This window comes from Pirellulales bacterium (assembly GCA_035499655.1).
GTDB lineage: Bacteria > Planctomycetota > Planctomycetia > Pirellulales > JADZDJ01 > DATJYL01.
The window spans coordinates 1-44,964 of sequence record DATJYL010000115.1 but is presented as its reverse complement, the minus strand read 5'-3'; the positions used below and the strand labels follow the sequence as shown (position 1 = coordinate 44,964).

The following is a 44,964-nucleotide window of genomic DNA, read 5'->3' as shown; positions in this document are numbered from 1 at the left end:
AGATACGTTGTTTGCCGCCGGCGACGTGCGCGCCAACGAAAACGTCGAATTGTCGAACCTTACCACGCTATTTGTGCGCGAACACAACACCCAAGCGGCCCTGCTGGCCAAACAGCACCCCACCTGGACCGACGAGCAGCTTTATCAGGCTGCCCGGCAAATTGTGATCGGAGAGATTCAGTCGATCACTTATAACGAGTGGCTGCCGGCGCTGATGGGCAACAATGCCCTGACGCCGTACCAGGGTTACAATGCCAACGTCAATCCATCGATCAGCGTCGAGTTTTCCAGTGCGGCGTTTCGGTTGCACACGCTGCTCGACGACGATGTCGAATTTCTCGATAACAATGGAAATGAAATCGCCGGCATCGCAGGCGGCGATATTCCGCTGGCCGCCGATTTCTTTCAACCCGCGATTGTTGCCATTCCCGGCGAGGTCGCCGCCAATTTGAAGTATCTGGCCAGCGATTTAGCGCAGGAGGTCGACGAGCAAACGGTCGATGGGTTGCGCAACGCGCTGTTCCCCGACGCCCCCATTTTGGACAACGTCGAAGTCGGCGCCAGCGATTTAATTGCCGACGACATCCAACGTGGCCGCGACGAGGGCGATCCAACGTATAACCAAATGCGGATCGCGCTGGGCGAGCGGCCTGTGACGTCGTTTGCACAAATCACCTCGAACACGCAGTTGCAGAGTGAATTGAAACAAATTTACGGCAACGTGAATAATGTCGAGTTGTTCGTGGGACTGATGGCCGAAAACCACTTGCCCGGTTCGTCGCTTGGTCCAACCGAACAAGCAATCTTGGCCCAGCATTTCCAGGCGCTCCGTGATGGCGATCAGTATTTCTACGCCAATGCCGATTCGCCCGCGATGGTGCAGCAGTTGAACAACACGACCTTGGCGCAGATCATCGAGCGGAATACGCCGCTCACGAACCTACAGTCCGATGTGTTTTTGTTCCACGCCTCGATTTCCGGAACGGTTACCAGCGGCATGTTGCAACCCGGCCCCGGTCCCTCGCCGTTTGGAATCGGCCCGAGCGGATTCGGCGGTCCGGGCGGTGGTTTCGGAGGCGGCGGATTTGGCGGCGGCGGTCCGGGCGGCGGCCAAAACAGCCAAGGTCTGGCTGGCCTCACCGTGAATCTGATCGACTCCGACGGCGATGTCGTGGCCACCACGACGACTAACGGCCGCGGTCAGTATAGCTTCAACGTAACGGAAACCGGCTTCCTCCAAGTGCAATTGGTTACGCCCAGTAGCGCCAGGCAATCGGTCCTGAGCCGTACCGTGGACGTCACGCGCGGCGATATTTTCATCAACGGATTGGATTTCCAATTGCAGTTGCCGGGCTTGGGCGGACACGGTCCCGGCTCTGGTTGGAACTCGTGGGCGGCTTTCGATGACTCAGGCGACAACTGGTGGTAACAAGCTGCGCGAATACGGCACATTCTCTCGTAGCCGCGGGTGTATGCCCGCGGTTGCGAGGCGAATCCACAGCTTGCCTGCGGCGTTCAAACTTGATAGCTGCGGATGCAGATCCGCAGAAAAGATATGAATCGCCCCACCACCGCCCATCGTGCCAAACGACCATTTGCCCACGAATTTCTAACGCAAATGCATCCGTGCAGATCGCTAGGCGCTTGGGCCGGTCTCCGCTTACAATGGAAGGAACACGCCCCCCACTTCCACCCTCTGGACGATCACGATGCACTGCCCAACAGTCGCTTCGGCCTTCCGATTTCGCCCCTGGGGCACAAGCCTCATCTGCGGCGTCTGTAGCACGGCGTTTTTTTTGGGATTTGCGGTCGGGACAAATTCCCGGGCAGGCGAACCCAGTGCTGCGGTTTCGGCGACGAATGTTTCCGCCACGGTTTCCGGCACGGCCCAGCACGACGATATTCCCGCGCTGATCGCCAAACTGGGGGACGACGTCTTTGCCGTCCGCGAAGCCGCTTCCAACCAGTTGGCACGCCAGGGCATTGCCGCCAAGCCGCAATTGTTGGCGGCGCTTGAAAGTTCCGACGCCGAGGTGCGTTTCAGGGCACGGCATATTTTAGAGGTCGTCGTCGAAGCCGATTTCCAAAAACGCCTGAGCGCCTTCAGTGCCGATGTGGACGGCAAACAAAATTTGAGCATGCCCGGCTGGTCGTCGTTCAAGCGGACGATGGGCAGCAGCCAGGCGGCGCGACAGGTGTTCGTCGAAATGCAACAGGCCGAAGCGGCGCTGCTGGAATCGTACGAAGCGGGTCCTAAACAGGCGGCCGAAAAGCTGCGGGCGCAGGCTGCGCTGGATCCCCCCACCACCAATGCTCGCGGTCGCAACATCATCCGGCCCACGGTCACCAATCTCGGTTCCATCCTGGCGTGGTTGTTCGTGGCCGGCGATCCGGATGTACCCCTCAGCGACGACATTACCGCCCGCACCGTCATGTTGCCGCAGAATCCGGTATTTCAAGAAGCGGTGCTCCGTACGACGCGGGAGTCAAATCCACAGCGCGAAGTGTGCCGCAAAATTATGGGCCGCTGGATTTCTCGCGACGATCTGAATTCCACGCTGATGATGCGAAATTTATTCTATGCCCAGGCGTTCAACTTGCAGGAAGGGGTCATTCCGGCCGTCAGCATCTTGAAACAGGCGCAATCGCCCGCCATTGTGAAGTGCAATGCCCTCATGGTGCTGGAGCGGTTCGGCGGCAAAGAACACCTCCCGCTGGTGGAGCCGCTATTAACAGATCATCAACTCTGCTTCGACACTGGCGGCAACACCCAGCCCATGCAGGTGCAATTGGGAGATGTCGCGCTGGTCACCACGATTGTTCTGTCCGGGCAGGACCCTAAGAACTTTGGTTTCGAGCGTTATCAACAATCGGAGCGTGCCCTGACGAACGTCAACCTTAACACTATTGCTTTTGCCAGCGATAAAGATCGCGAAGCCGCTTTTCAAAAGTGGCAGGAGTGGCAAGCTGGGCAGAGACAAGCGATGGGCGAAAATCCGGCCGCAAAATCTGGCGCTGAAAAGACCGAATAATCGCTTTCCCCCGCCCAATTTGACATCTGGCGCCCGCCCCTTGCCGATATATACAGCAGGGCAAGAGCACATGGCCCTGATAGCACACGCTCGGACCTGCTTCCCTTGACGCCTTGCGGCGAACTTGGGAAAAACCCACCCCCGAGTGTGCTATCCGCCGCAATCGCAATTTGCTCAGCCGGCGTGAGTTGTTCACGTTCTCCTAAAAAGATCCCAACAAAAAAGTTCGCTGTGGAAAAGGAAGTTCCCATGTTCCGCGTTATCTCGTCATCGCTAGTGACTCTGTTGGCCGTGTGTTTGGCCGGATGTCATTCTCCCTACTATGCCGATCAAGGCGCACTCGCAGGCGGCTTGGGCGGGGCAGGTTTGGGAGCCCTCATCGGTAGCGCCAGCGGACACACCGGCGCAGGCGCCGCCATTGGCGCTGCTGCCGGCGCGCTGACGGGCGGCGCGGTTGGCGGCGCCCTGGACAACATTGACGCCAAAAATCGCGCTCAAATTGCCGCCGCCACCGGACATCCGCCCACCGCGGTCAGCGTGAACGACATCGTCGCGATGACTCGCTCGGGCATCGACGAGCAAATCATTGTCAACCAACTGGCCACCTCGGGCCTGCAGCGCCCATTGCAAGCCAACGACGTAATCTACTTGCAGCAAAACGGCGTCAGCCCGCACGTGATTTCCATCATGCAACAAACACGCGTGGCGGTGGCTTCTCCGCCGCCGGGCGCCGTCGTCGTTCCTGGTGGTCCGCCGCCGGTCGTCGTGGCCGATCCCTACTGGGGTCCCGGATATTACCGACCGTACTATGGCCCGCGCGTCGGCGTGACATACATCGCGCGGTAAAGCGTACGCCCGGTTACGAAAGGGCGAGGCTCCCGCCGGGCTAGCTTCGTAATGCAGCCCGTCGCCGTCATCGTGATTGAAGTCTATAATGACTTCGCCCTATGACGCCCGATTCTTCCTCGCAAATTGCTGCCCCACAAGTAATTTCCACTGCGCGCCGCTGGCCGCTGTGGCCGGCCTGGGCGATTTTCGGCGTCGGCGCGGGGGCCATCGCATATTTTCAGATCGTGGGGCTGGCTGATAACGGCACGTCGAACGCCTTCACGATGCTGGCTATTCTGCTGGTGTTCGTTCTGCTTGGATTGTGGACGGCTTTTTTTTCGCCGTTTTCGCGCGCCACGCGCTGGCGATGCATTGCGGGGGCCACGGCGGCGATTGCGCTGTTGTTGGCCGCGGTTCGATTGGACGGTTTTAGCGGCAATCTTGTGCCGCGGTTTACGTGGCGCTGGAATCCAAAGGCCGACGTGGTTCTGGCCGAGCACCCATTGGACGAAGCGGCGGGGACGGCCGACATTCACCCCACGGCGCACGATTATCCGGGCTTTCTCGGTTCCAACCGCGACGCATTTGTGCCCGACGTGCATTTGGCGACCGATTGGAATGCGCAGCCTCCCAAGCTGTTGTGGCGGCGACCGATTGGCGCCGGTTACTCGGGCTTTGCCGTTGTCGGCCAGGCGGCCTTCACGCTGGAGCAGCGTGGCGAGCAGGAGCTGGTCACTTGTTACGATTTGAAAACCGGCCAGTTGCTGTGGCATCATGCCATTGCAGCCCGGCAGCATAACGATATTGGGGGCGATGGCCCCGGCTCCACGCCGACGGTTCACGATGGCCGCGTGTATGCCCTGGGAGGCACCGGGGTGCTGCGCTGCTTAGACGCCGCCACGGGGCGACCGATTTGGATTCGCGATGTGTTGGCCGACGTGGGGACGACGTACGAGGCTGATCGCGCCGGCGTGTGGTGGGGCCGATCGGCATCGCCGCTGATTGTCGACCACCTGGTTGTCGTGCCCGGGGGCGGCCCACCGGCCGGGCCGAAAGTATCTCTTGTGGCGTACGACCTGCTCACGGGGGAAATTGTGTGGCGGGGCGGGCAGCGGCAGGTAAGTTACAGCTCGCCCAGTCTGGCCACCTACGGCGGCGTGCGGCAGATTGTGATTGTGAACGAGGACAACATCACCGGGCACGATCCAGCCACCGGCGAAGTGTTGTGGACCGCGCCTTGGGATGGCAGCAGCAACAGCACGGCCAGCGCTTCACAAACGGTGCAAATAGCGGACGACAAGTTTTTCGTTTCCAAGGGTTATTCGATGGGGGGCGGCGCGGTGTTCGAAGTAAAGCCCAGCGGCGGCAATGCGGAAACCGGCAATGACACGGCAGCAAACGGCGGCGACCAGCCTTCCGCCTCGGCCTGGGCCGTCAAACGCTTGTGGCACAACCATCGCGTGTTGCAAACGAAGCTGGACAACGTGATTGTGAAAGATGGCTTTGTGTACGGCCTTTCCGACGGCGTTTTACAATGCGTCGATCTGGCGACCGGCCAGCGTGCGTGGGCCGGCGCCGATTACGGCCACGGCCAACTATTACGTGCGGGCGACCTGCTTTTGGTCAGCGGCGAAACGGGCGAAGTGGCGCTGGTGGAATTGAAACCCGACGCTTTCCACGAGCTGACCAAGTTCCAAGCCGTGGAGGGGAAAACCTGGAATAATCCGGCGCTGGCGGGCAATCTGCTCTTGGTCCGCAATGCCCAAGAAGCAGCCTGCTATGAGTTACCGTTATCCGACGCCGCAGTAGCCACAGATGAACGCAGCAACCATCAATAGATGCAGAATCGCCACGGATGAACACGGATGAACACAGATAAAAGTGTTCGGATCACCAGTTAACCATTGACTGTGTAATCGAAATTATATCCGACCACTGCTTCGTCTGCTCTCATCTGATTCATCTGTGTCCATCTGTGGCCCTTCGCTGCTCGGCCGTCACTGCGCTTCTTGCTCCAGCAGCCAGTCTTCCAAATTCACTTGCCGCACGAAGGGGGCTCGCAACAGTGAGCTGCGGGTGGGCAAAATTTTGGCCAGCCAGGGGCGGCGCACGGCGCGCGAGACGGCCCGCAAGCCGACGCTTTCCCACGATTTGGCCCCTAATTGCGTTTCCACGTTGTCGGCCAGCCGCTTGAAGGTGGCGGGGACCAAATTCGGCTCCGGTCCGACGTGCACGATGGTGTCGATGCCCATCGACAGCGTTTCGGTGATGGCATCCCACAGCCGTTGGGGATGATCGACCCAGCGGGCCAACATTTCGCGGGCGTTGTAATCGTTGTAGCTGAGCTTTCCGGTTACCAGCGACAGTACGGCCGGCGTGGGGCCGCGGAAGCCGCCGGGCAACGTTTGCATCATCACGGCCGAACGGTTGGGGATATTCCGCTGCCAGGTAATGGGCGTGTGCATGGGGGGCCAGCGGCTGTCGTTTTTTCGCAAAAAAAGCCGTTGCGGCAACCATTCGCGCATTAAATCGGCGAAGCGGTCGATGGTATCTTGCTGACCCATCAACAAAAGCGAGTTGGGAGACAAATACGCCGAAATTCCAATCACGCCTTTTCCGGCCGTGTTAATCCGCAAGCAGAGTTTGTACACGGCGTTGGCATCGAGCGCCGGCCCGCGAGAAAATAACACACCCAGCGTGACATTGCGCGCCAAGTCCACGCAATCGGCGGCCATCAACAGCGGCACGTGCAAAGCCGACGCCAGGTCCATGACTCCGCCCGCCACCAGCGCGCTGATTTCGCCCAGGCTGTATCCAAACATCATTCGTGTTCGAGCGTATTCAATGTCGAAAAACTCGTCCAGCAATTTCAACTGGGCTTGCGAGACGGACATAATCAAGGCGATGGCGTCGGCGTAGGTTTCCAAATCGGTTTCTTGTTTTTCCCGCACGCGCCGCACCAAGTCGATGTTGCGCGACAGCAAGTCGCCGGCAATTTTCGAAGCTTCGCGCAAATGCTCTTCCATGACCGGTCCGTAAGCCGGGTGCGCCAGTAACTCCGCGGTGCGTCCCAGGTTGGTTACGTTGTAACCACGAAAGACAAAGGCGGAGTTGGAAAGATGTTCTTTCAGATCGAGCATGGATTTGGCAACAGGCGGGTGTGGAGGCGACCGATCAGGGCGCGTGGCAGCATCTTACTCCATCGTACACAGTTGGAGCGATTGCATTTCGCCGCCTGGCTGCGGCTTGCCTGGCTGCAAACTGCCGACTACAACGATGGAATCGACCGTAGCGATTACTGGGCTAGAGATTTGTTATCATGTCAACCGACAGAACCACCGAACTGGCCGGCCAAGTGGCCGTCGTCACCGGTTCGTCCAGCGGCATTGGGCGAGCCATGGCCCTGGAACTGGCCGCAGCCGGGGCCGACGTGCTGGTTCACGCCGGTCACAACACCGCCGGCGCGAAACAAACAGCGGCTGAAGTCGCGGGGTTGGGTCGAACATCGCAAATTTTGACGGCCGATTTTGAGAATGAGGCTGAGATTTTGAACTTTGGCGCGGCAGCCTGGAATTGGCGTGGCGGCAACGATCGTGACAGGGTCGATATTTGGATCAACAACGCCGGGGCCGACATCCTCACCGGCGCCGGCCGCACGCTTGATTTCGAACAAAAATTGCGGCGGCTGTGGCAGGTCGACGTGCTGGCCACCGTGATGTTGTCGCGGTTCATTGGAGAAAAAATGAAACAGCGCGGCCGTGGCGTCATCATCAACATCGGTTGGGATCAGGCCGAGAGCGGCATGGCCGGCGACACGGGAGAAATGTTCGCGCTTTCCAAAGGCGCGGTCATGGCGTTCACGCGCAGCCTCGCCAAAACGCTGGCCCCGCAAGTGCGTGTCAACTGCTTAGCGCCGGGCTGGATCAAAACCGCCTGGGGCCAACAGGCCAGTGAAATTTGGCAACAGCGCGCACGACAAGAATCGCTCCTGGCGCGCTGGGGTACGCCGGAAGACGTGGCGAAAGCCGCCCGATTTCTCGCTTCTCCCGCCGCCACGTTCATCACTGGCCAAATTGTGGCCGTGAATGGAGGCCGTGCTTGAACACCCAAACGCAAACCATCGAGCGCCCGCCTCCGGCCATCGACGATTGGTCCGGCGTAGTTGTGCCGCTGCAAAATGCGCCCCAGCCGAGCGAAGCGTTTCGCCAGCTCGCGCACTTGCCGCATTGCATTTTTTTCGATAGCGCCATGCCCGACGCGCACGTGGGCCGGTATTCGTTCCTGGCCGCCGATCCGTTTGAAGTGCTGGGAGCCGACGCCGAAGATGCTTCCGCCTGGAACCGAATCCGGCAGCGCTTGAACCGATTCACCACGCCGTCGCTGCCCGATTTGCCGCCGTTCCAAGGCGGCGCTGCGGGATTGTTTTCCTACGATTTATCGCGCAGCCTGGAGCGCTTGCCCGAGCCACGCTGCGACGAATTTGCACTGCCGGCACTCACGCTGGGCTTTTACGACGTCGTGCTGGCTTACGATCATCAAACCGAGCAGGCGTGGATTATTTCGCAGGGCTTTCCGGAGTGCGATCCGCGGATGCGCCATCGTCGGGCAAAAAATCGCGCCGCGCAAATGCAGCGGTTGCTGGAAGCGGGTCAATTGCCGGCGGTCAACGTACACTCGCCGCAGCATGTTTTGCCTGCTTCATCACTAGCACCGCAATTTCCCGTAGGCAGCATCCGCAATTTAACAAGTAACTTTTCGCCTGGCGGTTATTTGAAAATGGTTCGCCGCGGCATCGAGTACATTTACGCCGGCGATGTGTTTCAAGTGAACCTGGCGCAGCGGTTGCTCTGCCCGGCACGGGGTGATTCGATTTCGCTTTATCTGCGGCTGCGGGAGCGCAACCCCGCCCCCTTCGCCGCTTATTTCGATTTGGGCGAGTTTCAAATTATCAGCGCCTCGCCGGAGCGGTTTCTCAAAGTGCGCGAAGGATACGTGGAGACGCGGCCAATTAAGGGGACGAGGCCACTGTCTGGCGAAATCCACGCCGATCAAAACGCTGCCCGCGAATTGCTTGCCAGCGAGAAAGATCGGGCCGAGAATGTCATGATTGTCGATCTGTTGCGAAATGACCTGTCGCGCGTGTGCCAGTACCACAGCGTTCAAGTTGCCGATTTGTGCCGGCTAGAACGGTTTGCCTTCGTGCAACATTTGGTGTCGGTAGTGCAGGGCAAGTTGAGGCCGGAATGCGGGCCGCTCGATTTGCTGCGGGCGGCATTCCCCGGCGGCTCGGTCACGGGCGTGCCGAAGATTCGGGCGATGCAGATTATTACCGAATTGGAACCGACGGCCCGGGGAGCATACTGCGGGGCGCTGGGTTATATCGGGTTCGACGGCGCCATGGACAGCAGCATTTTAATCCGCACCATTACCGCCGGCCGCGGATGGTGGCAGCTACCGGTCGGCGGCGGCATTGTGGCCGAGAGCGACCCGCAGCGCGAATACGAGGAAACTTGGGCTAAAGCCCAAGGTCTCCTGCGTGCGCTGACACCATAATAATTTCACATCCAACAGTTAAGCGCGCGGGGAGCAAGCATGAATTTGCCGGCGGAGGATGTCGATCGATTGGGCGAGCGCTGGATGCGCCTCGTCTGGCGCAAGCCGGCGGTGGATGTTGCCGAGCGCACTCGCCGCCGCGTGACAATTCATCTGCTGCCGTTTCTGTTTTTTCTGTACATCCTGGCCTATGTGGACCGCATTAATGTGTCGGTGGCCAAATTGCAAATGGTCAAGCCGCTCGAGCTAGGCGGTTTGGGATTCGACAATAAAATCATCGGCCTGGGCATTGGCATGTTCTTTTGGACTTACTGGATTTTGGAAATTCCCAGCACCGTCAGCGTGGTGAAATGGGGCGCCCGGTGGGTGTTTGTGCGAATTTTAATTTTGTGGGGACTGTGTGCCGCGGCAGCCGGGTTGATTGGCCTGCCGATTGCCGGAAAAATTTTCGGCTGGTGGCCGTTGTTGCCCACCGATTGGCCCGTGTTGGGTAGTGCATTCGCCTGGCTGAACGCGCTGCGCGATGATCCCAAGCATCAATTTTATTGCTTGCGATTGCTGTTGGGATTTTTCGAAGGAGGTTTTTTCCCCTCGGTCGTGGTTTATTTGTCGCTGTGGTTTCGGCCGCAGGACCGCGCCAAAGCGATGAGTTGCTTTATGATCGGCATGCCGCTGGCGAATGCCTTGGGTGCGCCTCTGTCCGGGTTGCTGCTTAAGGCCAACTGGTTGGGGCTGATGGGCTGGCGGTGGGTGTTCATTGTCGAGGGTGCGCTGCCGATTCTGGCTGGCTTTGCCACGCTGTTTTTGTTGCCGGCCCGGCCGAAAGACGCCCGGTGGCTTTCGACCGAAGAACGGGCGTGGCTGGAAGGCGAGCTGCAGCGCGAACACGAACTGCTCTCGACCCAGCGGCATTGGACCATCGTCCATCACTTGGGAATGGTGTTGTTGCTCACGGCTGTCTACTTCGGTCAGAATGTCGCCAGTTACGGCCTGGGCGGCTTCATGCCGAGCATGATTCAATCGCATACAGGCGTGAGTGACGATACCGCAGCGCTATTGACCGCCCTGCCCTACCTGATGGGCTTCCTGGCGATGCTTATCAATGCGCGGCATTCCGACAAAACCAGCGAGCGAGTGTGGCACGTGTCGATTTCCATGTTGCTGTTGGGCGGCGGTATTTTGCTGGCGGCGCTGGCTGAAAATTGGGGTGCGACCGCATTGCTGGTCTACATTTTTTGCGTCGGCCCGTTCATTTACGCCCACATGCCGGCGTTCTGGTCAATCCCCACGCTGTTTTTAGGTTCGACCGCCGCCGCCTCGGCCATCGGTTTCATCAACATGACGGGCAATTTGGGAGGCTCGTTGGGCACAACCATCGTAGGCTACGCCAGAGACAACAGCGAAAATTTCCGCTTGGGCCTGCTGCTGATCGCGCCGTTTCCGATTGCGTCGGCCCTGATTGTGCTGATTGTGGCCTATGTGCGGCGACGAAAACCGGCGAAGGATTGATGCCGGCGGGCGAAACGAATTTACAGCAGTCCGTACGCCGTCAATGTTTTACGCAGCTTCGCTTCGCCGTCGTCTTCCAGCGGGGTCATCGGCAGGCGCAGCGCGCCGGTGTCGCGCCCCAAAAGCTTCATAGCCGCTTTGATGGGAATGGGGTTCGTCGCCAATCCCAGCATGTCGCGGCACAGCGGAAACAATTTTCGATGCCACTTTTGCGCCTCGGCAATGTTCCCGCTGTCGAACGCCTTGCACAGCGAAATCACATCTTGCGGCACGATGTTGCCCGCCACCGAAATCACGCCCCGCGCACCGATGGAAAGCATGGGCAGCGTCAAACTATCGTCGCCGCTGAGAATGGTCAAATCGGTCAGCGCGGCGATGGCCGAAGCCTGGTCGAGCGAGCCCGTCGCCTCCTTCACCATCGTAATGTTTTTGAACTCGGCCAGCCGGGCGAACGTTTCCGGCTCGATGTTCTTTCCCGTGCGGCCGGGGATGTTGTACACGCAGATTTGCAAATCGGTCGCTTCCGATAGCGCCTTGAAATGCAAATAAAACCCCTCTTGCGTCGGCTTATTGTAATACGGGGCCACGACCAATGCGGCGTCGGCCCCGTGCTTGGCCGCAAATTTGGTCAGCCGCAACGCTTCCCGCGTGCTGTTGCTGCCCGTGCCGGGCATCACTTTCAGACGCTTGTTGGCGTATTCGACCGATGCGGCCACGACCCGTTCGTGCTCCTCATGCGACAGCGTGGGCGATTCCCCCGTCGTGCCCACCGGACAAATGCACGTGGTTCCGGCGGCAACTTGAAATTCGATTTGTGCTTTCAGCGCCGGGTAATCGACCTCGTCGTTGCGAAACGGCGTGACGATGGCGACGGAAAGTCCGGAAAAATGTTCAGCACGGGTAGGCATGAGTTTAGCCGCGACGCGCTAGCGGAGCGCGTGGTTTCAATAGTTTTAGTTCACCAGCCGTTTCATTTCTCGCACCGCTTCTTGCAGACCGACAAAAACCGCCCGCGAAACGATGGCGTGGCCGATGTTCAGTTCGTGCATGTCGGCGATGTCGGCGACCGGCCGCACATTGTGATAATTTAGCCCGTGGCCGGCGTGCAGGGCCAGCCCTGCATCGCGAATTCGTTTGCCGGCGGCGACCAACTTGGCGAGTTCCACTGCCTGCGGTTTTCCTGCTTTGGCCAAGGCGTATTGGCCGGTGTGCAACTCGACCGCCTGGGCACCAAGGGTTTTGGCCAAATCGAGTTGTCGTGGATCAGGATCCAGAAATAAACTGACGTAGATTCCCGCGTCACGCAACTTGCCGACGGCCGTGGCAACCGCTTGGCGCTGGCCGGCCACGTCCAAACCCCCTTCGGTCGTCACCTCTTCACGCCGTTCCGGAACCAGCGTTGCCTGGTCGGGCTTCACTCGACAGGCGATGGTCACAATTTCGCTGGCCACGGCGAGTTCCAGATTCAGCTTCATGCTCACGCTTTGCCGCAGTAGTTCCAAATCGCGGTCCTGAATGTGCCGCCGGTCTTCGCGCAGGTGAATGGTTATTCCGTCGGCGCCGCCAAGTTCCGCCGCCGCCGCAGCCCAAACCGGATCGGGCTCGTAAGTCCGCCGGGCCTGCCGCAGCGTTGCCACGTGATCGATGTTCACACCAAGTTCAGGCATGGGCGGAATGTGACGAAGGCTGATTAAATGTTTACCGATTCGCTTGCGGTTGGGCAGTGTTTCGTATGTCTTCGGTTATCCGAAATCCGCAAGCGATTGTAAAGCGCGTGTATGGACATTATCACAAGTCGGCAACGCGAAGCCAGCCCTCACATTCAGGCCGTTTCCACGTTGTGCTTTGGCCACACTGACGGTGATCGGCAACACGGTTTGCTGGCAATGGCTGCAAATCATTTGAATCAGTCAGCCGAACACAGGGTTTGCCAAACGCGTATGGATTGTTGAAACAGGGTGCAATCATCGCCAGAGAAAAAAGCTATGTTTCAATGAGGCGGCAGTAGGTTGAGCTTTAGAGCAAACATTCAACCGCCTTCCTTTTCGTCGTTCGCCCCGGCCGCAATCGTGGCTTTGGTTTACCCAGGTGTGTCTCAGCAAGCCATTTTATGGCCAGGCGGCCGTGCTTGAATGAGAGCATTTGTTTGGCGAACAGGTTCGCAGCTTCTTAAAAGATTTCACAGGAAAACATCCCATCATGAATTGCCAAGAATTGGCCGCGCGGATCGAGCATTTTCAGCCGGAAACGGCGCCCCGGGATGTGGCCAGGCTCTGTTTGTTGTTGGCGAACACCGTCGATAATCTCGACAGTTTGCGGCGCGACGACTGCATCGTCGATGCCTGGCAAGACGCCAACCTGCGACTGCAGGCCGCTAGCGATCAGCACGCCGCCATGACCACGGAATTGGAACAATTAGCGGCCATGGACCCGCGGCAGTTCACCCTGGAACAAGTGTGGGTCCTGATTCGGGCAATCAAGGTGCAAAGTCACATTCTGCAAATGTACGTGGGCCACCCGATCCAAGAGGCCCACAGCAACAGCTGAAAAATCTCGTTGCGCCAAATTTCAAAGCAGCGGCGCACTGGCAGAAGCATCAGCCTCCGCTTCCGGTTAGGCTCCGCTTGCGGCAAACTTATCTCGCTTCGCCCCACGCCAGCGCCGCCGGACAGGGGCGCAAGAATCCGCCCAACAGCGTCGGCTGGGCGGCAAAGTTCAGATGAATTCGGCTGCCGATCGCTTGATGCCGCCCGACCAAATCGAATTCGCTCTCGCGCTCTTGGGCGAAACGGGTCAGGCAACCGGTCGGTTCCAGCAACCAATTACTGTTGCGATAACCGCGCAGCCTGGTGCCGACCGGTCCCAGCCAACTGTCGCTGGCCAGCGTCACTTCCACGGGTTGCGGGGGCACGCGCTGTGGATTTCGCCGGGCGACGGCCCGCAAGGCGCCCACCATCGGCGTACGGCAGCCATCGGCGGTTTCCACATGCTGACACAAATACGCCAGCCCGCCCCCTTCGGCGTAAATTCGTTTTCCCGAGCAAACGTGTTCTTTCAGCGCCATCAGCATGCAATGATTTTCCGCCAGCGCCGCGGCATGTTCGTGAGGCGAACCACAGCCTAGATATACGATGTCGGTTTCCGCCGGCAGGCATTCATCGCGCAACGGCGAGAATACTCGCACCGTGGCCCCGCGCAATTCCAGCATGTCCAGCGTGTCGGGAAAATAACAGTGGAACGCCTCATCGTACGCCACGGCCACGCGCACGTTGCCGCGCGGCAGCGATGGCCCTTCGTCCACCGCCTGCGCGGGCCAATCGGCAGGTATGCCGTGTCGAGTGGCCAGTTGCATGACGCGCTTTAAGCACGAGTATTGCCGCCAGCGCTCCCCCAGCGCAGCACACCATTCGCGAGGCGGTTTGCTGCCGGCCGGCAACGCGGCAATGCTTTGTCGTAGAGCCGAGCATTCGTCCAGTCCGCCAATGACCGGTATGCCCCACAACGATTCCAAAATCGTTTGCCAGCGATAATAATCGCCCGAATCCGTCACGCGGTCCAAAAGTAAGCGGTCCGCCACGGGTCGCTGCGGTAAACAGCAGTGATTCAACAATCGAGCGTCAACGACGGCAATGCGCGGCAAATCGAGCCAATCGCACAGCGTGTCGAGACTGCCGCCGCTTCCGTCCGGCTGACTTTCGGCTGCTTTACCCTCAAAGTTGTTGTACGAATGGAACGCCGCCTGATCGTATCGCCCTTCCACAAGCGCCAAATCGGCCGTGGCGGCGGTTCGCAAAAAAGCTTGTCGACACACTTCCGGCGTCATCAGCCAACTATCTAAATGCCGCGACGTGTTATTAGAAATCACCGCCGCTCCATCGCACGGTTTGAAGCAAGCCCGCGACAGAAAGGTTTGCGTCCGAATGCTCGCTCCTTTCAGCGAATCCAACAGCGCCCACACGATCGGTTGCAGATCGGCTTCGGGTTGAATGGCGCCCACCGCCAAGCGAGGCAAAATCGACATACGAACAAACCCTGGCGTGTGCAAAAGAAATCTTAATGGCAGCGCATGGCGAGTATTTTATAGCCGGAAGAATCCTTCGAACAACCGATGAAGTCCGCTTTTACCAGCTCATCGGTGGTTGGCAGGCTGCCTTCCCACAGCCCTCCGGGCGAGGCCACCACAGCCTGCCGCCTCCCAATCCAAATCATTCTTAGTCGTGGCAGAGTGTTAGTCAAGCAGAGGGGGTAAATGCTGCTAAAAGCCTTTAGAAGCCGCAATGATGTATCCGCGGCAGCCGCGCGCCTTTGACAACCCCTGTTCTGGCTCAAAACGGCCAAAAAAAGAGCCCCGCAATCCTTGCGGGGCTTCGGAGCCAGGCTCGTGGGGACCCGGCTCATGCAGGGTCTTCAAATTTGAGTCGCCGCCTTACTGCTGTGCATCCAGCACGACAAAATGGTTTCCCCGCTCGGTGCGGACTTGCAACAAAATGCCGTCTTTGAGCGATTCGTTCTTGAGTGCCGCTTCAAAATCCTTCACATTGTGCACGGCCGTCTTGCCCACCTTGCGGATCAGCATGCCGGGCTGCAATCCTTTATCGTGGGCCGCGCTATCGGGATCGACTTTGCGAATCACGACGCCTTCAAAACCCTTGTAAGTGTCGGCGGCCTCGTCTGACGTCAGGTCCGAAACTTCCAGGCCCAATTTATCGGCGCTGTAGTTCGAGGTTGTCGGCGATTTTTCTTCCGGCTGCGCTGTCTGGCCTTCTTCCATGCCATAATCCTTCGGCATCGACTTGACCGTCACGCTGAGCGTCATTGGCTTGCCGTCGCGAATAATTTCCACCGGTTCCGCGGTGTTCACCGGCGAACGCTCCACGGCTTCCTGCACTTCATGCGGGCTGTGGATGTCGTGGCCGGCGTACTTGGTAATCACGTCGCCTTCTTGGAACTTCGCATCGGCGGCAGGCGTATTCGGAAACACGTTGTTTACCAGCGCGCCCTCGCCCGGCTTCACGCCCAGCTTCGACGCCAACTCGCCGTTCACGTCTTCGATGCCAATGCCCAGGTAGCCGCGATGCACGCTGCCGTCCTTAATCAACTGTTCGGTCACCCATTTGGCTTGATTGATCGGAATCGCAAAGCCCAGGCCTTGATATCCGCCGCTGTTGGAAGCAATGGCCGTGTTAATGCCCACCACTTCTCCCATTAAATTCACCAATGGGCCGCCGGAATTGCCCGGGTTAATGGCGGCATCGGTCTGCAGATACTCGCTGCGAGTGGAGCCCAGCGTGCGGCCTTTTCCGCTGATAATACCGGCCGTCACCGTTTTTTCTTGTCCGAACGGATTGCCGATGGCAATCACCCAATCGCCAATGTCCAAATCATCGCTGTTGCCCAAATGAGCCGCCGGCAAATCGCCGTCCGCTTTGATGCGAACCACGGCCAAATCGCTATGCGGATCGGTCTTCACTTCCGTAGCTTTGAACTCTCGGCCGTCAGAAAAGTGAACCGTCACCGTGTCGGCCCCATCGACCACGTGGTTGTTCGTCAAAATAATCCCACTCTTGTCGATAATCACGCCCGTTCCCATGCCGTCGCGGGGTGGTGTTTGGAAATTAAAATTTCCGCCCTCGGGCCCGTTCGGGAACATATCTTTGAAGTGGCCTTCAAACGGCGTCCCTTTGAATGGATCTTCGCCGCCGCCGAACATTCCACCCATGCCCCGTTCGCCGCGCTCCGCTTTCACTTTCTTGGAACTTTCGTGCGAATACACCGTCACCACGCTGGGCATGGCAACGTGCGCCGCTTCACGGAAAGCGCGCGACAGCGCGTTCGCATGTTCCACCGTCGGATCATTGCGAAGATCCTCGGGGGTCTTTGTCGGCGTGGCAGATTCCGAAAGTTGTGCATGGTCTGTAGAAGTAGCATTCGCGTTCGTGGTCGGCGTGTGGTCCGCGCCTGAAACTTGCTTTTGTTTTAATCCATAGCCCAAACCGATCGACAACGCTACCGCGGCGATGCCCGTCAGCAACCAACTGGGACGCGAAAAGGCGACCTTCATATCATTCCTCCTGGTTCCACAAAAAATTCAAAGGGGAGTTTGTTAGGCGCCGAACCCACGAGAAACCACTCGGCGGGAAAAATCATGCGGCGCCTCTATCAAGCCATTACGGCGGCAGGTTTTCAGTGGTTCGACCAGCCCTGCCGGCCTTGCGGAATATTACGCCTAGGCTACACATCCCCTAGCCAGACGGCACCATCCGGGAGCACCAAAACCCGCGAAATACTACCCAAAAACTGTATCGCAGCCTTCATTACCAATCGCAGCTCAACCGTTCAAGAGCAGTCAGCCAATCGTACGGCCGAAATCTGATTGACAAAACTCCAAGTCCTAATTAGACTTACAGCTTATTGTGTTGTTTTTGCGCCGTCCGTTGAAAAGGGGGACAGCGCCGGGTTCGTGGCCATTTTCCAAAAACCTACCGACGAGTTTTTCTTCGTCATTGGTCATTGGTCATTGGTGCTTGGTCATTCTCCCCAGTCCCCTTTTTCCACGGGCTGCCAGTTTACCTGGTTGCCTTGTGAGATTCTTTACGCATGAATAAGCGCTCTGCTCCCGTGGGGACAGAGGAGTTGTCCCCCGAACAAATCGCGCAGTGTGAGGCGCGGCTCGGTTACACCTTTACCGACAAATCGCTTCTCACCGGTGCGCTCACGCACGCCTCCGGCGCCCTGCACCGGCTGAAATCGAACGAGCGCATGGAGTTCCTGGGCGATGCCATTTTGGGCTTCGTCGTCTGCGAACGCCTGTTTCACTTGTTCCCCGATTATCTGGAAGGCGATCTCACCAAAATCAAATCGATTGTCGTCAGCCGCAGCACCTGCGCTAAAATCAGCGACGAGCTGGGCCTGGCCGATTTTCTGATTCTCGGCAAAGGCATGACGACCAGCCCCCGCATCCCGGCCTCGCTGCTGTCTGATGTGTTCGAATCGCTCACGGCGGCCATTTATCTCGACGGCGGCGAGGCAGTGGCCCGCGAGTTCATTTACCGCTTCATCGGTCCGGAAATTACGGCGGCCGTGGCGGGTGAGCTGGGCGGCAACTACAAATCGCTGCTGCAACAACTGGCCCAGCGCGATTTCGGCACCACGCCCACGTACACGCTGCTTGATGAAAAAGGCCCCGACCACAGCAAGTGCTTCAAAATTTCCGCCCAAGTCGGCCCGCAGCGCTACCAACCCGCCTGGGGCCGCAATAAAAAAGAAGCCGAGCAGCACGCCGCCCAAAATGCGCTATGCCAAATCGCCGGCGAAGATGTGCCGTACCCGTCGGACTAATGCCCCAGCCGCCCGGCTTTCGCCCTACCATTGCGCCGTCTGTTGCCGCCGATCTTTCTTTCCCATAATCCGCGGCACAAACGCCGGCACCTGGCGTCGGTAATCTGCGTACAGGGCGCCAAAATGATTCACCAGGTCGCGCTCTTCGATTTTCGAAGCCAGCACCATGTATCCCGTCAGCACGCCTGCCATCAGCAAGTGTCCCACGGTCATGGTCGGCGTGGCCCAAAGTGCCAATGCAAAGCCGACGTACAGCGGATGCCGCATATAGCGATACAACATCGGAACGCCAAACGGGAGCGAACTATACTTCCGGCCCCGCCACTGCAGCCACACTTGCCGCACGCCGAACAAATCGAAATGGTTGATCATCAGCGACACGGTCGGCACGATTAACCAGCCGACAACCGAAATCGCGATCAGCAAAACGCGCACCGCCGTACCAGGCACATCCCAAACCACTAGCGGAATCGCCCGCCATTGCCACATCATCAGCAGTAGCGTCAGATTCGAAATCAAAACATACGTGCTGCGCTCAATTTCCTGCGGGACAATTTTCGTCCAGGCCTGTTTGAACCACGGCCGCGCCATGACTGAATGCTGCAGACCAAATAGCAGCAGCAAGACGACGTCTATGGCAACCGCGGCTCCCCATGTCGTAGAACCTGCCACGGCTGCGGCATCGCTGGCCACAGGCACGGAATCAATAGTTTTGGGAAGCGCGAAATTCTCCACAAAGCACGCCAGGCAAGTGTACACCACCTGGAACATCAAGTAGCAAACGATTCCATACCCCAAAAAAACAATGCGTTTCATCTGGCTACTCCCCATCAAAAAACAATTTGATTTGCCGCAATCCTGCCGTCCGGCCGCCCGGCTCCCTCAACCACCGGTAAGTATTGTCCTGAACCTTGAAATTGCAAAGTTGACTTCTAGTACACCTTTTGGTTGACTGCTAGTACACTTCCGGCCCCCTCGATTCTCTTTTCGCACTTCGCTTCTCATTCCAAAACAGCCCCATGCCTACAGCCACTCGCCAAAATCTCATTGATGCGGCCCGAAAACGGTTTTATCGCGACGGCTTTCGGAACGTCGGCATCGATCAAATTCTGTCCGATGTCGGCATCAGCAAAACGGCCTTCTACAAGCATTTCGATTGCAAGGAAGATCTGATGCTGGCGGCCTTGGACGACCAGGATCAATGGTTGCAACAAACTTTTCGCGACATGGTCCACCAGCGCACGGCCGACAAGGGCCCAACTCAACTCATGGCGCTGTTCGATGTGGTCGATTTTCTCACCGCCGCTGACGATTTCGCCGGCTGCATTTTCGTCAACGCCGCCATCGAATTTCCGCTGCCGCACGATCCGGCGCATCAGGCCGCGGCCCGCAGCAAGCAAAGCATCGAAGCCTTGATCGAACAAATCGCCGCCGACGCCGGCGCCTCCGACCCGCACGCTTTGGCCCAAGAATTATGCCTGATCATGGAAGGCGTCTACGTCACCAAACACGTCAGTCGCAATCCCGCCGCCGTTGATATCGCCCGCCGCATCGCCCAGAGCGTCATCGCTGCCTACCTGCCGTCAGCCGTTTGAGTCAGTCCGTATGGCAATCACCCAAGAATTAATGAAATCTTCGGCTGAGACTTCGCCAAATTCCGGGCCGTGGGTTGCCGCGCTATTGGCCATGATTGCGGGCTATGTTGACGCCTATGGCTTTATCAGTTACGGCGCTTACATGTCGTTCATGAGCGGAAATACCACGCAAAGCGGCATTGCCACAGGAGAGGGCAATTTTTCCGGAGCTATACCCACACTCACGGCCATCGCCATGTTTGTGGTCGGGGTGTTTGCGGGAACGCTGTTCACCAATCCCGACACACTCCGTTCCCGGCGGCTGAAGTTCGCCTTGGTCGCAGCCTTGTTGGCAGTAAACATCGGGACCACGCAGCTGGCGTCCTTCAGTCATTTGGCCAACATCGCCACACTCAGTTTTGCCATGGGGGTGATGAACACCACGCTTTCTCACTTGGGTGCAGAAGCGGTGAACCTCACGTTCGTCACCGGCACGCTCAACAAAATTGGCAGCCACCTCGCCCTGGCCCTGAAACGGACGCCCTTGAAAGACGCGCAACGTCCCAGCGATACGCATCTTCGCCGGGCATTTCTGCTGGCGGCGCTGTGGGCCGCCTTTCTTGTCGGAGCGGTGCTGGCCGCGGCAGCGACGGCCCGTTTCGGCGTCTGGGTGTTGTTGGTCCCGCTTCTTGTCCTCGTGGCATTGGCGGCCGGCCGCCCATTTAACGGCTGATCGAAAGCAGCCGATGGGCGCAGGTCACCGCCAGCGAGCCGTCGCCAACCGCAAATCCAACTCGTTTGGTCGATCCCGAACGGATGTCGCCGGCCGCCAGCACTCGCGGAACCGTAGTTTCCAAGGGGCAAGGGTCGCGGTCCGTGCGCGGCCATAATCCGGAACGCACAACATCGGTGCCGGTCAGAACATATCCATTGGCATCGCGGGCAATTTCAGCCGGCAGCCACTCAGCCGACGGCTCCGCCCCGATAAACACGAACACCGCCGAGCAGGGAATGCGACGCCGCTCCTTCGTGGCGTTATTTTTCAGTTCAATCTCTTCGATGTTGCGGCTTCCATAAATCGCTTCAATTTCGGTTTTTTCGTGAATCATCACATTGCGGGTTGCTCGGATCCGCTGCGACAAATACTCCGACATGCCGGGGCCCAACGGGCGGCGGACCAGTAAATGCACCGTCCGCGAAGGGCAGCACTCCGCCAGGAACATCACGGCCTGTCCGGCCGAGTTGCCGCCGCCCACCACGGCGACATCGGTGCCGTCGTAAAGGTCGGCTTCCACCGTCGTGCAGGCGTAATAAATACCCGCGCCGGCATACCGGGCCGCTCCCGTGGCTTCCAATTGCCGCCATCGAACCCCCAAGGCCAGCAGCAACACCCGGCAGCGAATTTCCGCGCCGCAATCCAGTTGCAGCACGTGCCAATCGTCGACCGATCGAGCCGGAACCAGCCGCTGGACCTCAACGGGCGTAACGATCCGCGCCCCAAACTTTAGCATTTGCAACACGCCGCGCGTGGCCAGGTCCGCGCCGCTCAACCCCGCCGGAAAGCCAATGAAGTTTTCAATGCGTGACGAACCGCCCGCCTGACCGCCCGGTCCCATCCGGTCCAGCATTAACGTGGACAGGCCTTCCGACGAGGCATACACGCCGGCCGCAATTCCCGCCGGGCCTGCCCCAACGATCGCCAGGTCGACTTCCTGCGTGGGGCAAAGTTTCCAAATGCCGGCCTCGCGGGCAAGTTCTTGCAGCGAAGGATTAATCAGAACACGTCCATTGCCGCATTCAATGACCGGTGTTTTTTTGGGTGAGCCCAGCGATGCAAATACGCGCTGCCCGTCTTCCGTTTCCGGATCGAACCAGGTAAACGGGACGAAATTTTTATACAAAAACTCACGAACGGCATTGGTGTCGCGGCATCGGCCGGCGCCAACCACACGCAGCCCCAGCGTGCCCATTTGAGAAAGCAGCTCTCGACGCCGGGTAAACGCGACAATCAACTTCTCGCCGAAGCTGGGAACCCGGTTCAAAAGCGCCCGCAGATGGCGATGAGGAATGCGCAACACACGTGTTGCGCCCCGGGCCACGGCGGTCACAATCACCGGGCGGCCGGTCAGCAGGTCGATGTCGCCGGAAAATTGCCCCGCTTCGTGAACGACGATCAGCCGATGGCTGTCCGTCGGATTTTGGATTTCGATTGCACCCGATTCAACAATGTACAAATCGATTTCTGCTTGACCGGCGCGAAAAATAATTTCGCCATCGGCGTACTCGCACGGAGTTGCCAATGGTTTGACCAGCGCAATTTCGGCACTGGTGAGTCGGGGAAATGCGACTTCTTCGATTTTGGCCATTTCGCTGTCCTCAATGCAGCCTGTTATGGGTAGCCGGCGGTGCGTACCCTGCCGGAAAAGCTCCATTTTATGGCGATTCGCGCAAGCGCCGCCTAAAATTTGTCCTACCACAATTTGAACATAGCCCGGCCGTACCTGTTGGAAAAGCCATCCTTCGGCATTTGGATTTTCCACAATCAATAATCCATTCGAGTTTTGGGCCAGCACCTGCTAAAACTGCCGACGATCTTCTTCCCTCAACCGGAAGACATCGCTCTTTGGCAATTCGAATGCACATATCCAAGCCCAGGCGTGGCAACACCTGGCTGACATGATGGAAGTCTGCCTCTCCGCCTGGACATGGCCCCGTACTTTTGTGCGCGGCCTGTACAAAAGCCAACCATCCGCAAGTGAATTTGTCGAGAAAATTCACTTGCCTAATTTCACAATGCGGTCGGCCGCAGGCGAAAACAAACGTAAACTTGCCAACGTTTGTGCGCCGTCCCGCGCCGGCTTGCCGAGATTTCTCGGCTCACTGGCCCGCCGCCCCGAACAAAAGTCGTTCCGAGCTGGCTGGCGTCCAAGCCGATATTTCGGATCGGCGCCGGCGTCGAAGCCCCCATGTTTCGAGTGGTCAACGGCGTCGGGCCACCGGCTGCTCTTAGGTAATGTTTTCAAACAGCTTTTGGCTGAGCGTGCCGAAAGTATCGCCGCCCAAATTGTTGTAGGTGTCGGTGCCGTCTCCGCCAAAGAACGCGGCCTTCCCTGTGACGGAAACGTCCTCCACGGAAACCGAGTCGGCGCCGACGCCCAGCGTGACGGATAATTTGGAGGCGCTTAGACCATCCAGCGACATGGTATCGGAACCCGCGCCGGCATTTAAGTTGGCGCCGTTGGCCACGGTCATGCCCGACAAATTCATTTGATCGTTTCCGTTTCCGCCATTCATGGTCAGCGTAGTGGCAGTGAGGCCGCTTACGGTGAGGGTATCGGCGCCGTCGCCGCCATTGAGCAACGCGTTTTTGGCGGTAACGTCGGTGAGCGACATTTGGTCGTCGCCGATGTTCATCAAGACGGTCAAATCTCTTGCCTGAACTGTATTCAGCGTGACCGTGTCATTGCCCTTGCCGGCGTCGATGGTCGTGGGGCCGTTGATCGTGACATTGTCGCCGGTGAATTGATCGTCGCCAGGTCCGAGGGAAGAAGTAAGCGACCCCAAAACGTCTTGTTGGAGATTGACGGTATCGTTTCCATAGCCGGTGTTGATATTCGCAGACACCGACACAGTGCTGTTTTGCAACGTCACGCTGTCGTTGCCGATGCCGAGCGTCAGCGCCAAGTTTTTGGTGGTCAAGTTGTTGAAATTGAGCGACGAATCGCCGATGTCGCTGAAACCGACGCCGTGAATGATCGCAGTGTTTTTTAACGTGACAGTATCGTCGCCGTCGCCGCCGGTAATCGTCATGTTTGCACCGGACGTTTGCGAACTGACATCCTGGGCGGACAGGGTATTTTCGCCCCCTTGCATGTTGATGGTGAAGCCCTTGCCGACATCGACCGCTCCCTGCAAGCTATTGACGGCACTATCCACTTCGCCGGACGAATTGTCGAAGTTTCCAATGCCGATGAAGTCGTCGCCATCGCCGGTGGTGATGGAAATCGAGCCGGTTATCGACAAATTTGTGATCACGACGACGTCGTTTCCCACATTGACACCGGTATCGCCGTCGTTGAAGTTGATGACGATGCTCGTGACGCCCAGCCCTTGCTTGACAGACTCTCCGTTAATCAAAGTGGGTTCGCCGCCTTGCATCAATCCGGTAATTTTGAGAACTCCGTCGGAAGGCGTAGTGATGGCAATCGCGTTCGAAGTGCTGTCTCCTGTAATCGTAAGGATGCCATTGGCGAAGCTGGTGGTGACATTGCCGTCCAGCATGCAGCGTTTTTCTAAAGATTCGATTGTAAACTTCCGTTTTCCGCGAGTCCGGTCCATGTGACACATTCCGATTAATGAGGAGGTTGTTCCGATCTTTGCTCGTTGGCAAAGCAGAACCACGAAGGAGAATAAACATCCCGGGACGCCGGGAATATTCCGTAAGAAGAGACAGACGATTGATAAGTTTGAATTCTCGCCTTGCCCGGATGGGCACGGTAACTATCAAATTGTCTGAAATGGAGCAAGAGCCGTTGCCGCGCTCACTGCTGGCACAATGTGTAAATGAAAGTGGCGCAGCATGTTTCTAGCGGGCACTTAAAACTTGATAAAGCTGCTGGCAGCATCCCTCAACGGGTAGGTTTCGCGGTGCTGAGACCAACTCACAGGTCATCGGTGTTGAACGTGTCCCCCTGGTTGATGTCTCCGGTGTCGAACCCCTTTTTGAACCATTTCACACGCTGGGCGCTGGTGCCGTGAGTGAAAGAATCGGGCACGACGTAACCCTGGGCTTGCTTCTGCAAGCGATCGTCGCCAATGGCGCTGGCGGCACGCAGGGCATTGTCGATATCGCCCGGATCAAGCACGTGCTTGGTTTGCTGAATGTCATGGGCCCACACGCCGGCGAGAAAATCGGCCTGCAATTCCAATCGCACGGACAAGGCGTTGGCCTCCTTTTCGCTGGCGCGTCGGCGGGCTGCATCAACCTTGTCGGTAATGCCCAAAAGTTTCTGCACGTGGTGCCCGACTTCATGGGCAATGACGTAGGCCTGGGCAAAGTTGCCCGGCGAGTGGAAGCGATTTTGCAGTTCGTCGAAGAAGCTTAGATCGAGATAAACCTTTTCATCTTCCGGACAGTAAAACGGCCCGACCGCCGCGCTGGAAAAACCGCAGGCGGATTCGATGTGCCCGGTAAATAGCACGAGCTTGGGTTTGCGATACTCGCGGCCCATTTTTTGGAACTGGGCAGTCCAGGTGTCTTCAGTATCGGCCAGCACCACTTTCACGAAATCGACAAGCTTGTCTTGGGCCGGATCGACCGCAGCGCCGCCTCCTTGTCCACCGCCCTGCTGCAAACCGAATGGATTGCCGCCCTGGCCAGCAGGCGCTCCAGGAAAACCACCCTGACCACCTTGTTGCGGCGCCTGCTGCAGCAATTGCAGCGGGTTGATGTGGAACACGGCACACAAAATCACGATGACGACGATCGACCCCAGCCCGCCATGAAACGCGACCGGTCCGCCCGGCAAACTGCCGCCGAACATGCTGGTGCCGAACAATCCGCCGCCCGAAGAGCCGCGCTCGTCCTCGACATTCTCACTTTCTCGCTGGCCTTCCCATTCCATTGCCATGATTCCTGCAAGAAGAGTGATTTGGGAGTTGGGGTGCGATTATTTTAACGCATTTGCCCAAGGAAAGCCACAATTTGGGCCCGTATAGGTTCCCACGGGCTATGAATTCGCCTGCACCGCTTTCGTTAGTGCTTCGACGAAGAAAAACTCTCCCCACATCACCGATTCGTCCACTCCCAGGTTTTTCTTAGTGTGATATACCCCATGTTTCAAAATGCCTTCCCATCTCGGAGTATCGATGGCCAGATACTGCGGCTGGCACAAAGCATCGAGCATGGCCAGAGCGGTTTCGCGGTAAGCGGTTGCCCGCTCGCGCGATTTGGTTTGCCCGGCCAAATCCAACAGTCCGCTGGCGGCAATCGCGCTGGCGGAAGTTTCTTTTTGGGCGCCCCAGGGCGGCGACTGCGACAAATCGGCGTTGAAATCCCAGAACGAAACTTTGTCGGCCGGCAAATGCCCCAGCCAGTAATCGGCGTTCCGCTGCGCCACTTCCAGAAACTCGCTGCTGCTGGTCAGCGCGAACACTTTGCTGTAGCCGTACAGCGACCACGCCAAGCCGCGGGCCCAGGCGCTGTCGGCCCGCAACCCCTGGTGCGTGGTTTGACGCAGGAACTTGCCGGTTTGCAAATCGAACACCCCTTCGTGGGCCGTGGAACCGTCGGACCGGACAATGGTATCTCGCGTCGTCCGGCAATGGGCCGTAGCGATGCGAAACAGGTTGGTGTCGCTGGTTTCCTGGGCGGCATAAAAAATAATCGGTACGTTCATCATGATGTCGATGAACAGCGAATCCGGCGCGACAAACGATTGCAAATACTGCCCCTTTTCCATGAACCGCATCGCCAACGTGCGGCCCGCCTGAATCAGCACCTCATTCAATTTTGGATCGTGCGTCAGTTGATACCACGGCAAATACGTGTTCAAGAAAATGAAGCCCAGATCATGCACTTTGCGATCGAACTGCCGCTGCTCCAGCAGCTTGGAATAATGTTCCGCCCGTTGGCGCCACTCCGGATTGCCGGTGCGACGATGAAATTGCCACATCATGCCCGCCAAAAAGCCGCCCGTCCAATCAGTCCACAATTCACCCTCGTGATGCCACTTGCCCTGCACCGTATAAATGGGAAAGAAATCGGGATGCTTTTGCACCAGCCCCGCCACTTGCCGTTCGGCAAATTGCAAGGCCTGTGTGTAGCGGGTGATTCGGGCGTCGGCCATGGGCGGTGCTTAGAAAGAGATGGGGAATTTCCATACCAGTTTCTATCTTGCCATCGGCGAATGCAAGAGCGCGGAGTTCAAGGGACACTTGACGTGGCTGCGGCGGCGCGGTATTCGCGGGATATGAAATATGAGCCCGTATTGAATATCGTTCTGCATCAACCGGAAATACCGTATAACACCGGCAGCGTGGGGCGCACCTGCGTGGCCGTGGGAGCTAAATTGTGGTTGGTGCGGCCCTTGGGATTCCGTATCGACGATTATTATCTGCGGCGCGCCGGACTGGATTACTGGGAACACCTGGAATGGGAAATCGTCGACGATTGGTCAGCCCTGCTGACGCGCTTGGCGGTCGAACTGCCCGGCAGGCAACCGTGGCTGTTCACCAAAACGGCGACGCAAATTTACACGGACGTGAAGTTCGAGCGCGGCGATATCTTGGTTTTTGGAGGCGAAGCGTACGGCCTGCCACGCTCGCTGTTGGATGCCCACCGCGATCGAACCCTCCGCATCCCCATCCGCGAGCAAGTGCGCAGCCTAAATTTATCCAATAGCGTGGCCATAGCCGCTTATGAGGCGCTGCGGCAGTGGCAATACGGCGACAAATAGAAAACCATAAATCAATGACACGAGTCACCCATGGTCAACATCCCTGTCGATAAACTTACCCAGTTCTCAGAGGCACTTCTGCTAGCCGGCGGCGTATCGGTGGACGAAGCCCAAGGCGTAGCGAAAAGCCTGGTCATGGCAAATCTGCTGGGGCACGATTCGCACGGCGTGATGCGCATTCCGTACTATCTCGACGGCGTATCCAAAGGCGAAGTGAAACCCGGCGCCCCGTTCACCGTCATCAAACAATTGTCCTCCTTACTGCAGGCCGACGGAAATTGGGGTTTCGGACAAACTCAGGCGCGTCGCCTCACAGAACGGTTGATTGGCATGGCCCGCGAAAGCGGCGTGGCGTTGGGTACGCTGTTCCACACCGGCCACATCGGTCGGCTGGGCGAATATTGCCAGCAAGCTGCAGAAGCCGGAATGGTTTCGCTGGTCATGGTCAACACGCATGGCGTTGCGCGGCGGGTGGCGCCGCCGGGCGGCAAGGCGCCACGGTTGGGCACCAACCCGATTGCCATTGGCGTGCCGCATCCGGATGGAACACTGCTGATGGATTTCGGCACCAGTGCCACCGCCGAAGGCAAGGTCCGCGTCAAGCGAATTGCCGGCCAGCCCTGTCCTGACGGTTGGTTATTGGATAGCGAAGGCCGGCCGACCAACGATCCGAATTCGTTATACGGCGATCCACCGGGCACAATCCGGCCGTTTGGCGGCGATCAACCGCATAAAGGATTTGCCTTGGGGCTGATGGTGGAAATCTTCGCCGGGGCGCTGTCAGGCGGCGTATGCATCCGTGAAAAGCCGATCAATCAACTGGGCAACTGTGTGTTCGCCATCGTAGTCGATCCGCGGCATGTCGGCGGCGCCGAGCACGTCGCCCGTGAAGTGCTGGACCTGGTGAAATTCGTGCGCGGGTGCCCCAAAGCGGATGGCGTAAACGAAATTTTGCTTCCCGGCGATCCGGAACGCAAAACGGCGGCCGTGCGACAATCGACTGGCATCCCGTTGGACGATGGCAACTGGGCGGCCCTGGCGAAACTGGCCGAAACACTAAAAGTTCCCTTGCCAGGGTGAATTCAATTCTCGGACTTGGGTTGTTCAACTTTCGGCTGCTCAGCATCCGACTTCGTGTCTGTTTTGTCTGGCGTCGGTTGCGTTTGCGGCGCGCTGGCTTCCGCAATTCCGGGCTGGTAGATGTCGCCGTAAATCGGCAGATGGCGGTAATAAACTTCCAGCATGAAAGTTCGTAGGCAAGTGACGTACAGCCGGCCTCCTTGCCCACCCCAGCGGTCGCCGGCCGGATCCCAACTGCCTGCTTCCGGTCCCTTTTTGACTTGCGTTTCGGGAATAAATTGCCGCATCACTTCGTTCCACCGTTTCCAATAATTCCCGCCGATGTGATGCATGACCTGCGTGGCGTAATACCAATAGTAAACGTTGATTTCCATATCGGTAATGGGCTGGTCCGACAGAAATTCCACGCCCCCCACCAACCGCGGATCGTCTTGCTTCCAGCCTAAATATTCGCGGCACAACAAGGCTTCCGCGGTCATGGCATGGTTGAGAGCACCGCCGATCTGATAGTGATATCGGCTGCCCGATTCGTCTTGAACGCTGTCCAAATACCGGGAGATATTCATGAAGGTGCTGCTGGGCACTTCCAGGCCGGCCATCCTGGCGCTTTGCAAGGCCATCACGAACCAGCCGGTGACTGATGTGTCGGAATCCGAATTCGGGTTATAGCGCCAGCCGCCGGCCGCATCTTGCGAGTTCACACAAAATCTGACTGCTTTCTCCGCCGGACCGCGATAAACGGAATCGTGCGTCATGCCGTACAATTCACATATGGCTATGGTTGCTTGAGCATGGCTGTACATTTGATGATATGAGGGAGAGTTCTCGATTAAGAACTCCCCATCGTTGGCTTGCATTTTCAAGAGCGCGTCCCACCCTTTTTTGACGACTTGTTTGTAATCGTACTTGTAATCACCGTTCGTTGTCGGAGTGTAGCCCGCACCTTGAAAGGCCAACAAAGCGAGCGCAGTGGAGGTGGTTTTGTTTTCCGCCTCTCCGCCGTCGGTATACGGACCATTCAGCGTCCAAAAGCCATTAGGACGCTGGTTCCGTTTCAGCCATTCCAAAGCTTGGTGCACGGCTTCCTCAGTCGTGGCGTTGCCGCCATAGCGGCCAAGTAATGCCCGCTTCATTCCACGTTCGCGACCGGTGAACGCCAAACCGATGGGCGCGTCGGCGGGTCTGGAGGTGGTTCCCAAAAACATGCCGTGGGGCGAAAACTCGCTCGCCAACGGCGGCAGAGCCAACGGATCGGAGACGGGAGGCAAATCCACGGGCGACCACATCGTTTTATCGACCGTGGGATCGGGTGTATCGGTCGAGAGACCCTCGCGATTATCTTCCAACAATTGGTCGCCGGGCTGATGAGTGTCGCCGTAAATGGCTTGAATCGGAACCACTTCCTTGCTTTTCAAGGAGACTACCATCAGCCCCATCGCGATGAGCAAGACCATGTGGATGACCAAACTTCCCAGCCACGGTGGCGCATCTTGCAGGGCTTCGGTCCACTCACCGCTGTCGTCGTGGGGTTGGAACGGTTGGAGGTGCCCCACTGGCACATTGGCCAAATTGGAGTGCGAGGAAGTCGCCGGCGCGGCGGTGCTAGTCAACCCATAATTGCCGGCGTGCGCGGGAACCGGCGCCGATGGAGCAGAAATTGCCGCCGGGGGCAAGTATTGCCTGGCACTATTTCCGTCCGGTGGTAAGGAATTGGAATCCATCATGGCCCGCTGGCCCTCGGCTGGCGGGTAAAACTGTCGACGTAAAGCAACAACGCATTATCACCACTTTGCCGCTTGCCTTTTACTTGGCTACATGCTTGGTGGGTAACGATATTTTATGGATGCCCACCGTGGCCAGCATGTCCATCACATGGACCACATTGTCGTAAGCGATGTCTTTGTCGGCGGAGATGGAAACTTCCTGGTCTTTGCCGGGATGCATCTCTGACAATCGTGAGCGAAATTGTTCTTCTGTCACTTGTTCCTCGTTCCAATAGAGCGCAATTTTTCCGCCTTCCTCGCGCTTCAAGAAAATGTTCAGCGGCAGCTGCTCAGCCGAGGGGTCGAAGGCCGCGGCGGTTTGGGGTAAATCGACGCGGACCGGCGTACTGCCGACAATGGCCGGCACCGTGATCATGAACACGATCAACAACACCAGCACCACGTCAACCAACGGGGTAACGTTGATATCGGTTATGGCGCCGCCGCCTTCATCATCGCCGAATGAAACAGAAGCTGCCATGAATACACCTTATCGCCTCGGCGCCGCCTTATTTTAAGCAAACTGATTTTTCGCTCCTGCGCAGCACTAAATTGCTTTGGCCGACTGCGGAACTTGATTGGCCGTACCCCGATGTTCCGCGGCATGCACATTGGCCAGCACTAAGTGCGCCAACGAATCGATTTGTGCCATCGCCGTGCGCACTTTACGTTGGAAAAAGTTATAAGCCACCACAGCGGGGATAGCCACAAACAACCCTACGGCGGTGGCGATGAGCGCTTGAAACACGCCGAACATAATTTTATCCGGGTCTTTGGCCGACAAATCATTCGAAGCTTTGATGACACCCAGCACGGTGCCCATCAATCCGATAAACGGCGCGTTGGCGCCAATGGTGCCCAACACGGAAAGGCGAGCATCCAGCAATCCTTTAAATCTCGCCTTGGCGCTTTGCATCGCCTCGCTGCAAGCGTCCGACCCACGCCGCATGGTTTGCAATCCCGCGGTCAGCACTTTGCCGGCCACGGAATCAGAAGCCGAGGCTAATTCCCACGCGCCTTTGATGTCGCCCGCTCGCAGAAACTCGGGCAATTGATTGTTGAGCTGTTCATCCTCTTCCAAGTTGCTGCGAAAGAACAGCAACCGATCGACGATAATGCCCACGCTGATAAAACTCAGCAATAATAACAGCCACAGCACCCATTCGGCCCCGATAAACGCAATTCGCAAAAACAATTCGGTTAGCATGCGCGCAGCTCCCTAAGCACGCGGACTAAGCGCAACAACCATACTCACGCCTAGCCCGAAAAGAAACGCCTTGAACAATGTTCCGTAATGACCGCGGTCCAGAACCAGCCGAAAGAATCCAAACCGTTTCGGACGAAAGTGCAGCGCCCCAGCGGCCGCTCTCGAAGCCGGTTGGCAACGGGTAGCTATGGACTACCGCCGCATTCCGCGAGAAATGCACTAACTTCAAACTACTTGGCCGGCTTCGTTCCGTCAAGCGCTGCGGCATGGTCGCTGTGGCAACAACTCCTGGCAGCCTTTCACTTTGTGGCGGAGCTGGAATCTTGCGCCAACTTTGTCTTCCAAACGGGATACTCCTTTTTCAGCAGTGCCGCCGGCCAATAATCCAGCCAGTTGTAACCGTTACGGCGTTCATAGCCGATTTCCGATAAATCGTGCTTGGCCACACCGTCGCGATCGCTGAAAATGGGCCGATTCGTGCCGATTTCGTAAAATCGCGCCCAAATGGGCGGTGCGTTAGGGTCTTCCACCACAACCTTGTTGGTGCCCTTGGGACTTTTCGCATCGGGCCTGCGCTCAACCCGAATCCCAGTGATTTTGGCCTGCTCGAACCATGACACTGCTCCGTCTACTGCCTGAACGACTTCCGGGCTGGGATGATCCAGGCTCATCAGCAGTCGCACAATGCCTACTGATTCGCTGCCACTGAGGCTAACCAATTCGTAACTCCGGGCAGGCCGCGGGCTGAAATCGACTTCGTCGTGCTGGGCGCACCAAACGGTCAGCTTACCGTCGACCTTGATTTGGCACTTCAAAATGCAATCGATTCCCTTATTGAACGCCGTGTGAGCCGCCTGCCGGCGGTCGGCATCGACAAAGTCGAAAAGTTCATTGCTGTAAACTTCACGCAGGAACTCCATTAACCGCACCATCGCATCGTCGTTGAAGGTAATGTAACGCTGATACGGCGTGTGGTTATGCGGCGGATAGAATTGCGGCCATCCGCCGTTGGGATACTGGGCCTTCAAAATGTAATCGATGCCTTTCAATATCGCGGCCCGATATTGCTCGTCGTGCGTGGCTTGATACATGTGCGCCAGGTAGCGCAATTCGTCGGTTGTAGCCGAGTTATCGAAGGTAGGGTCTAGCTTTTCACGATCGCCGGTGTAGGGTTTAGCCGTGGTATCGATGTTCTTCGGCCAGCCCCCCAAATCTGCCTGATATGTCAAAATGTTGGCGGCAATTTTCTTGGCATCGTCGCTGGCGAACCATTCCGCCGAGCGATTCAGATATTGGACTGGCCCACGTTGGAAGAAGGGAGCCCGTGGTTGCCGTTGTGCGGCCGACGATGGGGTTGTTGTAGAGGGGGTAGTGGGAGCCGTCTCTTTTGCAGACCCCGTGGTTGTTGCCGGAGGCGTTTGACCTGAATCAGGTGCTTGAGCGAACGAGGTCCGGGCGGCAAGCGTCAGCACCATTCCGGCCATCAGCAGTTCCAGCAGCGTTTGACGAGACCAGAATAAACATCTTCCGATTTCGCGTGCTTGAAAAGCGGTCATTGTTTCCGTTCCCCCAGACCATATCACCAAAGAACCCCAGGCATGATTTTCCTACCGCCGCGTGCGGGATGCAAGTCGCTGATGAACCAGAAACAAAGCCATTGCCGCGAATGGCCAGCCAATCCAAGGCGCTAATTCCAGCCACGCAGGCAACGGCGGTGAAATATCCAGATCGAACACCAGTGGCTTTTCGCCAAGTTCCATCCGGTCGGTGGCGTTTGATCTGGTGCTAAGCGAGACGCGTCCTTGCCACATCCCTGGTTGTGAAACCTCGAACACAGCGGCCTGAAACAATTTGTTGGTCGCCACGGTTGTGGAAGCCGGCTGTTCGAGAACCCCGGTTGATCGATCGCGCTTTGCGTTGTCGCTTGGAACCATCCGGACGGTTAACGGCACATCGTCTCGCACTTTTCCGGTGGCGGCATCTTGCACCAGCACGCTGATGTCGATTGGCCCGCAACGCAACACCGCAGGCGAAGTAAACACGCTCACTTGATAATTCCCGGATCGCTGAGACAGCCGCAACGTGCCGCCATCGGCCCACAACAAAGCAGGCTGAATCGCGATCAATAATGCTAATGGTGAAAGTATTCGGATGATCCGCAATTTCATCCTCCCGGCAGCATGCCGCGCATCTGCATCGGTTGAAGTAATATCCACACGCCCAGCGCGAACAATGCCACAAGCAGCAAAATCCAGGGTGCTGCGGTTTTCAATATTTGCCACTGGGCGGCTTTATTGCTGTTGTTTGGCAAAACGACAAGGGCCCGGCTTACGCGCCACACTGCATATACAGAAGTCAGCAAGCCTACGTCAAGCATCAATAATTCCGCCTTCAGCAGCCAGTCGGGAGCGGGTCGGCAACAGGAACAAACCCAGTTGGGCGGTCCGAAGGAAGCGATTCCAAGTCTGGCGACAAATTGCTGCGTGACCGGCACAATAGCGTCGTAGCTGGTAAAAAAGTGAAAGCTGTAATGCGCCGCCCACATGGCAAATCCCAACGGCGCCAGCGTCCAGGCGAAACGGCAACTAATGTCCCGCAAAGTTCGCGTGGGCAACCCAAGTCCACGGCTTATTATCGCTGCCAGCCCTATGCAAATCGCCGGCAGCACAACCAGCCACAGCACGTAAAGCAGCGTCGTGGCGAAAAGCGTTGACGAAGCTCCCCAAGCGTCGCTGATGTTTTGTTGCCAATCGACCACTGGCCCCACCATTCCCGCTGCGTTGGCAAACGCCCCAAACACCAATACCACGGCCAATGCCGCGTAATCAACCCGCCGGTTCAACCGTCCGATGCCAGAGCGGGGTCCATCGCGCCACAAACTTGTCGTGGGAGAAACGGCAATGATACCCACATTGTCCTGGGGACAGGCCTGCACGCAATCTAAGCAGAACGTACAGTCGAGGTTGCCTACTTTTCGCGGTTGAAACAGTTGCAACTCGCAACCACGGGCGGTGTTGCTTCCCTGAATGCAATCATGTGTGCGGCACGCAGTGCAAACCGCTGGTTGCCGCACCCGCACCTCCCACGGCGAAACGAGCGATTGCACAAAATTAAACTGTCCGATTGGACACACATATTTGCAAAACGCCGCGTCTCGAAAAATGGAATCGATCACGAGGGCCCCGGCGAAGTAAGCGATGGCAATCCAGGCAGTCAGCCACGGACTGTTCCATAGCGAAAACGCTTCGTACGCCCACAAGAACATCGCCACCAGCGCCACCGCCAGCCATTTGGTTCGTAAGGCTGCGGGCCACGACCTACGTCCAAGCCGGTGAAACAGCCACCGAGCCACGGTGCGCGGCAGCAAAAACGGACAGCCGTAGCAAAACACGTTGCCGGCGACAAGCAGCCCAATGATGAGTAATCCCCGCCAGTGAATCCACGGCAACACGCCGGCCAAATTCATCGCTCCCACTTGCGGCCCATAAAAACCATCGACAATGACCGCCAGAACCACCAGTAGTACGGCCAACTGCACCAGCCGCCGCGTCCAGCGCCAGCGAACGATTGCACCGATAAAACGGACTTGAAGCAGATCAAAGTGCGGAGTTCGAATTTTGGAGTGCGGAGTCCGAGACGTTTTGGATATTCGATTTTTCTGCGCAATCCGCTTCGCGCTCCGACTTTGCATTAGCCCTACGCCAATCCAAAGCAGCGGCGCTAAAAATACCAAGGAGCCCGGCACCCACATGATCACGCCGGCCGCAGCTTGATCGTCCAAAGCCGAAATTCCGTCCAGCCGCGGCATTTGAGTGTAATGTGGATACAAGGGGTGATCGGAAAACGTCAGCCACGCCGACAGCAGCGTGTTTTGCACGTCGGCAAGAATTAAGTATGGCGCCAACCACCACGGCGACCAACTTGGCCGCGCCGGAAATGGTCGCACGACGGGATACCAAAAAATCAACCCGGCCAGCAGAAAACACGCATGCTGCACTTTGTGCCACCCATCGCTGGCGAGCGCGGTCTCATACGGGCCGGGCAAATGCCACAGCCATGTGGCCGCGACAAAAATCAACAGCGCCGTCACCGGATGCGTAACAACCGTCGCCACCCGACGCAATTGCCGCCAGTGCAACAGCGGCGTAATCCAATACCGGCGGATTTCAGTAGGCAGACCACGCAACAGCGGCAGAAATGGTGCGCCGAGCCAAATCAGCGGGGGAACCACCATCATCAACAGCAAATGCTGGAACATGTGCACTTGCAGAAGCAATGGCGCGAACGCTTCAATCGGCGATGCCAATGCCACGTACAGAATGCCCAGCCCACCGATAAATGCGGCCAGGCGTCCAACGGGCCAGCGGAACAAATCACGCCGCCGTAGTCTCGACCAACCGCGTCCAAAAACGGCCGCGGTCAAAAGCAACATTGCAGCCAGCCACGGCTGCGCCGGCCAAGATGAAAACACGGCATCGAAGGTCGTGAACATGACGCACGATTACTTTCCCGATCCTTGGCTCTTCTCCCGAGATGGATCCGACGGTGTTCGAGCCGCCTTTGTGCCCGCCGGGCGCAGGCTAACCAAAAAATCAACAACCGCGGTCATTTCGGCTGGACTCATTTGCTTGCCGTAGGCCGGCATGTTGCCGCCGCCAGGCGTGCCGTTGCTGACTTGGTCGATTAGTTGGTCACGAGTCAGCCGCGTCCCCACAGTTGTTAAATCTGGGCCGCGCGTTCCGCCGATGCCTTCCAGCGCGTGACAATTGCGGCATTGCTTGTTTTGAAATACGACAGCTCCTTGCAATTCAAGAGGGGACAGTGGTTGATCCATCTTCTTTACAAGATTTACCGGCACGGCATCGGCGCTCCACGCTAACATACGTGGGGACCACGGCGACTGCTGGCCCAAGTAGGTGAACACCCCTAGCACTGCATAAATGACGACCACCAGCAATACCGCCATTGGTCGGCGCGAAGGAGCCCGTTCGCCACGGTTCGATATAAACGGAACGGCCAATAATCCAACAATAAGCGCGACGGGCATGATCAGGATGATGGCGGTTTCCGCAGCGGGCGGGCTAAGCGAAAGTAATCCAAACAGCCACAGAAATGGCCAATCGGGTCGAGGGTTCGCGCCGCTAAGTGTGGGATCAGGGGGCGCGCTAGGCCCTTTCGGACCCGCTAGCGCTGCAAGGGCGACGACTACAATCACGACCAGTGCCGAAAAGACGACGTCTTTGAGCATAGCCTCGCCTAAAAATGGCTCGCCCCGGCGAAGTTCTTCCTCATACGCTGCATCGTAGGTGGCGGGGTCGACCAGTTCGCCCGGTTTCGGCGGCACGCTGATTCCTTTTTTCAGCACCAGCCATAAATGCACGGCCAGGAGCGCCATGAGAATCGCCGGAATGACAAACACGTGCAGTGCGAAAAAACGGCTAAGCGTGTCGGCCCCGATGATCGGCCCACCCAGCAGCAAATCGACAATGGTTGGCCCAGCGCCGGGCACCCGACCCGCCATGGCAGCACCCACGCCCACGCCCCAATAGGCGTCGGGGTCCCACCGCAACACTTGTCCGGTAAACGCCATGCCCAGGGTGCACAGCAACAGTCCGACGCCGATCACCCAAGTCAATTCGCGGGGATATTTGTAAGCTGCGTGCAAAAATACTTGCGTCATGTGGACCAGTGCCATCACCACCATGGCCGAGCCTGACCAATAGTGCAGCGAACGCAAAAACCATCCCCACGGTTGCTGATAATTCAAATACAGCAAACTTTCATACGCCTGGCCGGCGCTGGGCACATACGTGAGAGCCAAACCAATGCCAGTGAGAATTTGAATGAGAAACAGTGTCAGCGATGCGCTTCCAAACACATACCACCAACCCAACGGTCCGGCCAGCTCGCTCGGCACCGGATGCCTTAGCATGGGCATGAACGTGTCGCTGATGCCCAGGCGAGAGTCGAACCAGTGGTACATGCGCTTGATCACGCCGCCTTCATCCTTTATCTGTCAGCGTGTGCTGAAGCGTCGGCAAAAACGGAGCTTGAATGAACAATTGCGGTTCCGCTTCGCCTTGGCTTTGCTTCACTTGCCACACACAGTGATACAGTCCGCGCGGAGGCGGACCGCTGGCTCGATCGCCGTTTTCGTAATACACACCGCCGTGGCAGGGGCACATGAACAGCCCCGATTGGGGAAACCATTCGACCGGGCAACCCAGGTGCGTGCAGTTAATGGCGAACACGTTAAATTGATCTTGAAAGTTTTCGTCACGCCCCAGATACCGCACGTACACGCCGGTTTGAGCGGTAACGCCGTCCCAGGGTTGAGCCAGTGGGTTTTCGCTGGGCGTAATGACTTTCAGCCGCGTTTCTCCTTTGGGAAAAGTGCTAACTGGTCCTAACGAAACCCAGGGTTGATCTTTTCGCCGCGCCACCGCCGCCGCCAAATATCCCACGCCTGGAATGGCGACCATCGCCGTGGCAACGGTCCCCAATAGCGCGGTCAATAGTTTCAAAAAAGTCCGCCGCGGCGGAAATTCCGTATTGCGTTGATTCGAATTCTGTTTCGTCATAGTCAATGAATTGAGGTTGTGTTTGCTTGTCGCGGGATTTATTCCGTCGTCGCTATTTCGCGCCACTGCTTCAAGAGCGCCATTAAATCGTTCACTTGATCGGCCGTGAGAGGATAGAATTTTTCGCCGCGACCAGAGGCCGATGCGAAATCGGGCATGCCCAAATCTGGCCGGCCCGTGATGATGTAGCGGCGCAATTCCTGATCGCTGCACAGCGCCAAAAATGCTGGATCGTTCAGGGGACCTGCCGTATCCTCTGTTCCTTCGCCGTGCTCGCCGTGACAATCGGCGCAGGCCGCGGCGTACACTTTTTCGCCCGCACTGAAGTTTCCCATGCCTTTCGCGGTCGGCGCTGCCAGCGGCGGCGCGCTGGGATAAACTCTTTGCACGTGGGTATTTGCCGGCGTTTGCCACGCTCTGATCCCTTTCACCAATACCATCACTTGGTCGGCGGTGAGCGGTCCGCCCGACGATTGCGCCCAGGCCGGCATTAGCGTGCCGCGGCGGCCTTCGGCAATGACGCTGCGAAGTTCGTCGTCGCTCACCAACGCCAAAAACAGCGGATCGTTTAGCGGCGGTCCCGGTCCCAGCGTTCCGTCGGCCCCGTGACAGCCGGCACAGCGCTGCGCATACAATCCCGTTGGCCCCGAAAAGTTTTTGATGTCCTGCGGCATGACGTAGGCGTCGGCGAGAGCCGGCTTGCCGGGCAAGGCATCGCTGCAGCCGGAAAACAGCACGCAAAACATCAGCAGGCAACCCAGCCAGCCGGGCGGAATAAATGGGCCGCCTGCATCACGGCCGGATCCGCGCGGTGCGATGGCAATTTTTTCGCTCCGGATAATTACAATCGAAGTTGCGATGCCGTATACCAATTGCGAAACGACATACCAGGGCCAGTTGATGTATTCGTTGAGCAGCGGATTGACCAAACCCATCAGGCTGTGATTCGCCCCGCTCCACAAAAGCGGCAAAATCAATCCCCCAAATAATAACGGAGCCCCTCGAATTGACGGCAACATCGGCAACAACACGCCGCCGATCAGGCCAAAGCCAATCGACATCATCACGTGCATGATGATGGCGCACAAAACTCCTCCGGGGTGAAATATCTCAAGATTGTGCTGCAGTTGCTCACCAGACATATCGGGCAAGCCCGGCAACACCAAACCGGCCAATAAATTCACTGGATACCAAATGCTGTGACCGCTAGCCACTGCCCACACTAGCGCGGGAATAGGCATGAGCAAACCGCCGACGATGCCGCCTTTCATGCCCGCCGAAACCGGATGCACTTTTTCCGGAACTTGAAAACGGTAACCCGTGACTCCCGGCTTGAGCTGTTCCACGGTTCCAGGACGCGGAATGACCATGGTGACGCGCTCTTCTGCCGCAGCCAGCGGTTCATGCTCATGTCCGCGGCCCGGCATCAATTGAGCAACCCAACCGACCAGCCCGATCACCAACAAAGTTGCTCCCACGATGCAAAAAAACAAACTCGTAGCTACTCCGAGCGCGGCCAAAACAATGCCCAATCCGAGGACAACAGGCCACACCGTCGGCCGCGGCATCTCGACCGTGCGCGTCGGTTCGCGACTCGCTAGTTTCGGATTTGAATTGTGCGGTTGTGCCATCGAAATATATTGCGCCGCTTCGCGGCTAAACCGTTTTACCGCCCGATCAAATACACCAATGTGAACACCACGATCCACACCCCGTCGACAAAATGCCAATACCAGGAAATCACTTCCGCTGCGGTGTGGTCTTGCTCGGAGAGCGCTCGCCGCCACGCCAACAGGAAAATGGTCGATAATAAAACGAGGCCCACGGTCACGTGCAGCGCATGAAAGCCCACCAGCGTGAAATAGGTGCTGCCGAACAAATTCCGGCTGATCGTCAGCCCGTAGGTGCAAATCAACTCGTGCCACTCTTTGCCGGTGCAAGCCAGGAATGTGGCGCCCAGCACGATGGTTAAGCCCCACCAGCCGAGAAAGCCTGCGCGCTTGCCGGTCCGCATGGCTTTCTCGGCCAAATGAATGGTGATGCTGCTGGACAGCAAGCACGCTGTGCCGGTCAACACCAGCGGTAAATGAAACACTTCCGCCGGGCTAGGATTGCCGGCTTTCGTCTGCCGCAAAAACACAACGTAGGTCGTGATCAGCGTGCTGAAAAACGCTACCTCGGAAAGTAAAAACGCCAACATGCCGACTTTGGCGTGCGAGCGCCACCAGTCCGAGGCAGGTGACGTTAATTCGGCGGGCAGCCCGTTGGCCGCGCCAATGATTGTAGAACCGGCCATGGTGGAATCGCTCATCATTCGTATTTCCAGTCCGGGTCGTCGGGGTGTTTGGCGTCCCATAGCGGACGGCGGCTGCGAATCGTCGGCACGGCCTCAAAGTTGTACGTCGGCGGCGGCGAAGGTGTGGCCCATTCCAACGTCCAGGCGTCCCACGGATCGTCGCCGGCCGGCTGGCCGTACTTCAAGGACCAAAAGATGTTGATCACAAACAGCAAATAGCTAGGCACTTGAACCAGTGCGCCAATCGTGCTCAGTTGATTCCAAATTTGCCACCGCCGGTCTGGCAAATACGTGTAAATTCGCCGCGGCATCCCCAATAAACCCGAAATGTGCATCGGGCCGAAAGTGAGAATAAAGCCGATCAACAGCAGCCAAAACTGCCACTTGGCCAAGCGTTCCGAAAGCATTCGGCCGGTGACTTTTGGAAACCAATAGTGAATGCCCGCAAACACGCCGAACAACGTGCCGCCGATCAACACCCAGTGAAAATGACCCACCACGAAATACGTGTCCGACACCTGGAAATCAAACGGCGCGCACGCCAGCATAATGCCCGTCAGGCCTCCCAGCACAAACATCGACAAAAATCCGCAGGCGAACAGCATGGGCGAGGCCAGCGAAATTCGCCCACCGTACATCGTCGCCAGCCAGTTGAAAAACTTGATGCCCGTGGGAATGGATACCAGCAAACTCGCCGCCGCAAAATACATATCCAGCGTGCGGTTCATGCCGACGCAAAACATGTGATGGGCCCACACGCCCATGCTAATGAACACAATCGCCATGGTGGCGGCGGCCATGAACTCGTAACCAAACAGCACTTTCCGCGAAAATACGGGAATCACTTCGGAAATCATGCCGAACGCCGGCAAAATCAGAATGTAAACCTCCGGGTGCCCAAAAAACCAAAACAAGTGCTGCCACATATAGGCGGAGCCATCGTTTTGAGGATTAAAGAATTTCGCTCCCAGCGCGCGATCGAATTCCACCATCACCAGCGCCGCAGTCAACGGCGGAATCGCCAGCAATATCTGCACGCTGGTCCACAACATGGTCCAGGTGAAAAACGGCATTTTTGTCAGGGTCATTCCGGGGCAGCGCAGGGTGAGAATCGTGGCCACAAAATTCACGCCGGCCGCAATGGTGCCGATGCCGCTCACCAAAAGTCCCAGCGTCCAAAAATCAACGCCTGCCCCGCGATTGAACGCCCGCTCCGTCAGCGGCGCATAAGCAAACCAGCCGATGGCCGGCGGCCCGCCGGGAATGAAAAAGCTGAAATATGCCAGCAGTCCGCCGAACAGGGTGACCCAAAACCCGAAAGCATTCAATCGCGGAAACGCCATGTCGCGGGCGCCAATCTGCAGCGGCACAATGTAATTGGCAATGCCAATCAAAATGGGCATCCCCACAAAAAACACCATCGTGGTGCCGTGCATGGTGAAAAACTGATTGAACCGATCGGGTCCCAAAAAAGTGTTTTCCGGCACGAACAACTGCCAGCGAATCGCTTCCGCCTCCAAGCCGGCGATCACTAAAAACACAACCGCCATCACCACGTACATAATGCCAATGCGCTTGTGGTCGACGGTCACGGCCCACTCGTGCAATCGAGCTGTCCAAAACGGACGTTCCAGCGCGGCGGGTTGTGTGACGGTGGCCATGTGAGGTGGCTAATACTGAGAAGTGTTCGTGAGCGAGTCGTGGAGGTGACAGTAAGGCATGGGAATTACTTCAGCGTCATCAAATAATCGGTAATCAACCCCACGTTGCGGACGCTTAGTCCAAAGGCTGGCATTAAACATTCAGGCTTCATTTTTTGCGGATCGATAATCCATTTTTCCAAATTCTCCTGGTTCAATCCCAGCATTCCGCCTGCGAATGTAGCGCGCGACGCCAGGTGGGTTAAGTCTGGGCCGAATTTGCCCTTGGCCGTGGTGCCCCGAATGGTATGGCAATTGACGCACGATTGCGCCAAAAAAACTTGTTGTCCTGCGCGAACTGCCGGATCGCTCACCGCCGGCTTTTGCTCATTCGCCAGCCAGGCGGCGAAGTTCTCCGGGGTGTCGATATAGACCCGCAGCAGCATGTTGGCGTGCTGTGCTCCGCAGTATTCGGCGCATTGGCCGACATACAATCCTGGCTGCGTGGTTTGGAACCACATCTGATTCACTCGGCCGGGTATTAAATCGGTTTTGCCGGCCAGGCGCGGAACCCAAAAGCTGTGGCAGACATCGGCCGATTTCAGGGTGAGATAAACGGGACGAGTCGGCGCTCCCTCGGTTCCCTCGCCGCTGACGGGCACGTGCAGTTCGTTGGCCGTAACAACAGGATTGACGTTCTGGCCGCCATTCTGCTCGATGATGTATTCCCACCACCATTGATGGCCAATCACCGTGGCGGTCAGCGCGTTCGAGCCTTGCAATGGGCTCGGTTGCTTAATGCGCACTTCCAATTCGGTTCGCACAATCACTAGGGACAACATCAGCACAATAATGCCTGGAGCCACCGTCCAAGCGATTTCGATGGGCATGCTCCCATAGACTTGCGGTGGCTCGGCGGTGACGACTCCAGGATAAGCGGGCTGCTGCTCGTCGCCGCCGCGCCAGCCAATGCTGCGCTTTCGCCGAAATTTAACCAGCGAGTAAAGCAGCACGCCCCACACCACGGCTAGAATGCCTGCCCCCACCGCGGTCACAAAATAAAATAAGTAACGAATCGAGTCTGCGGGGGGCGAAACGGGGTGCAGCGTGGAAACGTCTTGCAGGACGTTTTCCGCTGTGGCGGCGAGCAGCAAGTAATTGGGCATCTTGGGCCCCCTGACGACGGCGGGTTTCGTCGTTGGCATCCATGACGGCGAGCCGGCGCAGTTCATCGCCGACTCATAGACTTATCGCCGCTCAATGTATACAAAGAGAGGCGGTTTGGTAAAGCGCCCTTCGGTTCCGATTTAATCCGCTCCAGTCTTTGCACGGAGAAGCAAGGATGAGTGTTGCAGCCGGCCGAGTGGAAATCGTCATTTGCAGCGATGCCGCAGCGTTGGCGGCAGATGCCGCGGATCGAATTGTGGCCGCCGCGCATACAGCTATTGCCCAGCGGGGCCGTTTTACGCTGGTCTTGTCTGGCGGATCAACCCCGGAGCGGACTTATCGGTTGCTGGCGCAAAATCCGCGCCGCCAACAGATTGATTGGACGCACACGTGGTTGTTTTTCGGAGACGAACGCTGTGTGCCGCACGACGATCCACGCAGTAACTACCACTTAGCGGCGGAATCGCTGCTGAAACCCGCGCAGATCGAAGCAACCCACGTTCTCTCCCTTCCGACAGGCTTCGGAAGTCCGGCACAAACTGCCTCGGCCTACGAGTCGACGCTGCGAAAGTTCTTTAACGGCAGTTCCAGCCGATCAGCCGATGGAGTCCCGCAATTCGATTTGATTTTGCTAGGCTTGGGCGACGATGGCCACACTGCCTCGCTATTTCCAGGTAAGCCGACGCTTGATGAAAAGCAGGCTTGGGTGACACACAGCCCACCCGGAGTCTTGCCGCCGCCGGTAGATCGGGTAACTTTCACATTTCCTGTGATCAACGCGGCCCAGCAGGTGATGTTTCTTGTATCAGGCGCGGGAAAAGCTTCGATTGTGCAGGAGGTTTTAGAGGGTCCGCCAGACGTTCACAAACATCCTGCCTGCGGCGTGCAACCCATCCCTGGAAAACTAACTTGGCTCCTCGATGAGCCAGCGGCAAAATTACTGACACCCAAGCCAATAGAACACTGAATTGAATTCATGCTTTCACCACTCACTTAAGCCTCCTTTCATCCTCATGCCAAGCGCTCAAATTATTCGTGCTCATGGTCCGGCTGCAAAAATTGCTCCACAAATCGTGGCTTCCGCCGCGGCGCAGGAGCCTGCGGTCCTAGTGCTGTTTGGAGCCACGGGCGATCTATCCGGACGCAAAATACTGCCCGCCCTGTTTGCGTTGTGGCAGGGAAAGTTTCTGCCCGATCCAATGGCCATTGTCGGCGTAGCGATCGAAAAATATAGCGACGACCAGTTCCGCGATTTGGCCCGCAAAGCTGTGCAAGATCACGGCCGCTTAAAGCCGGCCAGCGACGATGAATGGAAGCAGTTTGCCGCGCTGCTTTCGTATCAATCGGTCGATTTTGCCAATACTGCAAGTTACGCCAGCTTGGGAAAGCGTATTACCGGCATCGAAAGCCAGCAACACATGCCCGGCAATCGGATTTTTTATTTGGCGGTGTCGCCGACATTTTTTGCCTCGGTAATCGACCAGCTTTCTGCGCAAGGACTCATTCATCGCTACAGTCCGGGCACCCCCTGGTATCGAGTGGTCATTGAAAAACCGTTTGGCCGCGATTTAGCCAGTGCCCGCGCATTGGATGCCGATATTCACCGCTTCTTGCAGGAAGATCAAATTTATCGGATCGATCATTATTTGGGCAAGGAAACGGTGCTCAACATGATGGCGTTTCGGTTTGCCAACGCCATCTTCGAGCCGCTGTTGAATTGCGAATTTGTCGACCATGTGCAAATAACTGTGGCCGAAACAGTCGGGATGGAGGGCCACCGCGGCAGCTACTACGACACGGCCGGGGCCATTCGCGATGTGATGCAAAATCATGTTTTGCAATTATTGGCTTATGCGGCCATGGATGCCCCCGGTGGTCTGAAAGGAGTGAATGTACGCACCGAAAAGCTACGCGTGTTGCGCAACTTGGTGCCCATCAC

37 protein-coding genes are annotated in these 44,964 nt (G+C 57.5%); 15 read left to right on the top strand and 22 right to left on the bottom strand.

Features of this window, described 5'->3' with window-relative positions; all coding sequences use genetic code 11:
* The 4 genes from VMJ32_08375 to VMJ32_08360 form a co-directional block, all read left to right on the top strand.
* Window positions 1–1,429, top strand: a 1,429-nt coding sequence (locus VMJ32_08375; protein ID HTQ39030.1) for a peroxidase family protein, incomplete at its 5' end; no start/stop codon positions are given.
* 280 nt (window positions 1,430–1,709) lie between these two features.
* On the top strand, window positions 1,710–3,032 hold the full coding sequence (locus tag VMJ32_08370) for a hypothetical protein (protein HTQ39029.1): 1,323 nt from the start codon (window positions 1,710–1,712) through the stop codon (window positions 3,030–3,032).
* A 249-nt stretch (window positions 3,033–3,281) separates the two neighbouring features.
* Window positions 3,282–3,878: a glycine zipper domain-containing protein gene (locus tag VMJ32_08365; GenBank protein HTQ39028.1), complete on the top strand. Its 597-nt coding sequence runs from the start codon at window positions 3,282–3,284 to the stop codon at window positions 3,876–3,878.
* Window positions 3,879–3,979: 101 nt separating this feature from the next.
* Complete coding sequence (locus tag VMJ32_08360) at window positions 3,980–5,698, top strand: PQQ-binding-like beta-propeller repeat protein (GenBank protein ID HTQ39027.1); 1,719 nt, start codon at window positions 3,980–3,982, stop codon at window positions 5,696–5,698.
* Between the two features lie 159 nt (window positions 5,699–5,857).
* On the opposite strand, the gene VMJ32_08355 is transcribed toward VMJ32_08360, so the two are convergent.
* Window positions 5,858–7,000: a hypothetical protein gene (locus VMJ32_08355; protein HTQ39026.1), complete on the bottom strand. Its 1,143-nt coding sequence runs from the start codon at window positions 6,998–7,000 to the stop codon at window positions 5,858–5,860.
* A gap of 179 nt (window positions 7,001–7,179) precedes the next feature.
* Between VMJ32_08355 and VMJ32_08350 the strand changes: the two genes are divergently transcribed.
* The 3 genes from VMJ32_08350 to VMJ32_08340 are packed head-to-tail and all read left to right on the top strand — an operon-like array spanning window position 7,180 to window position 10,922.
* Entirely contained in the window at window positions 7,180–7,962 is a 783-nt protein-coding gene (locus tag VMJ32_08350; GenBank protein ID HTQ39025.1) for an SDR family oxidoreductase, read from the top strand.
* The gene (locus VMJ32_08345) at window positions 7,959–9,413 is read left to right on the top strand and encodes an anthranilate synthase component I family protein (protein ID HTQ39024.1); all 1,455 of its coding nucleotides are present in this window, start codon (window positions 7,959–7,961) and stop codon (window positions 9,411–9,413) included. Before VMJ32_08350 ends, VMJ32_08345 begins: the two co-directional genes overlap by 4 nt.
* 39 nt (window positions 9,414–9,452) lie before the next feature.
* Entirely contained in the window at window positions 9,453–10,922 is a 1,470-nt protein-coding gene (locus VMJ32_08340) for an MFS transporter (protein ID HTQ39023.1), read from the top strand.
* A 20-nt stretch (window positions 10,923–10,942) separates the two neighbouring features.
* On the opposite strand, the gene dapA is transcribed toward VMJ32_08340, so the two are convergent.
* Window positions 10,943–11,830, bottom strand: coding sequence for a 4-hydroxy-tetrahydrodipicolinate synthase (gene dapA / locus VMJ32_08335; protein HTQ39022.1), 888 nt, complete (start codon window positions 11,828–11,830; stop codon window positions 10,943–10,945).
* Between the two features lie 45 nt (window positions 11,831–11,875).
* Window positions 11,876–12,589 (bottom strand): pyridoxine 5'-phosphate synthase, encoded by a 714-nt coding sequence (locus tag VMJ32_08330; protein HTQ39021.1) that lies wholly within the window; start codon window positions 12,587–12,589, stop codon window positions 11,876–11,878.
* A 532-nt stretch (window positions 12,590–13,121) separates the two neighbouring features.
* On the opposite strand from VMJ32_08330, the gene VMJ32_08325 reads away from it, so the two are divergent.
* Entirely contained in the window at window positions 13,122–13,469 is a 348-nt protein-coding gene (locus VMJ32_08325; protein ID HTQ39020.1) for a hypothetical protein, read from the top strand.
* 88 nt (window positions 13,470–13,557) lie between these two features.
* Here the strand turns inward: VMJ32_08325 and VMJ32_08320 are convergent, their stop codons facing one another.
* Together VMJ32_08320 and VMJ32_08315 are read right to left on the bottom strand one after the other, a co-directional pair.
* Entirely contained in the window at window positions 13,558–14,943 is a 1,386-nt protein-coding gene (locus VMJ32_08320; protein ID HTQ39019.1) for a hypothetical protein, read from the bottom strand.
* Between the two features lie 405 nt (window positions 14,944–15,348).
* Window positions 15,349–16,983 (bottom strand): Do family serine endopeptidase, encoded by a 1,635-nt coding sequence (locus VMJ32_08315; protein ID HTQ39018.1) that lies wholly within the window; start codon window positions 16,981–16,983, stop codon window positions 15,349–15,351.
* Window positions 16,984–17,519: 536 nt separating this feature from the next.
* On the opposite strand from VMJ32_08315, the gene rnc reads away from it, so the two are divergent.
* Entirely contained in the window at window positions 17,520–18,260 is a 741-nt protein-coding gene (gene rnc / locus VMJ32_08310; GenBank protein ID HTQ39017.1) for a ribonuclease III, read from the top strand.
* 24 nt (window positions 18,261–18,284) lie between these two features.
* Here rnc and VMJ32_08305 read toward each other — a convergent pair whose 3' ends face one another.
* Window positions 18,285–19,076 carry an NnrU family protein gene (locus VMJ32_08305; GenBank protein HTQ39016.1) on the bottom strand — a complete coding sequence of 264 codons (792 nt, stop codon included), beginning with the start codon at window positions 19,074–19,076 and terminating at the stop codon, window positions 18,285–18,287.
* Window positions 19,077–19,279: 203 nt separating this feature from the next.
* Here VMJ32_08305 and VMJ32_08300 point away from each other — a divergent pair, with 203 nt between their 5' ends.
* Together VMJ32_08300 and VMJ32_08295 are read left to right on the top strand one after the other, a co-directional pair.
* Window positions 19,280–19,855, top strand: coding sequence for a TetR/AcrR family transcriptional regulator (locus VMJ32_08300; GenBank protein HTQ39015.1), 576 nt, complete (start codon window positions 19,280–19,282; stop codon window positions 19,853–19,855).
* A 10-nt stretch (window positions 19,856–19,865) separates the two neighbouring features.
* On the top strand, window positions 19,866–20,567 hold the full coding sequence (locus VMJ32_08295) for a YoaK family protein (protein ID HTQ39014.1): 702 nt from the start codon (window positions 19,866–19,868) through the stop codon (window positions 20,565–20,567).
* On the opposite strand, the gene VMJ32_08290 is transcribed toward VMJ32_08295, so the two are convergent.
* The 4 genes from VMJ32_08290 to VMJ32_08275 all read right to left on the bottom strand — a co-directional run bounded on the left by VMJ32_08290 (window position 20,557) and on the right by VMJ32_08275 (window position 26,682).
* Window positions 20,557–22,200 (bottom strand): FAD-dependent oxidoreductase, encoded by a 1,644-nt coding sequence (locus VMJ32_08290; protein HTQ39013.1) that lies wholly within the window; start codon window positions 22,198–22,200, stop codon window positions 20,557–20,559. The genes VMJ32_08295 and VMJ32_08290 overlap by 11 nt on opposite strands.
* Before the next feature lie 640 nt (window positions 22,201–22,840).
* Window positions 22,841–24,172 carry a hypothetical protein gene (locus tag VMJ32_08285; protein HTQ39012.1) on the bottom strand — a complete coding sequence of 444 codons (1,332 nt, stop codon included), beginning with the start codon at window positions 24,170–24,172 and terminating at the stop codon, window positions 22,841–22,843.
* Between the two features lie 323 nt (window positions 24,173–24,495).
* The gene (locus tag VMJ32_08280) at window positions 24,496–25,464 is read right to left on the bottom strand and encodes a neutral zinc metallopeptidase (GenBank protein ID HTQ39011.1); all 969 of its coding nucleotides are present in this window, start codon (window positions 25,462–25,464) and stop codon (window positions 24,496–24,498) included.
* A 99-nt stretch (window positions 25,465–25,563) separates the two neighbouring features.
* Window positions 25,564–26,682, bottom strand: a complete 1,119-nt coding sequence (locus VMJ32_08275; GenBank protein ID HTQ39010.1) for a glycoside hydrolase family 88 protein — start codon at window positions 26,680–26,682, stop codon at window positions 25,564–25,566.
* A 123-nt stretch (window positions 26,683–26,805) separates the two neighbouring features.
* On the opposite strand from VMJ32_08275, the gene VMJ32_08270 reads away from it, so the two are divergent.
* Both VMJ32_08270 and VMJ32_08265 read left to right on the top strand, forming a co-directional pair.
* On the top strand, window positions 26,806–27,291 hold the full coding sequence (locus tag VMJ32_08270) for a tRNA (cytidine(34)-2'-O)-methyltransferase (GenBank protein HTQ39009.1): 486 nt from the start codon (window positions 26,806–26,808) through the stop codon (window positions 27,289–27,291).
* 30 nt (window positions 27,292–27,321) lie between these two features.
* Window positions 27,322–28,371 (top strand): Ldh family oxidoreductase, encoded by a 1,050-nt coding sequence (locus VMJ32_08265; protein HTQ39008.1) that lies wholly within the window; start codon window positions 27,322–27,324, stop codon window positions 28,369–28,371.
* A gap of 2 nt (window positions 28,372–28,373) precedes the next feature.
* Here the strand turns inward: VMJ32_08265 and VMJ32_08260 are convergent, their stop codons facing one another.
* The 12 genes from VMJ32_08260 to coxB form a co-directional block, all read right to left on the bottom strand.
* Entirely contained in the window at window positions 28,374–30,092 is a 1,719-nt protein-coding gene (locus VMJ32_08260; protein ID HTQ39007.1) for a prenyltransferase/squalene oxidase repeat-containing protein, read from the bottom strand.
* An 82-nt stretch (window positions 30,093–30,174) separates the two neighbouring features.
* Window positions 30,175–30,615: a biopolymer transporter ExbD gene (locus tag VMJ32_08255; GenBank protein ID HTQ39006.1), complete on the bottom strand. Its 441-nt coding sequence runs from the start codon at window positions 30,613–30,615 to the stop codon at window positions 30,175–30,177.
* A gap of 66 nt (window positions 30,616–30,681) precedes the next feature.
* The gene (locus tag VMJ32_08250) at window positions 30,682–31,341 is read right to left on the bottom strand and encodes a MotA/TolQ/ExbB proton channel family protein (GenBank protein ID HTQ39005.1); all 660 of its coding nucleotides are present in this window, start codon (window positions 31,339–31,341) and stop codon (window positions 30,682–30,684) included.
* Window positions 31,342–31,640: 299 nt separating this feature from the next.
* Window positions 31,641–32,897, bottom strand: coding sequence for a pectate lyase (pelA, locus tag VMJ32_08245; protein HTQ39004.1), 1,257 nt, complete (start codon window positions 32,895–32,897; stop codon window positions 31,641–31,643).
* A gap of 51 nt (window positions 32,898–32,948) precedes the next feature.
* A complete protein-coding gene (locus VMJ32_08240; protein ID HTQ39003.1) occupies window positions 32,949–33,467 on the bottom strand; it encodes a hypothetical protein in 519 nt (172 codons plus the stop codon).
* 38 nt (window positions 33,468–33,505) lie between these two features.
* On the bottom strand, window positions 33,506–35,833 hold the full coding sequence (locus VMJ32_08235) for a cytochrome c oxidase assembly protein (GenBank protein ID HTQ39002.1): 2,328 nt from the start codon (window positions 35,831–35,833) through the stop codon (window positions 33,506–33,508).
* Window positions 35,834–35,842: 9 nt separating this feature from the next.
* Window positions 35,843–37,336 (bottom strand): cytochrome b N-terminal domain-containing protein, encoded by a 1,494-nt coding sequence (locus VMJ32_08230; GenBank protein ID HTQ39001.1) that lies wholly within the window; start codon window positions 37,334–37,336, stop codon window positions 35,843–35,845.
* Between the two features lie 7 nt (window positions 37,337–37,343).
* Entirely contained in the window at window positions 37,344–37,922 is a 579-nt protein-coding gene (locus VMJ32_08225) for a Rieske 2Fe-2S domain-containing protein (protein ID HTQ39000.1), read from the bottom strand.
* A gap of 38 nt (window positions 37,923–37,960) precedes the next feature.
* On the bottom strand, window positions 37,961–39,553 hold the full coding sequence (locus VMJ32_08220; protein HTQ38999.1) for a c-type cytochrome: 1,593 nt from the start codon (window positions 39,551–39,553) through the stop codon (window positions 37,961–37,963).
* 35 nt (window positions 39,554–39,588) lie between these two features.
* The gene (locus tag VMJ32_08215; GenBank protein ID HTQ38998.1) at window positions 39,589–40,233 is read right to left on the bottom strand and encodes a heme-copper oxidase subunit III; all 645 of its coding nucleotides are present in this window, start codon (window positions 40,231–40,233) and stop codon (window positions 39,589–39,591) included.
* Complete coding sequence (gene ctaD / locus VMJ32_08210; GenBank protein HTQ38997.1) at window positions 40,233–41,879, bottom strand: cytochrome c oxidase subunit I; 1,647 nt, start codon at window positions 41,877–41,879, stop codon at window positions 40,233–40,235. Before ctaD ends, VMJ32_08215 begins: the two co-directional genes overlap by 1 nt.
* Before the next feature lie 65 nt (window positions 41,880–41,944).
* Window positions 41,945–43,024, bottom strand: a complete 1,080-nt coding sequence (gene coxB / locus VMJ32_08205; GenBank protein HTQ38996.1) for a cytochrome c oxidase subunit II — start codon at window positions 43,022–43,024, stop codon at window positions 41,945–41,947.
* 176 nt (window positions 43,025–43,200) lie between these two features.
* On the opposite strand from coxB, the gene pgl reads away from it, so the two are divergent.
* Window positions 43,201–43,992, top strand: coding sequence for a 6-phosphogluconolactonase (pgl, locus tag VMJ32_08200; protein ID HTQ38995.1), 792 nt, complete (start codon window positions 43,201–43,203; stop codon window positions 43,990–43,992).
* A 46-nt stretch (window positions 43,993–44,038) separates the two neighbouring features.
* A partial coding sequence (locus VMJ32_08195; protein HTQ38994.1) for a glucose-6-phosphate dehydrogenase occupies window positions 44,039–44,964 on the top strand: 926 nt, incomplete at its 3' end.

Bases quoted from the DNA above. Each gene is read 5' to 3' on its own strand.
- VMJ32_08370 (HTQ39029.1), top strand. From the start codon at position 1,710: ATGCACTGCCCAACAGTCGCTTCGGCCTTCCGATTTCGCCCCTGGGGC.
- VMJ32_08365 (HTQ39028.1), top strand. From the start codon at position 3,282: ATGTTCCGCGTTATCTCGTCATCGCTAGTGACTCTGTTGGCCGTGTGT.
- VMJ32_08360 (HTQ39027.1), top strand. From the start codon at position 3,980: ATGACGCCCGATTCTTCCTCGCAAATTGCTGCCCCACAAGTAATTTCC.
- VMJ32_08355 (HTQ39026.1), bottom strand. From the start codon at position 7,000: ATGCTCGATCTGAAAGAACATCTTTCCAACTCCGCCTTTGTCTTTCGT.
- VMJ32_08350 (HTQ39025.1), top strand. From the start codon at position 7,180: ATGTCAACCGACAGAACCACCGAACTGGCCGGCCAAGTGGCCGTCGTC.
- VMJ32_08340 (HTQ39023.1), top strand. From the start codon at position 9,453: ATGAATTTGCCGGCGGAGGATGTCGATCGATTGGGCGAGCGCTGGATG.
- dapA (HTQ39022.1), bottom strand. From the start codon at position 11,830: ATGCCTACCCGTGCTGAACATTTTTCCGGACTTTCCGTCGCCATCGTC.
- VMJ32_08330 (HTQ39021.1), bottom strand. From the start codon at position 12,589: ATGCCTGAACTTGGTGTGAACATCGATCACGTGGCAACGCTGCGGCAG.
- VMJ32_08325 (HTQ39020.1), top strand. From the start codon at position 13,122: ATGAATTGCCAAGAATTGGCCGCGCGGATCGAGCATTTTCAGCCGGAA.
- VMJ32_08320 (HTQ39019.1), bottom strand. From the start codon at position 14,943: ATGTCGATTTTGCCTCGCTTGGCGGTGGGCGCCATTCAACCCGAAGCC.
- VMJ32_08315 (HTQ39018.1), bottom strand. From the start codon at position 16,983: ATGAAGGTCGCCTTTTCGCGTCCCAGTTGGTTGCTGACGGGCATCGCC.
- rnc (HTQ39017.1), top strand. From the start codon at position 17,520: ATGAATAAGCGCTCTGCTCCCGTGGGGACAGAGGAGTTGTCCCCCGAA.
- VMJ32_08305 (HTQ39016.1), bottom strand. From the start codon at position 19,076: ATGAAACGCATTGTTTTTTTGGGGTATGGAATCGTTTGCTACTTGATG.
- VMJ32_08300 (HTQ39015.1), top strand. From the start codon at position 19,280: ATGCCTACAGCCACTCGCCAAAATCTCATTGATGCGGCCCGAAAACGG.
- VMJ32_08295 (HTQ39014.1), top strand. From the start codon at position 19,866: ATGGCAATCACCCAAGAATTAATGAAATCTTCGGCTGAGACTTCGCCA.
- VMJ32_08290 (HTQ39013.1), bottom strand. From the start codon at position 22,200: ATGGCCAAAATCGAAGAAGTCGCATTTCCCCGACTCACCAGTGCCGAA.
- VMJ32_08285 (HTQ39012.1), bottom strand. From the start codon at position 24,172: ATGGACCGGACTCGCGGAAAACGGAAGTTTACAATCGAATCTTTAGAA.
- VMJ32_08280 (HTQ39011.1), bottom strand. From the start codon at position 25,464: ATGGCAATGGAATGGGAAGGCCAGCGAGAAAGTGAGAATGTCGAGGAC.
- VMJ32_08275 (HTQ39010.1), bottom strand. From the start codon at position 26,682: ATGGCCGACGCCCGAATCACCCGCTACACACAGGCCTTGCAATTTGCC.
- VMJ32_08270 (HTQ39009.1), top strand. From the start codon at position 26,806: ATGAAATATGAGCCCGTATTGAATATCGTTCTGCATCAACCGGAAATA.
- VMJ32_08265 (HTQ39008.1), top strand. From the start codon at position 27,322: ATGGTCAACATCCCTGTCGATAAACTTACCCAGTTCTCAGAGGCACTT.
- VMJ32_08260 (HTQ39007.1), bottom strand. From the start codon at position 30,092: ATGGATTCCAATTCCTTACCACCGGACGGAAATAGTGCCAGGCAATAC.
- VMJ32_08255 (HTQ39006.1), bottom strand. From the start codon at position 30,615: ATGGCAGCTTCTGTTTCATTCGGCGATGATGAAGGCGGCGGCGCCATA.
- VMJ32_08250 (HTQ39005.1), bottom strand. From the start codon at position 31,341: ATGCTAACCGAATTGTTTTTGCGAATTGCGTTTATCGGGGCCGAATGG.
- pelA (HTQ39004.1), bottom strand. From the start codon at position 32,897: ATGACCGCTTTTCAAGCACGCGAAATCGGAAGATGTTTATTCTGGTCT.
- VMJ32_08235 (HTQ39002.1), bottom strand. From the start codon at position 35,833: ATGTTCACGACCTTCGATGCCGTGTTTTCATCTTGGCCGGCGCAGCCG.
- VMJ32_08225 (HTQ39000.1), bottom strand. From the start codon at position 37,922: ATGACGAAACAGAATTCGAATCAACGCAATACGGAATTTCCGCCGCGG.
- VMJ32_08220 (HTQ38999.1), bottom strand. From the start codon at position 39,553: ATGGCACAACCGCACAATTCAAATCCGAAACTAGCGAGTCGCGAACCG.
- VMJ32_08215 (HTQ38998.1), bottom strand. From the start codon at position 40,233: ATGAGCGATTCCACCATGGCCGGTTCTACAATCATTGGCGCGGCCAAC.
- ctaD (HTQ38997.1), bottom strand. From the start codon at position 41,879: ATGGCCACCGTCACACAACCCGCCGCGCTGGAACGTCCGTTTTGGACA.
- coxB (HTQ38996.1), bottom strand. From the start codon at position 43,024: ATGCCCAATTACTTGCTGCTCGCCGCCACAGCGGAAAACGTCCTGCAA.
- pgl (HTQ38995.1), top strand. From the start codon at position 43,201: ATGAGTGTTGCAGCCGGCCGAGTGGAAATCGTCATTTGCAGCGATGCC.